This window comes from Kribbella kalugense, from assembly GCF_004365875.1.
Taxonomy (GTDB): Bacteria; Actinomycetota; Actinomycetes; order Propionibacteriales; family Kribbellaceae; genus Kribbella; species Kribbella kalugense.
In genome coordinates this window covers 284,413-341,923 of sequence record NZ_SODF01000004.1, presented here as the reverse complement: position 1 = coordinate 341,923, position 57,511 = coordinate 284,413, and the positions used below count along the sequence as shown (strand labels likewise).

The window sequence follows — 57,511 nt, the reverse complement described above, 5'->3', positions numbered from 1 at the left end:
CTACCTGTGGCGCTGGGACACCGACTGGTTCTGGTGCTCGGCCGCCTTCGGCGCACAGCAGCCAGTGGTACGCCGGTTGTGGCCGAAGCGCTGGCGCCGTAGCGACGTGTTCCACAAGATCGTCGGCTTCGAGAACCGGCACCAGCTCGCGGCCCGTCTCAACCGGCGGCGCGGTCAGCCGGATCGTGAGCGCGTCGTCCAGGACGTGGAGATCCCGGTCAGCCGGCTCGGCGGGTTCCTACGCTGGTTCGACGCGCATGTCGGGATGCGGCCGGTGTGGCTGTGCCCGTTGCGGCTGCGCGGCTCGACCGCCTGGCCGCTGTACCCGCTCGCGCCTGGCGAGACCTATGTGAACGTGGGCTTCTGGGGCACCGTGCCGATCGCTCCCGGCGCCGAGGACGGCGACGTGAACCGGCACATCGAGACGGCCGTGACCGACTTCGGCGGCCACAAGTCGCTGTACTCCGACGCCTACTACGACCGAGACACCTTCGACCGGCTCTACAACGTCCCGGCCCTCGCCGAGGTGAAGAAACGGTACGACCCGAACGCCCGGCTCACCGGGCTCTACGAAAAGGCGGTGACGCGCCGATGACGACGCTCGCGACCCAGGTTTCGATCGCAGACGCACTCACGACAGTGACCCCGAACGGCCTGCCGTTCCGGTTCACGGCGTACGACGGCAGCGCGACCGGCCCGGAGGACTCGCCGATCCACATGCATCTTGCCTCCGAACGTGGTCTGTCCTACGTACTCACCGCGCCCGGCGATCTCGGCCTGGTCCGCGCGTACGTGATGGGTGACCTGGAGATCACCGGCATCCACGAGGGCAACCCGTACGACCTGATGCGGATGATGCTCAACCAGGTGCACTTCGAGCGGCCGACGACCGCGGAGGCGCTGCGGATCGTCCGCGGGCTCGGCTGGAGTCACCTCAAGCCGCCGCCTCCGCCGCCGCAGGAGCACCTGCCGAAATGGCGTCGCACGTTCGAGGGGCTGCGGCACTCGAAGTCACGGGACAAGGCCGCGATCCACCACCACTACGACGTGTCGAACACGTTCTACGAGTGGGTGCTCGGGCCGTCGATGACGTACACCTGCGCGGTTTATCCGACCGCCGATGCCTCGCTGGAGCAGGCGCAGTTCGAGAAGTACGACCTGGTCGCGCGGAAGCTCGACCTCAAGCCGGGGATGCGGCTGCTCGACGTCGGCTGCGGCTGGGGCGGCATGGTCCGGCACGCGGCCCGCGAGTACGGCGTGACCGCGCTGGGCGTCACGTTGTCGGCGGAGCAGGCGGAGTGGGCTTCGGCAGCGATCAAGCGCGAGGGGTTGGAGGACCGGGCCGAGGTGCGGTTCCTGGACTACCGCGACGTACCCGAGCGCGACTTCGACGCGATCAGCTCGATCGGCCTGACCGAGCACATCGGCGTCCGCAACTACCCGTCGTACTTCGGGTTCCTGCTCGACCGCCTCAAGCCCGGCGGCCGGCTGCTCAACCACAGCATCACCCGTCCGGACAACCGCTTCCGGCACACCGGCGCCTTCATCGACCGCTACATCTTCCCCGACGGCGAACTGATCGGCTCCGGCCGCATCATCGCCGAGGCCCAGGACGCCGGCTTCGAGGTCCGCCACGAGGAGAACCTCCGCGAGCACTACGCCCTCACCCTCGCGGCCTGGTCCGACAACCTCGTCGCCCACTGGGACGAGGCCGTCGCCGAAGTAGGCCACCCGATCGCCAAGATCTGGGGCCTCTACCTGGCCGCCTGCCGAGTCGGCTTCGAACGCAACAACACCCAACTCCACCAATTCCTCGCCGTAAAGCTGGACGACGAAGCCAACGCCCACTTCCCCCTCCGCCCAACCTGGATGAGCTGAACCATTCGTTGCCCCGCGGTGTAGTAAGTAAGCAGGGCTAACGGAGGAGATGGGCGTGCGCGGTAGGGCGGCAGTGGCGGTTGCGGCGTTGGCGTTCGTCGCGGGGTGTTCGGAGGCGACGCCTAGTAGTTCTGGGTCGGCGCCGGCTACTTCGGGTACGGCGGTGCCGGCTGGGGCGGTGAAGTTGACGGTGGCGTCGACTGTGGCGACCGGGATCGAGGTGCCTTGGGGGCTTGCGTTCTTGCCGGACAAGAGTGCGTTGGTGGCGGAGCGGGATGCGGGGAAGATCAAGCGGATTGCCGGTGGGCAGGTCTCGGACGTCGGGACGGTGGACGGGGTGAACGCCTCGTCCGAGGGTGGGCTGCTGGGGCTGGCGGTGGATCCGGGGTATCCGGGGAAGCCGTACATCTATGCGTACTTCTCGAGTGGGAAGGACAACCGGATCGCGCGGATCACCTATCAGGACGGGAAGCTGTCCGACCAGCAGGTGATTCTCGACGGGATCCCGGAGGCGGCGATCCACAATGGCGGCCGGCTGCGGTTCGGGCCGGACGGCTATCTGTACGCCGGGACCGGGGACGGCTCGGATCGGCCGAACTCGCAGGATGACAACTCGCTGGGCGGGAAGATCCTGCGGATCACCACCGACGGGAAGGCCGCGCCCGGGAACCCGGACGGCCGGGTGTGGATCACCAAGGGGCACCGCAACGTCCAGGGGCTCGCGTTCGACGGCAGCCAGCTGTACGCCGCGGAGTTCGGGCAGAACACCTGGGACGAGCTGAACGTGATCACCCCCGGCTCGAACTACGGCTGGCCGGCCGCCGAAGGCATTAGTCAGCTGGACGGGATGACGGATCCGATCGCGCAGTGGCACACGACCGACGCGTCGCCGTCGGGGATCGCGTTCGCGCGGGGGTACATCTTCATGGCGTCGTTGCGCGGCCAGCGGCTGTGGGCGATACCAGTTGCCGGAGGCAAGCGAGTCGGTGAGCCGCAGGCGTTCTTCACCAATAAATACGGGCGTTTGCGCACAGTGGAGGTCGCGCCGGACGGTTCGTTGTGGGTGACGACGTCGAACACCGACGGCCGAGGGGACGCGCGCGACGGTGACGACCGCATTCTTCGCGTGACACTGAGCACATCCTGATCCGTCAACCGTTTCAGCCTTGGGGTCGTCTGGTACTTGTGGAGTAAGCCCCGCGACTCGAGGAGGAGATCGGTATGCCGACCGGCCAGACGTCTGGCGTCCCCAGCAGTGTGATCGCAACGGTGAGCAGGTTCGACGATGCTCAGCGGACGGTCGAGTACCTGAGAAGTTACGGGATGGACGCGGCGAGACTGGAGGTCGTCGGCGCCGGGCTCCGACAGGCAAGCAGACGCAGGGCCGTCCCGGTCGTGAGGCTGACCGCGGTCGGCGCGCTGCAGGGTGCGCTGCTCGGCGTACTCGCGGCCGTCTTCATCACCCTGGTCGCCGAGACCACCCTGACCGGCCTCGCGGTCGTGGTCTGGGGCTTCGTGTACGGCGTACTGGTCGGAGCACTCTGGGGTCTGTTCCGCGGCCTCGTCCACAACCGCCCCGAAGCAGTAACCACCGAAACCCTCCCGACCCGCTACGAGGTCCGCTGCCCGGCCGACGAGCTAGCCGTCGCCCAAACCCTCCTCGCAAACACCACCGCCCCAGACGACGGCCGCCTCGCACCACAACCCACAGCGGAGCACAAAGACGCCGCCTGACCGTCTGAGGGGTCAACCCCTCAGCTGGTCGGTTGCGGACCGAGAATCTCGGGTGCCAACCGGCCGTCTCAGGGGTTGACCCCTGAGACGGCCGGTTCGCGCGACGTTAGATGCCTAGCTTTTCGTTGAGGAGTTGGCGGACCTTGGCGGCGTCAGCCTGGCCTCGCATGTCTTTCATGACGGCGCCGATGAGGGCGCCGGCGGCGGCTGGTTTGCCGGAGTTGACCTTTTCGACGACGTCGGGGTTGGCGGCGATCGCTCGGTCGATGGCGTCGAGCAGGGCCGAGTCGTCGGACACCAGGGCCAGGCCGCGCTTCTCGATGATCTCGGCCGGCGTACCTTCACCGGCGAGCAGACCCTCGAACACCTGCCGCGCGAGCTTGTCGTTCAGCGAACCCTCGTCGACCAGCTTCTGCACCTCGGCGACCTCGGCCGGACCGACACCGAGCGCGTCCAGGTCCTGACCGGACTCGTTCGCGGCCCGGGCCAGCTCACCCAGCCACCACTTCTTCGCGGCGGCCGCAGGAACACCGAGCTCGACCGTCGCCACGATCGGCTCCAGCGCGTTGCCGTTGATGACGTCGCGCATCTCGAGATCGGTGAAACCCCACTCCTTCTGCAGCCGAGCCCGCCGTACCGGGGGTGCCTCGGGCAGCGTCGCCCGCAGCTCCTCGACCCACTCGCGCGACGGCGCGACCGGGACCAGGTCGGGCTCGGGGAAGTACCGGTAGTCGTCGGCGTCGGACTTCTCCCGGCCGGAGGTGGTGATGCCGGTGTCCTCGTGCCAGTGCCGGGTCTCCTGGAGAACCTTGCCGCCTGAGTTCAGCACCGCTGCCTGCCGGGTGATCTCGTACGTCACCGCACGCTCGACCGAGCGGAACGAGTTCACGTTCTTGGTCTCGGTCCGCGTGCCCAGCGTCGACGAACCCCGCGGCTTCAGCGACACGTTGGCGTCGCAGCGCAGCGAACCCTGGTCCATCCGCACGTCGGACACCCCGAGCGCGAACAGCAGGTCGCGCAACATGCTCACGTACGCCCGCGCGACCGCGGCAGCCTTGTCCCCCGGGACCTCGATCGTCTTGGTGACGATCTCGATCAGCGGGATGCCGGCCCGGTTGTAGTCGACCAGCGAGTGCGAGGCGCCGTGGATCCGGCCGGTCGCGCCACCGATGTGGGTGGACTTGCCGGTGTCCTCCTCCATGTGCGCGCGCTCGATCTCGATCCGGTACGTCTCGCCGTCGACGACGACCTCGGTCCAGCCGTTGAACGCGATCGGCTCGTCGTACTGCGAGGTCTGGAAGTTCTTCGGCATGTCCGGGTAGAAGTAGTTCTTCCGGGCGAACCGGCACCACTCGGCGATCTCGCAGTTCAGCGCCAGGCCGATCTTGATCGCCGACTCGACGCCGCGCCGATTCACCACCGGCAGCGCGCCGGGCAGACCGAGGCAGACCGGGCAGGTCTGGCTGTTCGGCGGCGCGCCGAACTCGGTCGGGCAGCCGCAGAACATCTTCGACTTGGTGTTCAGCTCGACGTGGACCTCGAGGCCCATCACCGGGTCGTACTGCGCCAACGCGTCGGATATCTCGACAACTGCAGCATCATTCAAAGAGGGTGTCATCGGGTCACCTCAAGTTCCGGAGCCTTGGTCATCAGCACGCCGCCCCACTGCTCAGCCAACGCGCTCTCCAGCGCGGCACCGACCTGGTAGCACAGGTCGTCGCGCATCACCGGCGCCATCACGTGGAAGCCGACCGGCATACCGTCCTCGTCGGCCAGGCCGCACGGGAACGACGCGGCCGCGTTACCGGCCAGGTTGGACGGGATCGTGCAGAGATCGTTCTTGTACATGGCGATCGGGTCGTCGATCCGGTCGCCGATCGCGAACGCGGTCGTCGGCGTGGCCGGCGAGACCAGTACGTCGACCTGCTCGTAGGCCTTGGCGAAGTCACGGGCGATCAGCGTCCGCACCTTCTGCGCCTGGCCGTAGTACGCGTCGTAATACCCGCTCGACAGCGCGTGCGTGCCGAGGATGATGCGTCGCTTCACCTCGGCACCGAAGCCGGCCTCGCGGGTCAGGCTCGTCACCTTCTCCGCGCTGTTCGTGCCGTCGTCGCCGACGCGCAGCCCGTACCGCATGGCGTCGAACTTGGCCAGGTTGGACGAGGCCTCGCTCGGCAGGATCAGGTAGTACGCCGGCAGCGCGTACTCGAAGTGCGGGCAGGAGACCTCGACCACCTCGGCGCCGAGCTTGGTCAGCAGCTCGACCGCCTCGTGGAAGCGCGCCTCGACACCCGGCTGGTACCCCTCGCCGCCGAGCTCCTTCACCACGCCGATCCGCAGACCGGCGACGTCACCGTTGCGCGCGGCCTCGACAACGGCCGGGACCGGTTGGTTGATCGAGGTCGAGTCCATCGGGTCGTAGCCGGCGATCGCCTCGTGCAGCAGGGCCGCGTCGAGGGTCGTCCGCGCACACGGACCAGGCGTGTCCAGCGACGACGCCAGCGCGATCAGCCCGTACCGCGAGGTCCCGCCGTAGGTCGGCTTGACGCCGACCGTCCCGGTGAACGCACCCGGCTGCCGGATCGAGCCGCCGGTGTCGGTGCCGATCGCGAGCGGCGCCTCGTACGCCGAGATGGCCGCGGACGAACCGCCGCCGGAGCCACCCGGGATCCGGGCCAGGTCCCACGGGTTGTGCGTGGTGCCGTACGCCGAGTTCTCGGTGGAGGAGCCCATCGCGAACTCGTCCATGTTGGTCTTGCCGAGGATGACGATCCCGGCCGCCTTCAGCCGCTGCACGACAGTCGAGTCGTACGGCGGCTTCCAGCCCTCGAGGATCTTCGAGCCGGCCGTGGTCGGCACACCCTCCTGGGTGAGCACATCCTTCAGCGCCAGCGGTACGCCGGCCAGCGGGGACAGCTGCTGCCCCGCCGTCCGCTTCTCGTCGACCGCCTTGGCCTGGGCCAGCGCGCCTTCGGTGTCCACGTGCAGGAACGCATGTACGTCGCCGTCGACAGCGGCGATCCGGTCGAGGTGGGCCTGGGTGATCTCCACCGAGCTGGCCTGCCCGGATGTCATCAGCTCCGCGAGCTCGGCCGCGGTCTTCCTGGTGAGGTCGCTCATGTCAGTCCTCCTCCAGGATCCGCGGCACCCGGAAGCGCTGCTCCTCCTGGGCCGGCGCGCCGGAGAGCGCCTGCTCGGGCGTGAGGCACGGGACGTTCTCGTCCGCGCGCATCACGTTGGTCAGGGGCAGGGCGTGCGAGGTCGGCGGGATGTCGTCCGCCGCCACCTGGCTGACCTGCCCGACCAGTCCGATGATCTGGTCGAGCTGCGGCGCAAGGTGGTCGAGCTCGTCGTCGGAGAGCTCGATCCGCGCCAGTCGCGCCAGGTGCGCAACCTCTTCGCGGGTAATCGATGGCATGAACTGATCCAATGAGTGCAGTAACTGGAGGTGCAACACAGAGAGGTTCTCGGTGTTACCCAGGCCATCTTAGGGGGCGATATGACAGCGAAGTTTCCTCGTCCCCCGAAGCTGTGGACAACAGTTCGATGAGATGGGCGCGCGTGTCTTCGCCTACCGCTCTGTAACATGGGCCGCGACAGGGCGTTACACGCATGGTGATCGGCTGGGAGATGATCGTTCGGTGTTCTTGCTGCGCTTGATCATCCCGGACCGGCCCGGTTCGCTGGGCATCGTGGCAACTGCCCTCGGTGAGGTGTCCGCCGACATCCACGCGATCGAGATCGTCGAGCACCGGCGCGAGAACGGCACCGCTGTCGACGACATCGTGGTCGACCTGCCACCTGGCGTGCTGCCCGACCGCCTGGTCTCCGCGTGCAACGGCGTACCCGACGTCGAGGTCATCTGGTTCTCGCGGTACGGCGCCGGCGGCGGCCTGCACATGGACCTCGAAGCGGTCGAGCAGATGACGTCGGCTCCTGCGGACGCGATCGACATCCTGGTCGAGCAGTCGCCGGCCGTGCTGCACGCCGACTGGGCCGCGCTGCTCGACGGCACCGGCAGTGAGGTGAAGGTCGCGCTGGAGACGAGCGCGACGCCGGAGTTCGGCGACGTGGCCGGCGCCTGGCTCCCGATGCAGAAGGCAACGACGCTGGAAGCCCCGGACCACAAGGGCCTCTCGGAATCGGTGCTCGTCGCCGCTCCGCTCGAGTCCGACCGCCGGGTCCTCGTCATCGGCCGCCGCGGCGGGCCCGAGTTCCTCGGCTCCGAGGTAGCCCGGCTCTCCTACCTGGCCTCCCTCGCCGTCACCATCCGCGCCACCGCCTGACGGTTCCAGACGCAGCAAGGCCCCCGCTCGATGACCGAGCGGGGGCCTTGCTTCTGGGTCAGGTGAACTGGAAGTAGGCCAGCACCCAGAGGGCGGCGATGATCAGCAGGACCACGACGCCGACCAGGGCGACGATCAGGATCGCCTGGCTGTTGCTGCCGTTCTTGTCCGGGAGGTCGAACTGGGTGGGACCCCAGGCCCCACCACCGTCGACACGCCGACCAGCCTCGGGCGGCGGACTGACCACCGTGCGCGGCTCCCGCTTCTCCCGGGGGATCTTCATCCAGCCTCCGTACCCGACCTGCTCAGACGTAGAACGACTCGTACGTGATCTCGACCTGTTGCGAGGAGTAGCTGTCCGAGCTGTTCCCTCTGATCTCGACCCGCCAACCGGCGACATATGAAGCGTACGACTTCCCGTCACTGTGCGCCTGGATGTACGACTTCAGCGCCCCGATATCGCCGCTCTTGAGTACGCCGAACGCGTCGTTCAGTGCGGTCGGCAGCGCCTTCTTCACATCCGCGGCGTCGCCGGAGGCGCTGACCTGGATGTCCTTGATGCCTTCGCCGTCGCTGGCGTAGAAGTACACCCGCTGCTGGCCGTACTTGCCGATCTCCTTGGTGCAGGAGCTCGTGCACACGTACTGCTTGGCCTTCAATGCCGCGAGCATCTGCGGCTTGGTGGTCTCGAAGGTCTTCGGCGGTACGTCGAGGGAGTCCTCGCCGGACTTCCCGCCGGACAGCTCGTAGGAGTCACCGTCGTTCTGTAGCTCGAACTCGCCCCAGCTGGTGTCCACGGTCTGCGACTTCTGGCCGGACTTGACCGCGTCCTGGATCTTCTTCACCTGATCGCCGCCGAACGTGTCGTTGCCGACCGCCTGCAGCACCTGGTCGAAAACGACCGCCGCATTGTTGTTGTTGTCGTCGTTCATCGACTCGAACCGGATCGCGATGATCGTGCCGTCCGGCTTGAACTGGAAGACCGCCTCGGCCTGCGCGTTGTCCTCGTACTTGAAGCAGCCGCGGTGTGCGCCCTGGCCGGTGTTGAACAGGTCGCTGCAGCCGAAACCGTTGCCCTGCAGCTTCTCGGTCGCCGCCTTGGCCTGACCGGTCGCGTTGCCGAGCTCGCCGTTCTGGCCGCCGCCCTCGGACGGTTTGCCGGTCGGCTGCTCGGTGGTGGTCGGGTTCGACTCGGGGGTGTCGTCACCGCCGAACTGGTGGATGCCGAGGAAGACCAGCAGCGCGATCACCACGATGCCGATCACACCGCCGCCGATCACGAACGGCAGCTTGTCCTTGCTGATGCCGAACGGGCCCTTGGAGCTGCGCGGACCACCTGGACCACCTGGACCACCCGGCCACTGCGGCCCGGGCTGTCCACCCCGCTGCTGGTGCCAACCGCCCTGCTGCTGACCGGGCTGCTGGGTCTGGGTGCGCTGACCCCACGACTGCTGCTGGTACGGACCCCCCTGCTGCGGAGGCTGCCCCCAACCACCCTGCGGCGCCTGACCAGGCTGCCCAGGCTGGCCCGGCTGCGGACGCCCCGGCTGCGGACCCCAACCACCCTGCTGAGGCGGCTGACCGTGCGGCGGCTGTCCCTGAGGAGGCTGACCGTGCGGACCCTGCGGCTGCTGCGGGCCTGGGCCCCATCCGCCGCCCTGGCCGGGAGGCTGCTGTCCCCAACCACCCTGCTGCGGCGGCTGCTGCCCGCCTGGATGCGGTTGCCCGCCCTGCGGCTGACCACCCTGCTGAGGCGGCTGCCCGCCCTGCGGTGGCTGACCCTGCTGTGGCGGCTGGCCGCCCTGTCCCCCGTGCTGCCCGCCTGGCTGGCCCCCCGGCTGCCCAGGACCCCATGGTCCCTGCGGCGGCGTCGTCATATCTGCTCCTTATGAACCCACGTATCGACGTGCAAAGTTAACAGTCCGACGGCTCAGCCCAGCCGCCGGATCCGTACCTCGGCAAATCGTCAGTCGCCGTCGCTTGACGGGGTGGTCGCAACCGCGGCCGCAGCCTCGGCGCCGTCAGCCAGCAGGACCTCGAAGCCGGCCGCGTCCAGGATCGGTACGCCGAGCTGCACAGCCTTGTCGTACTTCGATCCCGGCGAGTCGCCAACGACCACGAACGACGTCTTCTTCGACACCGAACTCGCGACCTTCCCGCCGCGCCCCACGATCGCCTCGGTCGCCTCGTCCCGGCTGAACCCCTCGACGGTCCCGGTCACCACAACGGACAGCCCAACCAGGGTCTGCGGGAACTCCGGGCCGGTGCGCTCCTCGCGCATCACCACGCCGGACGCCTGCCACTTGTCCACGATCGCCTGGTGCCACGGCACCTGGAACCACTCGATCATCGCCTGCGCGATGGTCGGCCCGACGCCCTCGATCTCGGCCAGCTGCTCCTCGCTCGCGGCCCGGATGTCGTCGATGTTGTCGAACACCTCGGTCAGCGCGGCGGCCGCGGTCGGGCCGACGTGCCGGATCGACAGCGCGACCATTGCCCGCGACAACGGCTTGGCCTTGGCCTCCTCGAGGTTGGCCACTAGCTTGCGCGCGTTCGCCGACAGGGCGCCGGCCTTGGTGGTGAAGAAGTCGCTCTCGGCCAGCTTCTCCTCGGTCAGCGCGAACAGATCGCCCTCGTCGGCGATCAGCCCGCCGCGGATCAGCGCGTCGGCCGCCTTGAACCCGAGACCCTCGATGTCGAACGCCGACCGCCCGGCCAGATAGAACAGCCGCTCCCGCAACTGCCCCTGGCAGTACTGCGAATTCGGGCAGCGGATGTCGACGTCGGACTCCTTGGCCGGCGCCAGCACGGTGTCGCACCACGGACACCGGGTCGGCATCTCCCAAGCAGGCAGGCCCTTCGGACGCAGGTCAACCACGGGCCCCAGGACCTCGGGGATCACGTCACCGGCCTTGCGCAGTACGACGGTGTCGCCCGGGCGAACGTCCTTGCGGGCGACCTCCTTGGCGTTGTGCAGCGTCGCGTACTCGACCGTGGACCCGGCCACCCGGACCGGCTCCATGTGCGCGAAAGGAGTGACCCGACCGGTGCGGCCGACGTTCACCTCGATCTCGATCAGCTTGGTGTTGACCTCTTCCGGCGGGTACTTGTACGCGATCGCCCAGCGCGGGGCGCTCGAGGTCGACCCGAGGGCGCGCTGCAGGTCGACCTCGTCGACCTTGACCACGACGCCGTCGATCTCGTGGTCGACTGAGTGCCGGTTCTCGCCGTAGTACGCGATGAATTCGTTGACCTCGTCGAGCGTGCCGACCCGGCGGGCGCGGTCGCTGACCGGCAGGCCCCAGGCCTTCAACTGCTCGTACGCCTCGGAGAGCCGGCCGATGTGGTGGCCCTCGACCTTGCCGAGGCCGTGCACGACGAACCGCAGCGGGCGGTTGGCCGAGACCCGCGGATCCTTCTGCCGCAGCGATCCAGCCGCGCTGTTGCGCGGGTTGGAGAAGACGTCCTTGCCGGCCTCGACAAGCTGCGCGTTCAGCTCCTCGAAGTCCTCGACCCGGAAGTAGACCTCGCCGCGGACCTCCAGGAAGGACGGGAGGTCCTTGCCCTTCAGCTCGTTCGGGATGCTTTTGATGGTGCGGACGTTCGGCGTGACGTCCTCGCCGGTGCGGCCGTCGCCGCGGGTAGCGCCGGTGACCAGCTTGCCGTTCTCGTAGACGAGGTCGAGGGCGAGGCCGTCGACCTTGAGCTCGCAGATGAACCCGCTGTCGTGGATCTGCTGGAGCGTGACCTCGCGCTCCAGCCGCTTGGCCCAGGCCTCCATCTGCTCGGCCGAGAACGCGTTGCCCAGGCTCTCCATCCGCATCGGGTGCTGGACGGGCGTGAACAGCGTGGAGATCGGTATGCCGACCTTCTGGGTGGGCGAGTCCGGAGTCCGAAGCTCGGGGTACTGCTCCTCGAGACCCTCCAGCTCGTGCATCAGCACGTCGAAGTCCGCGTCCGAGATGATCGGGTTGGCCAGGTAGTACCGCGCCCGGTGGTCGTCGATCTCCTTGCTCAGGTCCGCATGCCGCTCCCGCACCTCAGGCGGCGCAGCGTTCTCCTCCGTACTCATGGACAAAACCTACAGCCGCCCACCGACGTTTTTCCGCACGTCGCCTGAGGATCAGGCGTCTGCGCCTTCGCCGACGGCATCGACTACCCGGCGGAGGAGGTCCAGGCGCGCTTTGGCGTCGGACGGTGACGGAGAGGCGGCCAGACCGCAGGCCGGCGTGATGACTACCTGCTTGAGCAGCTCGGGATCGAGACCGAGCTCTCGCCAACGACGGATCAGGGGGTCCGCGGCCTGCTCGGGATTCGGCAGGGCGCCCGTCGTGGGGACCAGACCTGCGTAGAGGGTGGTGCCAGCTTCTACCGCGATCGCGATCTGTTCCCAGCCAGGCTCGGTCAGGAGCGAGACGTCCACTGCGACTCCGGTGGCGCCGGCTTTGGTGAAGACCTCGATGGGCGGGCGGGCGGCACAGCAGTGGATCACTGTGGGTGCTGTCGTGGTCACCAGACTCAACAGCTCAACCGCACCGGGACCGTCGACCGAGCGGTGCTTGCTCCAACCGGATGCCGTCGGGATGGCTCCGGCGAGTACGGCGGGGAGGGCCGGCTCATCCAGTTGTACGACGAGGTCCGCGCCCGGCACGCGACGTCGTACCTCGGCGACGTGATCCGACAGACCCAACGCCAGCGCCTCGGCCAGGTCGCGGCGGGCGCCGTGGTCGGCCAGGATCTTGTCACCGCGCGGAAGCTCGACCGTGGCCGCCAGCGTCCACGGACCGGTGAGCTGCAGCTTGAGCGGCCCGGTGTAGCCGTCCGCCAGCTCTTCGAGTACGTCGAGATCCTCGGCGAGCAGGGACCGCGCCCGCCGCTGGTCCATGCTCGCCCGCGGATCACTCCCACCGGTGAGCCGCCATCCGGCCGGCTGCAGGTCCGCGGCCAGTTCAGTCAGTACGGCGATCGCCCGGCTGAGCATGTCGCCGTACGGCCGCGCCGGAAGCTCAGCGAGAAACGGGATGTCGACCGCCTCGAGCAGCACCTTCGTCCACTCGCGAATGTCGTCCCCGGGTAGTGATCCCAGACCAGTAGTGGTCATGGGGCCTCCCGGCCTGGACTGAGGAGCGGCGGGAGCGAAGCGACCAGAGCGACGAGGGAAGGCCGGGAGTCACAGCCCCATGACCCTGCCGGCGCCGAAGGCCCGGCCAAAAGCACCGTCATACGCCAGCAGTTACGCGCTGAACGGTGTCGATGGTGGCGGACCCGATCACCCGCGTTCCGTCGTACAGCACTACTGCCTGGCCGGGTGCGACCGCGGAGGTCGGCTGGTCGAAGCTGACCTCGACCTGGTCGTCGTCGAGGCGGGCCGTGACCGCGACCTCCTCGCCGTGGGCGCGGAGCTGGGCCTTGGCCTGCAGTTCCTGGGTCGGCGCCGGGCCGCACCAGCGGGGCTTGGACGCGGTCAGGTGCGAGACGGCCAGCTCCTCGCGGGAGCCGACCGTGACGGTCCGGTCCACCGGCGAGATGTCCAGCACGAAGCGCGGCTTGCCGTCGGCGGCCGGCGTACCGATCCGCAGGCCCTTGCGCTGGCCGATGGTGAAGCCGTGGGTGCCGTGGTGCTCGCCGAGCTTGTTGCCCTGCGCATCGACGATGTCACCGGGCGCCTCGCCGAGCTGCGCGCTGAGGAACCCTTCGGTGTTGCCGTCGGCAATGAAGCAGATGTCGTGGCTGTCCGGCTTGGCCGCCACCGACAGCCCGCGCCGCTCGGCCTCCGCCCGGACCTCGGTCTTGACCGTGTCGCCAAGCGGGAAGAACGCGTGCGCGAGCTGCTGCTGGGTGAGAACGCCGAGAACGTAGGACTGGTCCTTCGCCGGGTCGACTGCCCGGTGGAGTTCACGCCCATCGGCGGTGTCCACGATCCGCGCGTAGTGACCGGTCGCGACCGCGTCGAAACCGAGCGCGAGCGCCCGCTCCAGTACGGCGCTGAACTTGACCTTCTCGTTGCACCGCAGACACGGGTTCGGCGTCCGGCCGGCGGCGTACTCCGCGACGAAGTCCTCGACCACGTCCGCATGGAACCGCTCGGCCAGATCCCAGACGTAGAACGGGATGCCGATCACGTCCGCGGCCCGGCGGGCGTCGCGGGAGTCCTCGATCGTGCAGCAGCCGCGGGCGCCGCTGCGGTACGACTGCGGGTTCCGGCTCAGGGCCAGGTGCACTCCGGTCACGTCGTGCCCGGCCTCGGCCATCCGCACCGCCGCGACCGCGGAGTCCACTCCGCCGGACATGGCTGCGAGTACCCGCATCAGCTGTTCCTTCCCACGTTCTGCAGGCCGGCGGACTTCGCCCGCTCCACGACCGGCCCGATGTTCTCCAGTACGGCGTCGATGTCGGCGCGCGTACTCGTGTGCCCGAGGGTGAACCGGAGCGAGCCGCGGGCCCGCTGGTCGTCGTACCCCATCGCCAGCAGCACATGACTCGGCTCGGCGACGCCGGCGTTGCACGCGGACCCGGTCGAGACCTCGATGCCGCGTGCGTCGAGCAGCAGCAACAGCGAGTCGCCCTCGCAGTCGCTGAAGGACAAGTGTGCGTTACCGGGCAAGCGGCCGACCGGGTCGCCCGACAACTGCGCGCCCTCGACCGTGCTGGTGATGCCGTCGATCAGCGCGTCCCGTAGCTCGGTGAGCCGGCGCGCCTCGTCGGCCTGGTGCTTGATCGCGTGCTCCACCGCCACCGCGAAACCAGCGGTCGCAGGGGTGTCCAGCGTGCCGGACCGGACGTCGCGCTCCTGTCCCCCGCCGTGCAGGATCGGCGTCAGCTTCGTCTCCTTGTGGACGACGAGCGCACCGATCCCGTACGGACCGCCGATCTTGTGCGCGGACACCGTCATCGCGTCCACACCGAGCTCACTGAAGTCCACCGGCACCTGTCCGATCGCCTGGACCGCGTCGGTGTGCACAGGTACGCCGTACTGCTGGGCGAGCTCGGCGACCTCACGGATCGGCTGGAGCGTCCCGACCTCGTTGTTGGCCATCATCAGCGTGATGAACGACACGGACTCCGGGTCGCTCTCGATAGCCCGGCGTACGTCGTCCGGACGCACCCGCCCGAGCTCGTCGACCGGAAGCCACTCGATCTCGGCGTGCTCGTGCTGACCGAGCCAGATGGCCGGGTCGAGGACGGCGTGGTGCTCGATGCCGCTCAGCAGGATCCGGCGCCGGCGTGGGTCCTCGGCCAGGCGGGACCACCACAGGCCCTTGAGCGCGAGGTTGTCCGCCTCGGTGCCGCCGGAGGTGAACACCACCTCACTCGGCTGGGCTCCCAGCGCCGCGGCGATGGTTTCGCGGGATTCCTCGACCGTACGCCGGGCGCACCGGCCAGACCCGTGCAGGGACGACGCGTTGCCGGTCCGCGCGAGGTGATAGGTCATCGCCTCGATCGCGTCCGGGAGCATCGGCGTCGTCGCCGCGTGGTCCAGGTACACCGTTTGGCGCTCGGAAGCAGTCATATCGGTTTCAAGAGTATGTCCGCCGCGGATGTTCCCGCTCATCCGGTCAGCAGGCGGAGCGTGTGAGCCTGCTCGAACGCGGCCCCGATCCGCCCAAACCGGGCCGCAGCCTCCGCCAGCGCGTCCTGGTCCCCGTGGAGTCGGCCGGTGGCGCGGAGGAGTACGGCGTCCGCCCAGGCGTTCTCTGTGACCGCGCTCTCGACGTACTGCGCGGCGTCCGGGAGGCCCGCCACAACGGCCAACTCAGCACCGGCGGCCCGCGCATACGGAACCCACCACGGCTCCGGAAACTCGGCCAGCGCGCGCTCCACCAGACCGGCGACCGCAGCCGTAGGTACGGCGGTGTCGTGGTGGTGGATGGCTAGGCGGGCGTCTACGAAGGCGGCTGGGGCGGCCAGGCCTGGGTCGTCGGTTGCGTCGTTCACCTGGGCGATCTCCAGGGCCCGGTGCTGCCAGAGTGCGTCCAGGCCGGTGCCGAGGAGTCCGTGGGCCAGGGCTGCGGTTGCCGCGGCCGATGCCATCCAGGCCCGCGGCGGGCACCCGGCCGCGCGCCAGCCGTTCCACATCAGCTCGGCCGCCTGTACCGCCTCGTCGAGCCGGCCGCAGAGCGCGAAGGCCCGGACCTTCCGCGGCGCAGTGATGTACGGGTGCCCGTGCACCGGATCATCGGTCAGCAGCGCCAGCCGGACCGCCTCGTTCAGCTCACCAGCAGCGATGGCAGCAGTAGATCCGGCGTGGAACGCATCCACGATCTCAGCCACCGCACGCGGGTCATGCTCCGGCAGAGTCGCCGCCAAAGCCAGCCGCTCCTGCGCGGCCGCGTTCGCATCCCGAAAGCGACCAGCCGCGCCAACCGCCGTCCCATACGCGTCGAGCGCACTCATCAGCTCCAGCGTCGCGTCCGCCTGCCGCGCGGCCTCGACAGCCCTTTCCGCCGCCGGAATGTCGAACCGCGCGGCCCAGGCCCGAGCCACAAGCACTGGAACGCTGTCGCCACCCACAGCAAGCAGACTGGCGCCCCTGTCCGCCGGGACCGCGGCCGTACGGGTCATCTCATAGCGGTTGAGAATGGTGACCGCATACGCCGCCGCGTCCTGATTGCCATCACCCGCAGCCCGCATCATCAACTGGTACGCCTCGTCGCCCTCCGCAACGACCATGGCCGCATCCGCCGCGTCACGCAGGTCGTCGTACCGCTCCGCGGCGTCGGCAGCGTTCGCCGCAGCCGTCAGGTAGTGCTCACGCGCCTCAACGAACCGTTTCCGCGCAAACGTCAGATGCGCCACCCGGCGAACAAGGCCGTGCGCAACCTTCGGACCACTGACGGCAGCGCGCAGATCCGGTGTCACCTGATCGAACTCGGTCTGCCACTCCTGACCTGCTTCGAGCCGCTCCCCCAGGTCCTCCGCAATCGCCTCAGCCCAAGCCACGTGCAGCGCAGCGACCTCGTCGTACTCAGCACTGAGCTCGTCCAGCGCGTAGGCCCGGACCGTCTCGAGCATCCGCCAGCGGCTGGTCCCAGCAAGTTGGCTGCGGTGCAGCAGGCTCTTGTCGGTCAGCCGACCCAGGAGGTCACTCAGCTCGCTTTTCGAACTCGCAGGCGTCACACCAGCAGCCGCAGCCAGGTCAAACCCACCGACGAACACTCCAAGCCGCCGAAACAACCGCCGCTCGTCCTCATCCAGCAGGTTGTAACTCCAGCCAATCACCCGAGCCAACGAGTTGTGCCGCTCGTTCGGCCCACGTCCCCCAGACAGCAGCCGCAGCCGGTCATCAAGTGCCGCCAGCAGACCATCCGGTCCCAGTGACCCAGCCCGAGCCGCAGCAAGCTCGATCGCCAGCGGTACGCCGTCCAGCTCAGCGCACACCTTCTCCGCGAGCTTGGTGTCGTCCGCCAACTCCGGCGCGACCAGTGCAGCCCGGTCGCGAAATAGCTGCTCCGCCTCGACACCCAACGGCAGCGGCCCGAGCTGCACAGGCCGCTCCCCCGCCACACCGAGTCGTTCACGACTGGTCACTAGTACTGCGGTTTCCGTCGCCTCAGTGAGGATGCGGGCGACCAGACCGGCCACGTCGTCCAGCAGGTGCTCGCAGTTGTCCAGGACAAGCAGCGTCCGGCCGCGCCTGAGTTTCTCGAGTACTGCGTCCGTCAGCGTCTGCGGTGGCTGCTCAGTGAGCTGGAGTGCTTCAGCGACAGCAGCGACGACGAAGCCGGGCCGCACCGGCACCAGATCGACGACAGCACCGCCGTACGGGTAGTTGTCGGCGACCTCGGCGGCGGTGTGGAGCGCCAGGCGAGTCTTGCCGACTCCTCCGGGTCCGAGGAGGCTGACCAGCCGGTTGCTACCCAGTGCTCGGGTCAGGTCTGCCCGGTCCTGCTCACGGCCGACAAACGTCGTACCCGGACCAGTGGGCGTGCTGAAGCCTTCCGGTTGCGAGTCGGCCAGGGCTGCGAGCTCATGCCGGTCAGCGACGCCGTACTTGCGCAGCAGGGACGAGATGTGGCTCTCGACCGTCCGGACGCTGATCTGGAGCCGGCGGGCGATCTGGGCGTTCGAGCGGTCACCAGCTAGTGCCGTGAGTACTTCGGCCTCCCGAGCCGACACGTCCTTCGGAGCAGCCATTGGCCCATCATGCGGGATCCGTGGTCCTTCCGTGGTCAGCACGGAGGACTTTCCGTGCTGACCGAGCCGAGGCTGGAGGCACAAACTTCGTTGATGGGAGAAGGCCATGGGACAGGTACTGCTGGACATCTCGGTGTCGCTCGACGGGTTCGTCACCGGGCCGGGCGCGGACGTCGCGTTCGGACTCGGGATCGGCGGCGAGCCGCTGCACGACTGGATCACCGGCGAGCAGACCGACGCCGACCGCGAGGCGCTGGCGCGGACGAACACCAACATCGGCGCCGTGCTGATGGGACGGCGGACGTTCGACGTCATCGACGGGCCGCACGGCTGGAGTGCGGACGGGTTCAGCGGCGAGCGGCCGGGGATCTTCGTGGTCACGTCGCACCGGCCGAGCCGGGTGCGGCTGGACGGCTGGTTCGAGTTCGTGCCGGACGGGATCGCCGCAGCGCTCAAGCTCGCTCAGGACGCAGCAGGTGAACGCGACGTGATGATCATGGGCGGCGGGAACCTGTGCCGCCAGTATCTGTACGCCGGCCTGGTGGACGAGCTGCGGCTCCACGTGGCGCCGATCGTGCTCGGGGACGGGACTCCGCTGTTCGAGCGGACCACGCTGACTCCGTTCCGGCTCGTCCCGCGAGAGACCGTGAGTACACCGAACGCAACGCACCTGACGTACAGCGTGGAGCAGTGATGACACAGGAGATCCTCGACCAGCGCGCAGCAGTGGTCATCGAAGCCAACAAGTACCTGACCCTCGGTACCGTCGACGCCGACGGGCTGCCCTGGGTGACGCCGGTCTACTTCACCCCGGACGGGCACAAGGCGTTCTACTGGGCGTCTTCGCCGGATGCAGTGCACTCGCGCAACCTCACCGACCGGCCTGCTGTCAGCATCGCCATCTTCGACTCAAGCGTGCGGATCGGCGGCGCGTCGGCCGTCTACTTCCGCGCGCACGCCGAACTGGTTCCCGACGACGAGCTGGAGCAGTCCGCCACCCTCTTCGCCTCCCGCTACCCAGAACTGCGCAGCTACACGGCAGACGAGCTCCGCACGGACCTGCGTCTCTACCGAGCCCGTCCTACCGCCCACTGGCTGCTGGTCCGGGGCAGCGACCCCGACTACGGCACCGGACTCGACTCGCGGCGACCGGTCTGGATCTGACTGCTTCGTCCAACCGGACGAAAACCGATCTGCCCGTTGTGCACCAGCACCAATACCGGCGCGGTCGCCGCGCCTAGCGTCGGTGCATGGCGACTCTGAGCGAGATCGAGACGTGGCTACAAGACCGGCTGGCGACGCTGCTCGCCGAGCATCAGGTCCCCGGTGCGGCGGTCGGCGTACTGCTCGGTGGTGAGGTGATCGACCACGCGGCCGGCGTACTGAGCAAGTCGACCGGAGTCGAGACGACCACCGAGTCGGTGTTCCAGATCGGGTCGATCACCAAGGTCTGGACGACGACGCTGGTCATGCAGCTGGTCGACGAGGGCAAGCTCGACCTCGACCAGCCGATCCGCTCGTACCTGCCCGAGTTCACCATCGCGGACGAGGCCGCGGCGGCCGCCATCACCACGCGGCAGCTGCTCTGCCACACCGCCGGGTTCGAGGGCGACATCTTCAACGAGACGGGCAAGGGCGACGACGCCGTCGAGAAGTTCGTCGCCACCTTGGCCACCACCACGCAGCTCTTCCCGCCGGGCGAGATGTTCTCCTACAACAACGCGGGCTTCGCAGTCCTGGGCCGACTGGTCGAGGTACTGCGCGGCACGCCGTACGACGCCGCGCTGCGAGAACACGTCTTCACGCCGCTCGGCCTGGCCCACGCCGCAACCGATCCGTACGAAGCGATCCTGCACCGGGCCGCCGTCGGGCACATCCGCCCGGAGGCCGACGCCGCGCCCGTCCCCGCGCCGATGTGGGCGATGACCCGCGGCATGGCTCCGGCCGGCGCCATGCTCGCCATGAGCGCGCGTGACCTGCTCGCCTTCGCCAAGCTGCACCTCGACTCCGGCACAGCAGCCGACGGTACGGCGGTGCTCGGCGCAGCGAGCGTCAAGGCCATGCAGGAACCGCAGGTCAAGCTGCCCGCGCTCGGCATGATGGGTGAGTCATGGGGGCTCGGGTGGGAGCTGTTCGACTGGAACGGCACCAAGGTGATCGGCCACGACGGCGGCACCATCGGCCAGAACGCCTTCCTGCGCGTGGTTCCCGAGCACGGGCTCGCGGTCGCATTGCTGACCAACGGTGGCGACACGATCGAGGTCTACAAGGCTGTCATCGGCCACCTGGTAGAGGAGCTCGCCGGACTGACCCTGCCGCCGATGCCTACCCCACCGGCCGAGCCGGTCCCGGTGGACGTCGAGCGGGTCCTCGGCACCTACAGCTGCGAGGTCGCCGACATCACCATCCGTCAGGACGACGACAAGAAGATCTGGCTCGACATGACGCCCAAGGGCATCTTCACCGAGCTCGGTCCGAAGCCCGACCCGGTCCAGCTGGTCGGCCGCGACGAGCTCAGCCTGATCGCCCTCGAGGCCGAAAACGGCATGCACCAGCCACATGTCTTCGTCGGTGACGACGGCTCCGGCCGTGCCCTGTACCTGCACAGCGGCCGCGCCTTGCGCCGCGCAGCGGTCTGAATCCGGAGGCATGATGCGATTCGTACGTACCGCCGTCACGGCCGGAGTCCTGGCCACCGGACTGGTGCTGTCCGCCTGCAGCTCGGGCGATCCGACCGCGAGCACCGGCCAGCCGGCCGAGGGCAAGACAATGACCATGGCGATCAGCGCCGACCCCGGCAACCTCGACCCGCAGTTCACCTCGTTGTCGGTCACCATGCAGGTCGACTGGTTCCTGTACGACTCGTTGGTCGGCATCGGCCCGGACGGCAAGCAGGTGTCCGGTCTCGCGGACAAGTTCGAGGGCAACAGCACCACCGCGAAGTACACGCTGCGCAAGGGCGTCACCTGCTCGGACGGCAGCCCGCTGACGGCGAGCACGGTCGCGCAGAACATCAACTTCGTCGGCGACCCGGCCAACAAATCCACGCGGATCGGTGTCTTCGTCCCAGCAGGTGCGAAGGCCACAGCGGACGACGCGACCGGCACGGTGACCGTGACAGCCGCCGCACCGGACGCCTTCCTGGTCCGCAACGTCGGTGGCCTGCACATCGTGTGCAGCAAGGGGATGAAGGACCGCAGCATCCTGAAGCAGGCGTCTGACGGCACCGGCATGTACACGGTGGCGGAAGCCGTCCCCGGTGACCACTACACGCTCACCCGGCGCAAGGAGTACGCGTGGGGGCCGGGCGACTTCAAGCAGGGTCAGGCCGGTCTACCGGACAAGGTCGTACTGAAGGTCGTCAGCAACGAGACCACTGCAGCCAACCTGCTGCTCTCCGGGCAGGTCAACATCGTCGCGGTCGCCGGACCCGACAAGCAGCGGCTGCAGGCTCAGAAGATCTTCCAGAAGGAGGCCGGCACCCCGCTCGGCGAGCTCTGGTTCAACCAGAAGCCCGGTCTGCCCACCGCGGACCTCGCAGTCCGCAAGGCCCTCACCCAGGCCGTCGACCTGACTCAGCTCGGCAAGGTGATTACCAGTGGCACCGGTACGCCGACCACCCGGTTGGTTGCCCCTGGCATGGGTCCGTGCTCTGAAGACACCGTCACCGGCAACCTGCCCAGCCATGACCTGGACGCTGCCAAGGCAGCTCTCGACGCGGCCGGCTGGCAGGTCGGCGCCGGCGGCATCCGCCAGAAGGCCGGCACGAAACTGTCGCTGGTCTTCTACTACCCGACCAGCCTCGGTCCGACCCTGCAGTCCGGCGCAGAGCTGATCCAGAAGGCCTGGAGCGACCTGGGTGTGGACGTCTCCCTCAAAGCCGTCTCCACTGCCGAGATCAGTACGGTCGTCCTGGCCGGTCAGGGCACCTGGCACGCGGGCCTGATCCCGCTGACCGTGTCCCTGCCCAGCCAGCTGGTCAGCTTCCTCTCCGGCACGACTCCGCCGAACGGCAGCAACTTCTCCTCCATCAAGAACCCGGAGTACGACGCCGCCGTACAGAAGGCTGCTGCCATCCCCGGTGCCGATGGCTGCCCTGACTGGGCGACGGCAGAGCGGGCTCTGTTCAAGCAGGTCAATCTGGTGCCGTTCGTGAACTCGACCGTACCGATCTTCGGCAAGGGCGCGAGCTTCGAGCTGAGCGAAGGCAGCGTGATGCCGTCGTCGATCCGGATGCAGGGGTGAGCCGGTGACGACGACCGTCAGCGCTCCGGTCCTGACCACTCATCCATGGCTCGCTTTCGCCGTACGACGGCTGGGGAGGCTGGCCGGTTCGGTACTGATCCTGGTCAGCGCCGCGTTCCTGATGATCCACCTGATCCCCGGCGACCCGGTCCGCGGAGCACTCGGACCTGCTGCCGCACAGAGCCTTGTCGACGCCCAGCGTGCCTCGCTGGGCCTCGACAACCCGCTCTGGCAGCAGTACGTCGACTTCCTGCACCACCTGGTCACCGGCAACCTCGGTACGTCGATCACGACCGGACTACCTGTCTCCGACGTGATCCGGGACCGGCTGCCGGCCACGGTCGAGCTGGCCGTCGCTGCGTTCCTGGTGGCGATGCTGATCGCAGTACCGCTCGGCCTGGCGATGGGCGTCCTCACTCGCGGCGGTCGGCGGCCACGCGCTGAGCTGGGCTTCACCTCGACCGCTGTGGTGCTCGCCGCGATTCCCGAGTTCCTGTTGGCGGTTGGGCTCGTCTACATCTTCGCGGTGACGTTGCACTGGTTCCCGGTCGCAGGTCGCGGCAGCGTCGCGTCGTACGTGCTGCCGGTGCTGTCACTGGCCATCGGTCCGGCTGCAGTACTCGCGCGGATCTGCCGCGTCGAGCTGCTGGCTGTACTGCAAACGGACTACCTGCGTACTGCGCGCGCCAAGCGACTACCGGCCGCGGCTGTGTACCTGCGGCACGCTCTGCCGAACGCAGCGACCGCCACGATCACAGTGGGCGGTCTGCTGCTCGGTGGCATGGTCGCCGGGACCGTACTGGTCGAGAACGTCTTCGGCTGGCCCGGCCTCGGCAGCACGATCGTGTCCTCGATCATCGCCAAGGACTACCCGCTGGTGCAGGGAGTCGTCTTGGTGTACGGCGTCGGCGTACTCCTGGTGAACCTGGCCGTCGACGTGATCCTCGCCCTGCTCGACCCCCGATCGACCATCCGGGAGAGCTGATGCGGACGAGATGGATCGCCGTACTGCGGACTCCGGTGGGAGCCGGCGCCGGCCTGCTACTGCTCGGCGTACTGCTGCTCGCCGTATTCGCCCCTGTCCTCTGGTCGCACCAGGCGAACGCGATCGACACCGACCACCTGCTGCAGGGCTCATCGGCACAACACTGGCTCGGCACCGACAACCTCGGCCGGGACATCTTCTACCGAGTGCTCGTCGCATCCCGTACGTCGATTCTGCTGGCACTGCTCGCAACGGCGATCGCAGTGGTCACCGGACTCGCTCTGGGCAGCGCACCAGCGATCCTGGGCAAGCGCGGCGGCCGGGCCGCGATCGCCGTGGTGAACATCGCAGTCGCCTTTCCCGGACTGCTGCTCGCGCTGTTCTTCGCCGTTGTCTTCGGAGTGGGCGCGAAGGGCGCAGTACTGGCGATTGGCTTCGCGGGTGCGCCTTCGTTCGCCCGCCTGACGCAGACGCTGGTCGCCGGAGTCGCGGAGCGAGACTTCATTGCCGCTGCGCGGATCGCCGGTGTTGGCCGGTTCCGGATGCTCGTTCGGCACATCCTGCCGAACATCGCCGAACCGTTGGTGGTCAACGCGACCATCGGCGCCGGCGGCACTTTGCTCGCTTTCGCAGGGCTCTCGTTCATCGGGCTCGGTGTGCAACCACCGGCGTACGACTGGGGCCGGATGCTGGGCGAGAGCCTCAGCGGCATCTACGTGCACCCAGCCGCGGCGCTGGCACCTGGTGTCGCGGTTGTCATCGCCGGGCTCGCATTCAACCTCTTCGGTGAGGCGGTCGCCAAGGGTCTCGGTGTCCAGGTGCCGAGGGCACGGTGGACCAGCCGGACACCGGAGGCGGTCCCAGCGCGCGACAGCGATGCCGTGCTGGTGGTTGAGGATCTGCAGGTCAGCTTCCCGGGGCCGGTCACGCCGGTCCGTGGTGTCAGCTTCACGATTCGCAAGGGCGAGATCGTTGGCCTGGTTGGCGAATCCGGCTCAGGGAAGAGCCTGACGGCACTAGCGGTGGCCCAGTTGATCGAGCCGCCCGGCCAGGTCACTGCGGCGGAGTTGTCGTTCCTTGGTGCTCCCCTGCTCGGCCGGCTACCGGTGCGCAGTACTGCGGCGACCCGGCGACGTCTGCTCGGTACGTCGTTCGCCATGGTCTTCCAGGACCCGATGACCTCGTTCAACCCGACCAAGCGGATCGGCGTACAGCTGGCCGAGGGAGCACGTGAGCATCAGGGTCTCAGCCGCCGTGCTGCCATGAACCGGGCCATCGACCGTCTGCGGGCAGTCCGGGTCCCGGCCGCGGAGCGCCGCGCGCATCAGTACCCACACGAGTTCTCCGGCGGCATGCGGCAACGCGCCATGATCGGCATGGGCCTGATGGGTACGCCGGCACTGATCGTCGCCGACGAGCCGACCACCGCCCTGGACGTCACCGTGCAGCGGCAGGTACTGCGTTTGCTGGAGACGATCCGGTCCGAGGACGACGTCGCCGTACTACTGATCAGCCACGACATCAGCGTCGTCGCAGAGATCTGCGACCGCGTCCTGGTGATGTACGCCGGACGTGTCGTCGAGGACCTCCCCGCGACCGAATTGGCCACCGGGGCTCGGCACCCGTACACGCGGGCGTTGCTGGCCGCCGTACCCGATCTGGACACCGCACTCGACGAACCGCTGGCGGTGATCCCGGGACGTCCGGTGGACCCGGCGCGGTTGCCGGACGGCTGTGCGTTCGCGGCCCGGTGTTCGTTCGCGTCGGATCGCTGTCGAACGGAGGATCCGGTGCTGGTGGACCAGGTGGCATGCTGGCATCCGCAGGCGCAGGCTGAGTACTCGAGCTTCCGGACGGGGCAGCGATGAGCGAACTGCGTTTCGACGACGTGACGGTCCGGTTCGGCCGGGGCGGTCGCGCACTGACTGCCGTCGACGGGGTCGATCTGACCGTGCCGTCGGGTCAGGTGGTCGGGCTGGTCGGTGAGTCGGGGTCGGGCAAGTCGACGCTGGCACGCGCAGCAGTCGGGCTGGCCGAACCGGCGGGCGGGCAGATCTTGCTGGACGGCGTACCGCTGCGGCATCGGCCAGGGGCGCGGCGTCCGTTGCAGATGGTGTTCCAGGATCCGTACTCCTCACTGGATCCACGGATGACCGTCGGCGACTCGATTGCGGAGGCGATGCCCAGGGGCGCTCGCCGGCGTGACGAGGTGGTTCGGTTGCTCGAGCTCGTCGGGCTGGACGCTGACCGCGTCTCGGCGTACCCGGGTGCGTTGTCGGGTGGTCAACGCCAACGGGTCGCAATCGCGCGGGCCGTCGCCGGTCAGCCGGACGTGCTGATTGCCGACGAGATCACCTCCGCGCTCGACGTGTCGATCCAGGGCACGGTGCTGAATCTCGTCCGTACGCTGCAACGCGAGCTGCGGTTGTCGATGCTGTTCATCTCGCACAACCTGGCCGTGGTGCGCTACGTGAGCGACATCGTGGCGGTCATGTACCTCGGCCGGATCGTCGAGGTCGGACCGGCTCGCGACGTCCTCGGCAACCCGCAACACCCTTACACCAAAGAGCTTCTGGCCGCGGCGCCGCGGCGCGGGTCGACCGCGCTGCCGCCACCGGACGCGGTCGCCGATGCAGAGCCTGCAGATCCACACCATCCGCCGGCGGGCTGCCGGTTCCACCCGAGGTGCCCGGTCGGTCCGCTAATCCGGACCGACCGCGAGCACTGCCTGACCCTCGATCCCACCACTGAGGCCGACCATCGTCTGCACCGCGCCGCCTGCCACCATGCGGCCGGCGTACTGCGGGCTGTCGGCTCGAACCCGCCTGTGCTCATGGAACTCAAGGAGGACTCCCTGTGACCCGACGTCTGCGCATCGACGACCTGACCGAGCTCGCCGTACCCGAGCAGCCGGTGCTCTCGCCGGACGGCACTCAGCTCGTCTACGTCCTGCGGACCACCGACAAGAAGGCCGACCGTACAGTGCGGACCCTGTGGCGGACCGCTGCCTCCGGCGGCACGCCGCAGCAGCTGACCCGCGGCGAGGCGGACACGTCGCCTGTCTGGTCGCCGGACGGGTCGCAGCTGGCGTTCCTGCGGGCCAAGGACGGACCGGCGCAGATCTGGCTGCTACCGGCAGCAGGTGGCGAGCCGGAGCAGCTCACCACGCTGGCGATGGGAGCTGGAACACCGCAGTGGAGTCCTGACGGGACGCGGATCGCTTTCTCGGCTCCTGTCGACAATGCCGCGCCGAGCGATGCTGAGGCACCGATCGTCACGGAGCGGCTGGACTACCAGGCTGACGGCGCGGGCTGGCTGCGGACGATCCGCAAGCACCTCCACGTCCTCGACCTGGACACAAAGGAGTGCCGCCAGGCCACCGAGGGAGACTGGCACGCCGGCGACCCGGCCTGGTCGCCCGACGGGTCTCAGCTGGCCTTCGGAGCAGCCACGGCTCCAGACGCCGATCTGACTCCGACAGCTCCTGCTTACTTGCTAGACGCAACGGATGCCAAGGCAAAGCCACGGTTGGCCGGCCTCGCTGACGGTCTGACCGGTTCGGTGACCTGGACTGCGGACGGCAGCGCACTACTGATCGTTGGCATGCAGACTGGCCCAGTCGGTCACGCCGGTCTGCTGCGGCTCTCCTTGGACAGCGGTGACGTGGTGAACCTGGCGGCTCCACTTGACCGCAACGTGATGGCCGGCGGACCTGGGTACCCGGGTGCCACGCCTGCTCTCGTGGACGAGGGTCGCACTGTCCTCTTCTGTGTCCGAGACCGCGGGTGCTCGCATCTGTACTCCGTCCCCGTTGACGGCGGCACACCTCAGCACGTGCTGGGCGAAGCGGGACAGGTTGTGTCCGGGCTCTCCGTCGCCGCTGGTGTGGCGACGGTCGCCCTGAGCACCCCGACATCGTTCGGTGAGATCGTCACGGTGGATCTGGCCAGCGGTACGGCGACCCCGCGGACGACGTACGGCGTCGATGTGGAGCACTTCGTCCCGGTCGAGCGCGAGTTCACGGTCTCCGATGGGACTGTGGTGTCCGGCTGGCTGATCCGGGACCCTGCCACCGAAGGCCCTCAGCCGCTGCTGCTGGACATCCACGGTGGTCCCCACAACGCGTGGAACGCCTCTGCGGATCCTGTGCATCTCTACCACCAGGAGCTCGCAGGCCGCGGCTGGACCGTACTGCTGATGAACCCCCGCGGCAGCGACGGGTACGGCGAGGAGTTCTTCAACGCAGCCCTCGGAGCCTGGGGTACTGCGGATGCACGCGACTTCCTCGAGCCGCTGGACGAACTGGTTGCCGACGGCACCGCTGATCCCGACCGGCTGGCCGTATCCGGCTACAGCTACGGCGGGTTCATGACCTGCTACCTGACCAGCCGCGACAACCGGTTCAAGGCCGCGGTCACCGGCGGCGTGGTCAGCGACCTGAACAGCATGGCCGGCACGTCGGACATGGGCCACTTCCTCGACGTGTACGAGCTGAACAGTGCGAGTGACTACAGCGCCATGTCGCCGTTCGCCGAGGTCAGCAAGGTGACGACGCCCACGCTGATCCTGCAGGGCGACGCCGACGTACGCTGCCCGGTCGGACAGGCCCAGCAGTGGCACACCGCGCTCCGCGAGAACGGCGTACCGAGTCAGCTTGTGCTGTACCCGGAGGCCAGCCACCTGTTCATCCTGGAAGGCCGTCCGTCTCATCGCCTCGACTTCAACCGTCGCATCGTCAACTGGGTCGAGCAGTACGCCGGTGATGCGAGCGGTCCGCGTCGGGCAGGGATCGACGCGGCGCACTGGCAGCGTCGACTGAGCACGCTGGCCGCGCGGCACGGCGTACCGGGTGCAACCCTGGGAATCCTGCAGGTACGGCCCGGAGGAGAGGACGAGCTGGTTGAGGCGGCGACCGGCGTACTGAACAAGGACACCGGTGTCGCAGTGACCACCAACTCGGTCTTCCAGATCGGGTCCATGTCGAAGGTCTGGACGGCGACTCTCGCGCTCCAGCTCGTTGACGAGGGTCTGCTCGACCTGGACGCTCCGATCGTGCAGGTACTACCCGAGCTGCAGCTGGGCGACCCGGACGTCGCGAAGCAGGTGACGATGCGGCACCTACTCACCCACACCAGTGGGATCGACGGCGATGTCTTCACCGACACAGGTCGCGGCGACGACTGTCTGGAGAAGTACGTCGACCTGCTGGCGGACGTCGTACAGAACCATCCGCTCGGCGCCACGTGGTCGTACTGCAACTCTGGCTTCTCGCTGGCCGGACGCGTGATCGAGAAGCTCACCGGGGGCACCTGGGACCAGGCGCTGCGGGACCGCATCATTACGCCGCTCGGCCTGCAGAACACGGTCACGCTGCCGGAGGAGGCGCTGCTCCGGCTGGCCGCCGTCGGTCACGTCAGCGAGGGCGAGGAGGAGCCGAAGCGGGCAACGATCTGGGGACTCCCCCGTTCGCTCGGTCCGGCCGGCCTGATCACGTCGACCGTGGCGGACGCGCTGGCGTTCGCACGGCTCCACCTGAACGGCGGAGTCGCGCCGGACGGCACCCGGGTGCTCAGTGAGGCGTCGGTTGCCGCGATGGCCGAGCAGCATGCAGAGCTGCCGGACAAGTACTCGCTCGGCGACTCGTGGGGGCCTGGGCTGGATCCGGTTCGGATGGGACGGCCGGCGGCTGATTGGCCACGACGGCAACACGATCGGCCAGTCTGCGTTCCTTCGGGTGCTGCCGGACGAGGGGCTGGCCGTGACTCTGCTGACGAACGGCGGTCACGCACGCGACCTGTACGAGGACCTCTACCGGGAGATCTTCGGTGAGCTGGCCGGCGTCACGATGCCCATGCCGCTGACTCCGCCCGCGGAGCCTCCGGTGGTCGACGCCCGTCGCCACATCGGGCGGTACGAGCGGGCGGGCACGGTTCAGGAGATTCTGATCGACGACGAAGGCCCGCTGCTGCGGATGACGATCACCGGACCGTTGGCCGAGCTGCTGCCCGATCCGACCGAAGAGCTGCGCATGACGCCGGTCGACGAGTCAGGTGACCTATTCGTGGTCCGGCAGCCTGGGGCGCTCACCTGGACTCCGGTGACGTTCTACGGGCTGCCGACCGGGGAGAAGTACATGCACTTCGGAGTACGTGCTACGCCGAAGGTCAGCGGATGAACGAGTTGATGCTCACCGACCTCGAGACGTTGGTGACCTGCGAGTCGCCGTCGGGCGATCCGGCCGCGGTGGCACGCAGTGCCGATGTTGTTGCCCGACTCGGAGCGGAACGGCTCGGGTGCGAGCCGGAGTACATCGTCGTCGACGGTTGCACGCACCTCCGCTGGGTGCTGGGCGCGGGACAGGTGCTCGTGCTCGCGCATCACGACACGGTCTGGCCGATCGGCTCGCTGGCCACGCATCCGTTTCGGGTCGAGGACGGAGTACTGCGTGGGCCGGGGTGCTTCGATATGAAGGCCGGGCTGGTGATGGCGATGCATGCGATCTCCGCGTTGCCTTCGGCAAATGTGACGCTGCTGGTGACCGGCGACGAGGAGCTCGGATCGCCGTCGTCGCGGGAGCTGATTGAGACTGAAGCGGCCGGGTGTTCGGCCGCTCTGGTGCTCGAGGCGTCGGCGGACGGCGGTGCTCTGAAGCTGGAGCGAAAGGGCGTGTCGGTCTACGAAGTCCGGATCACCGGACGCGCGGCCCATGCCGGACTCGAGCCGGAGCTCGGGGTCAACGCCTCGATCGAAGCGGCCCACCAGGTACTTGCCGTCAGCAACCTTGGCGATCCGGTCCTGGGGACGACGGTCACGCCGTCCGTCCTGACCTCGGGGACCACGCGGAACACGGTCCCTGCCGCCGGATCGTTCTTCGTCGATGCCCGGGCGTGGACCGTCGAGGAGCAGCTTCGAGTGGACAAGGCGATGCATGCGTTGCGGCCGGTGCTGCCCGGGAGTTCGCTCGAAGTCATCGGCGGACCGAACCGGCCGCCGCTGGAACGCAAGATGTCCGAGGAACTGTACGCACGGGCTTCCCGCATCGCCGCGGACCTGGGGCAACCGCCACTGCGCTCGGTGGCAGTAGGCGGCGGGTCCGACGGCAACTTCACCGCCGGCATCGGTACGCCGACCCTCGACGGATTGGGCGCTGTCGGCGGAGGCGCCCACGCCGATGACGAGCACGTCCTAGTAGCCGAGCTCGAACCCCGGACCGCGCTACTGACTGCGCTCATCGCGGACCTCTTGGACACGCCATGACAATCGATCTCGGCCTGTCGATCGCGGTCGCTACGGAGGCCGGTCTCGCGGCGGCGACTGCGGCCCGGGTGCAGGTGCGTGAGTTGCGGGAGCTGGCGGAGCTCGATGCGGTCTATCGGCTGTACGACTCGATCTGGCGGCCGGACCCGAAGAATCCACCGGTGACAACCGAACTGCTGCGGGCGTTGACGAAAGCCGGCAACTACGTCGGCGGGGCGTACGACGGCGACGAGCTGATCGGCGCCTGTGTCGGGTTCTTCTCGGCGCCGGCCGAGGTCGCGATGCACAGCCACGTGGCCGGGGTGTCCGGGTTGGCTCGCGGCCGGAACGTCGGGTTCGCACTCAAGCTGCACCAGCGGGCCTGGGCCCTGCGCCGAGGGGTCTCGACGATTGCGTGGACGTTCGACCCGCTGATCCGGCGGAACGCGTACTTCAACGTGGCCAAGCTCGCGGCGCAACCGGCGGAGTACCTGACGAACTTCTACGGCGACATGCGGGACGGGATCAACAGCGGTGACGACACCGATCGGCTGCTGGTGCGGTGGGAGCTGGATTCTCCGGCCGTCGCTGCCGCCGCGGCCCGGCGGTCTCTGACTACGGACGTGAAGCAGATGCCTGGGGCAACGGTCGCGTTGGCCTGCGGCGAGGACGGTCGTCCCCAGGACGGCTCCAAAGGAAGTGGCGGGCCGGTGCTGGTCGGCGTACCGCCTGATGTCGAAGGGTTGCGGCGTACCGATCCGGGGGCCGCGAAGGCGTGGCGGACTGCGTTGCGGGAGGTGCTGGGTGGGTTGCTGGCGGACGGAGCTGTGGTGACTGGGTTCGACCGGTCCGGGTGGTACGTACTCGAGAAGGGACAAGCGGGATGAAGCTGACCGGAGTCGAGTTGCGGCGGATCTCGATGCCGTTGGTGTCGCCGTTCCGGACCTCGTTCGGTACGGAGACCACGCGGGACGTGCTGCTCGTGCGGGCCGTGAGTACCGAGGCCGAAGGCTGGGGCGAGTGCGTCGCGATGAGCGGGCCGCTCTACTCCTCGGAGTACGTCGATGCGGCGGCCGACGTACTGCGGCGATTCTTCGTGCCGGCTCTGGCTGCGGTGGAGTCCGCGGTGGAGGTCGGGCCGGCGTTGAGCCGGTTCCACGGGCATCGGATGGCCAAGGCTGCGGTCGAGACCGCCGTACTCGATGCGGAGTTGCGGGCCGAGAACCGGACGCTGGCCCGTGAACTGGGGGCGGTGCACGATCGAGTGCCGTGCGGCGTGTCGGTCGGGATCATGGACTCGGTCGGCGAGTTGCTGGATGCCGTTGGCAAGTATCTCGACCAGGGGTACCTGCGGATCAAGCTCAAGATCCAGCCAGGGTGGGATATCGAGCCGATTCGCGCCGTACGCGAGCAGTTCGGCGACATCCTGCTGCAGGTCGACGCCAACACGGCGTACACGCTGGCCGACGCGCGGCACCTGGCTCGTCTCGATACCTTCAACCTGCTGCTGATCGAGCAGCCGCTCGACGAGGAGGACATACTCGGGCACGCAGACCTGGCCCGGCAGATCGACACCCCGGTCTGTCTGGACGAGTCGATCACCTCGGCCCGCGCCGCGGCCGCCGCAATCCGGCTCGGTGCCTGCGCGATCGTCAACATCAAGCCGGGCCGCGTCGGTGGCTACCTGGAAGCCCGGCGGATCCACGACGTCTGCCTCGCCAACGACATCCCCGTCTGGTGCGGCGGCATGCTCGAAACCGGTATCGGCCGAGCCGCGAATATCGCGCTGGCGGCGCTGCCCGGCTTCACCCTCCCCGGCGACACGTCGGCCTCCGACCGCTACTACCGGACCGACATCACCCCGCCGTTCGTCCTCGACGACGGCGAGCTCCCGGTCCCGACCTCCCCCGGCATCGGCATCGACCCGCTGGAGGCCGAACTGGAGGCGGTGACCACCAGCACCGAATGGCTACCGCTCTGAGGACCTAGTCTGAGGACACGGGAGGTGACCATTGACGAATCGACCGCGGGCCAGCCTGGGCCGGGTGCTGGACGACCTCGGCGCGACCTTGCTGGAGCTCGTCCACGGTGACCCCGACGGACCGGCGGAGATCGGCGGGATCGTCATCCACGATCCGCTCGACGAGCCGGTCCTTCCCTCGCACGCGCTCGTCCTCGGCGTGGCCCTCCACGAGCCGACGGCCATCGCCGAGGTACTGCGTGATCTCGGGCGTCAAGAGGCAGCCGGCCTGGTCGTACGCTCGCCGATCACGGACGGCGAGAAGCTCGCCGAGGCGGTGGCCGAGTCCGGGGTCGCTCTGCTCGCGCTGACCCGGGGCGCTTCGTGGGACCAACTCGCCGTACTGCTGCGATCGCTTCTCGCCGACGGTGACGTCGGTGTCGCCGAGCCGGAAACGCTTGGTGGCATGCCGTCCGGCGATCTGTTCGCTCTCGCCAACGCGACCGCCGCGCTGCTCGACGCGCCGGTCACGATCGAGGACCGCAGCTCCCGCGTGCTCGCGTTCTCCGGTCGGCAGGACGAGGCCGACACTGCCCGGGTCGAGACCGTCCTCGGCCGCCAGGTGCCGCAGCGGTACTCGCGCCTGCTGACGGAGTACGGCATCTTCCGCGAGCTGTACCGCACCGACCGACCGGTCCACGTTCCGCCGTTGCCCTCCACCGGGGACGATTTCACCATCCCGCGGGTGGCTGTCGCGGTCCGCGCCGGCGACGAGATCCTCGGCTCGATCTGGGCCGCCGTCCGCGACCCGCTCACCGCCGAACGCTCCCAAGCCCTCTGCGATGCCGCGAAATTAGTTGCCCTGCACATGCTTCGGATCCGCGCCGGAGCCGACGTCGAACGCCGTCTGCGCGCCGACCTGGTCAGCACCGCGCTCGAAGGCGGAGCCGGCGCCCGGGCAGCCCTCGACCGCCTCGGCCTGGCCGACCAACACGTCGTCGTACTCGCGCTAGGAATCATCGAATCCGCCGACACCGACGACTCGCTCTTCAGTACGGCGGGGCTCGCCGGCGAATCGCTCGTCAGCCAGGCCGGACTCGCCGGAGAGCGGCAGCGACTGGCGGACGCGTTCGCCATGCATCTGGGCGCAGTGCATCCGCGGGCCGCGGCCGCGCTGGTCGGTGATATCGCCTACGGGCTGGTGCCGGTTCGCCCGGACCGGACCGACGGCGAGGAGCGCGCCGTACGGATCGGCAAGCACTTCCTCGAACGGATCGGCGACCGGGTCACGGCCAGCATCGGCGTCGGACCTGTTGTCGCCGAGGCGGCCAATCTCCCCACCGCCCGAGCAGGCGCCGACCGCGCCCTTCGAGTACTGCGTACTGGCCGCGGAACCGCACGTGTCGCCCGGCTTGCCGACGTCCACGTCGACACGCTCCTGCTCGAACTCCGCGACCTGATCGAGGCACGCGGTGACGAACCGACCGGGCCCATCGCGCGGCTCGTCGCGTACGACCGCCAGCACCACACCGATCTGGTCGAGACCCTGCGAGCCTGGCTCGACGCGTTCGGCGACGTCGCGGCCGCAGCAGCCGCCGTCTACGTCCACCCCAACACCTTCCGCTACCGCCTCCGCCGCCTGGCCGAAGTCGGCGGACTCGACCTGGACGACCCCGACTCCCGCTTCGCCGCCATGCTCCAACTCCGCGTCGTGGCCCCACCGCATCGCTCGCAGTGACCCGCCGACACGCCATCCTTCCGGAGAGCGACGTACGGCAAGGGGAAGGCGGGGCACATGACCAACTGGTGGGCCGAACGGCGACAGAACGAGCAACTCGATCTGCTGAACGAGGAGATGTCGTCCGCGCGGCAGGCGACCTCGCGGCTTCAGTCGCAGCTGTCCCAACTCCAAGGCGGACTGCAGGAACGGGTCAACCGGCTCTCCACCGCCTTCGACGCCTTCGTCGAACTGTCCGACCTGCGCTACGAGATGACCGGCTTCGTCGAAGCGGCCGAACTGCGCCGCTACGCGACCCGGGTGCTGACGGCGATGGCGTCCGGCACCGAGCTCCCACCTGCCTGCGAGCCAGTTCCGCAGTACTGGCTTGGTCCTGCGACCGAGGCCCTGATCGCGTCGGGACAGGACAGTCCCGCGCTGGGTACGGCGATGGCGCTCGATGAGCGGCGTACGTCGATCTTCCTGACCCTGGCGCTGGCCGCGCTCGGCCAGCGGCACCAGGTCCGCAGCGAGTGGCTGGACGTGGCGTTCGGCGTACCCGCAGCTGACGGGACCGTCACTCGCGTGCAGCGGGTGCTGTGGGCTACCGCCGCACGCGGTGGGTTCGGAGCTGACGGGCTGGCGCTCGTCGTGAAGCGGCTGCAGTCGGTCACACCGCCCACCGGCGGCTGGCTGGCGGACCTCGAGAAGCGCGGCGACGGCTCCCGCGCGGCGGGACCACGTTTCGAGGCGATCGCGGAACAAGAGAAAGCCCGTACCCGGCTGACCCGAATCCACAACGCCGTCGAGGCGATCGCGACCAACACCGAAGCCCGCGAGCCCGCCACCGCCCTCACCGCCGATGTCTCCACGCAGGACAGCCCGGCGGCTCTGCTGCGGCTGCTGATCTCCGAGGGAAGCGAGCCGGAGCACGAGTCGCTGGCCCGGGTCGCCGTACTGCGCGCCCAGATCACCGGCTCCGACGAGTCGGCTGCGCAGACGCTCGAGGACTCGGTCGGCACCGTTGAGAAGCTGCTCACCGACGACCTCACTCAGACCGCCGACCCGCACCTGGCGGCAGCAGTACTGCGTGTCATCGGCCCGTCGGTCCTGCCCGCCGTCGAGGACCTGGCGCAGGTTGCGGGCCGCCCGAGTCCGCTTGAGGTCAGCGTGGAGAGTGGCGTCCACACGGTCACGGTCCGCCCGGACGGCCCCGACCAGCTCGAACTGAACAACGTTAGGTCGTTGATCAACGGGCCTGCCGGCAAGGTCACGCGCGGCAAGCTCGCCGTACCGGCCGTACTCGCCGGTGTCGGTGCGGTGGTGGCGATCGGCCTCGGCTTCGTTCACCCGCTCTGGATCGCGGCCGGTTTGGTCCTGGTCGCCATCGGCGGCTTCCAGTACTGGAACCTCCGGGTTGCAGGTACCCACGACAAGACCACAGCCGCGAACCGGATCGCGAACCTCAACGAAGACTGCTCCACTGCCGCAGCTCAGCTCGCCGAGTACGCGAAGGCCAGCGAGTCCCGGCAGGCCTCCATCACCGCCGACCTCAGCACCATCCGGCAGCACCTCACCGCCTGATCCGTCGTGCTACTGGTCGCGCCAGGTGCTTTGGTGGGTCCAGTTGATGACTTCGGCGGCTCGGCTGCTGCTGAAGAGGGACGCGGTGCCGTCTAGGTCGGCATGGATCCTGGTGCGGGGTGAGTGGAGGGCCAGGAGGTCCGTGGTCGGCTCGTGGCGGCCGGTGTCTTCGGCTGCGATGACCAGGGTGGCGTACGGGTTGTGGGTGCGCGGCTGGAGCGAGAGGACGCAGGCGCGGGCGGCCTCGGCCAGGTCGACGTACCCCCAGAGGTTGCGGCGGTTGTCCTCGGGCGGGGCCTCGGCGATGTATCGGCGTACCTCGTCGCGGGTGAGGATCCAGTGGAAGCGGAGCGCGGTGAGCTGTACGCCGCGGCGCGCGTACGACTGGCCCATGCGTTCGAGGACGTCCTTGGTGAGCGCGTACGGGTCGACGTACCGAAGCTCGGTGTCTTCGTCGATCGGGACGTCCGGTGTGCCGATCTCCTCGGGTGACCAGGCGGTGCCGTAGATCGAGCCGCTGGAGGCGAGTACGGCGGTACGGATACCGAGCTTCCACGCTTCTTCGAGGGCGTTGAACGTAGTGATGGTGTTGATCTCGAACAGGCGGACGGGCTCGATGTTCTCCGGGCTGGCGATCCCGGCGCAATGCACGATCGCGTCGGCGCCGTCGAGTGAACGGGCGACCGCTTCGGGGTCCATCAGATCGACCGGATCAGGTCCGGTGAGATCCGCCTCGATCACCTGATGGCCGGCGGCGATCGCCTGCCGGCACACCTCCGCACCCAGCTTGCCTCGCGCCCCACTGACCCAGATCCGCATCTGCCGCATGCTAGCCGCCGGAACGCGAAAGCCCGGCCCAGGGAACCGGGCCGGGCTTCGTGTGCAGCGTGGATCAGGACTTGCGCTTGGTGACTTCTTCGGTGGCGGTCGGGAGGACCTTGTGGAGGTCGCCCACCACGCCGAAGTCGACGAGCTCGAAGATCGGGGCTTCGGGGTCCTTGTTGACCGCGACGATGGTCTTCGAGGTCTGCATGCCGGCCCGGTGCTGGATCGCGCCGGAGATGCCGGCCGCGACGTACAGCTGCGGCGACACGGTCTTGCCGGTCTGGCCGACCTGGTAGGCGTGCGGGTACCAGCCCGAGTCGACCGCGGCACGGGACGCACCGACGGCCGCGCCGAGCGAGTCGGCGAACGCCTCGATCGGGCCGAAGTCGCCGCCGGTACCGCGGCCACCGGACACGATGATCGCGGCCTCGGTCAGCTCCGGACGACCCGTCGCCTCACGTGGCTTGGAGTCGGTGATCCGCGCGGTCTTCGCGGCGTCGGAGATCGTCACGTCGAACTCCTCCACCTCCGGCGAAGTCTCCGCGGCCTCGGGAGTAGCGGCGTTCGGCTTGACCGTGATGATCGGCGTGCCGTGGGTGATCTTCGACTGCACGGTGAAGTTGCCCGCGAACACCGACTGCGTGGTGACGGGACCCGCCTGGACGTCGACGGCGTCGGTGATCAGACCCGAGTCCAGCTTGACCGCCAGCCGGGCCGCGATCTCCTTGCCCTCGGCGTTCGACGAGATCAGGATCGCCGACGGCTCGATCTTCGCCGCGACCTGCTGCAGCGCCTCGGCCTTCGGCGCCACCAGGTACTGCGAGAGGTCGGGGTTCGTCAGCGCGATCACCTTCGTCGCGCCGTACTGCCCCAGCGCCGGCAGGGCGTCCTGCACACCATCACCGATGAAGACCGCGACCGGCTCACCGAGGCGGCGCGCGATCGTCAGGAGCTCGGCGGTCGTCTTGCGGACCGTGCCCGCGGAGTGGTCAACGAGAACCAGAACGTTCGACATAACGGCCCCCTCAGAGGAACTTGTTCGTGGACAGGAACTCGACGAGCCCGGCGGCGCCGCTACCGTCCTCGTCGGTGACGATCGTGCCGGCGCTGCGCGGCGGACGGGCGGTCACCTCGACCACCTCGGTCCACGCCGAACTGCCGCCGACCTGCTCGGGCGTGAGCTCCAGGTCTGCCAGCGACCAGGTCTCGACCGGCTTCTTCTTCGCGGCCATGATCCCCTTGAACGACGGGTACCGCGGCTCGTTCGCCTGGTCGGAGACCGACAGCACCAGCGGCAGCGTGCCCTCGATGGTCTCGCTCGCGGTGTCGCCGTCGCGGCGGATCCGGACGGTCTGCCCGTCGACGGTCACCTCCGAACCCAGCGTCACGGCCGGCAGCCCGAGCCGCTCCGACACCATCGCCGGAACGACGCCCATGCCGCCGTCGGTCGAACCCATCCCGAACACGACCAGGTCGGCCTCGAGCTTGGCCAGCGCCTTCGACAGGATCAGCGAGGTGGCGACCGCGTCCGAACCGTGGATCGCGTCGTCGACCACGTGGACACCGGCGTCGGCGCCCATCTGCAGACCCTTCTTCACCGCGTCCGCGGCCTGCTCCGGACCGACGGTGAGAATCGTCACGGCATCGTCACCGCCGTCGCCGGCCTCCTTCACGGTGAGCGCGGTCTCGACGGCGTACTCGTCCAGCTCGGACAGCAGCCCGTCGACACCGGCACGATCCACCGTGTTGTCCTCGGAACGGAACCGACGATCCGCCGTGGCATCAGGCACGAACTTCGCGCAGACGACGATCTTCATAGCGTGTGGGACCCCTTCTGGTTAACGGTCTCTACCAAGCCTGCCACGGATGTTACCCGCGAGAAACATAAGCTAGATGCGAGTCCCATCACAGTCCCGGCCACGGCTAGTCTGACTCAGGTGACCGAGACGTTACCGCTGACCGGCGAGAGGACCGCACCCGGGATCTGGCACGAGAACTATTGGTTCGCGCGCCACGACGCCGCCTATCGCTGGATCACGGCCGAACTGCCGATCGAGCGGACCGGCCGGATCCTCGACGCCGGCTGCGGCGAGGGCTACGGCACGGAACTGCTCCGCCTGGCGGGGGCGGGCTCCGTGACCGGTCTCGACTATGAACATACGACGTTGCGCCACGTCCGCCGGGTTTATCCACAGACCAATGTCGTTCGCGGCAATCTGGTCCAGACGCCGTTCGCGGACAACGCGTTCGGATTCGTCAGCTCGCTGCAGACGATCGAGCACCTCTGGGAGCAGCCGCGGTTCGTCGCCGAGTGCGCGCGCATCCTGGCACCGGGCGGGACTCTCGTCCTGAGTACGCCGAACCGCCTGACCTTCCCGTCCGGGAACTGGTACCACACCCGCGAACTCACGGCCGCCGAGTTCGTCGAACTCCTCCAGCCGTACTTCGACATCACGCACGCGCTCGGCCTCCACCACGGTGAACGGCTGACGTCCTGGGAGACGCAGTACGGCTCGTGTGTCGATGCTCAGCTCGCCGCCGAGCACGACCAGTGGGACGACAACCTGGCCGCGCTCGTGCGCAGTACGACGTACACCGACTTCGAGATCCGCCCAGGAAACCTGGACGAATCTCTCGATCTGATCCTGGTCGCTACGGGCGGATGATTTTCTCGACGATCTTGCCGGCGATCAGGTAGACGAGCGCGGCGATACCCCAGTTGACCAGCAGGGTGTTCTTCGCGGTCTCCAGCCGGAACAGGTCCTTGAACGGGCCGACCAGATCGTGACCGCGCTCCAGGATCCAGCGCACGATCTCGTTGCTCTGGTTGGTCTGGTCCAGCGCGGTGAACAGCGCACCGAGCGCCAGCACGGCCGCCGCGAGCACCGCGATCAGCCAGATCACCGACGCGATCAGGTTGCGCAGCTTGCGTACGCCGGAACCGACCGAGCTCAACGCCTGCTTGCCCTTGCCCGAACCCGACGACCCCGACGAACCACCCCTGGCCGTCGGCGGTTTGTTGCCCGAGGCACCAGTCGAACCGGACGCCTTGCCGGTCGACTTGCCTGCCGAGCTCGCGGCGATACCCGACGTCACGGCCGCGCCGCTGCCAGTCGCAGCCTTGCCTTCAGTGTCTTTGCTCGCGGCGTCTGCGGCCTGACCGGTTGCGGCATCCTCCGAGGCGGCCGCACCCGACGTGGCCTCGGCCGCCGCCTTCTCCCGCGCCCGCTGCTCCGCCACGATCTCCGCGGCCGTCTTCGGGCGCGCGGTCTTCGTCGCGGTCGCGCCGACAGACCCCGTACCAGTACTGGTATCGGGGTCCGGCGTCGCGCCTGGCTTGGCGGCTTCGGCGGCCGTCGCCTTCTCGTCCTGCGTACCCACGTCGTCCATCTCCTCAGCCGGGGTCGGTTCCTCGTCCGTGCCCACCTCGGTCACTTCGGTCGCCTCTGCCGGCGGTCTCCTACGCCGACTGACCGGGACCGGGCGCGGCGACAGCCGGCGGCGGGCACCCGCTACCGGCGCCGGTGCCGCGGTACTGCCGTCTGCCTGTGCTTCGGTGTTCATGCCTTCGTTCACGCCCAAGTCTGATTCGTTCGTTTCAAGCACTGGTTCCAACGTAGCGCTGCCGGGTGCCGCCGGCCCTGCAACATTCTGGGCAACATCCGGGGCAAGCGGGACGACAAACGGGGCGACGATCGGAACCGGGTCGACCGCACGCGTTCGCGCCTGCGTGATCGAGCCGTCGGTCGCGGCCTGGTCGAGCAGCGACCGGGTAGCCGGATCGGTGGGACCGATCGCAGCCTGGTCAGCCACGCTACTTCTCCTCTCCGACGCTCAACCGGTCGTGGGCGTCCGACCGGACGTGGGGGCCATAGTGCCCGACTGGTGAGTAACTTGAGAAGCCCTCGGGGGTCTCTTTCTCACCACCTGCTTCTACCTCATCACCACCCGCATCCTCCGGTACGACGCTCCGCGCAGCCGCCGAGGTGTCACCGGAAGGAGAAGAATCCACGTCATCATCGGGAGGGACCGCAGCGGGAGCGGGGCTGCCGGTGTGGAGTTGGGCGGCGGTTTTGTTGTTGGCTTCGGCTAGGCCGGCCAGGTATTTGCGGCGTTCGGCACCTGCCTCGTAGCGGCTGGTGCGATCGGCTAGTACGACGGCGGGGACGCCCGCTGCCACGGCGTACGCCGGGATGTTGCCGCGGGCAACGCTGTTCGCGCCGATCACCGCGCCGCGGCCGATGTCGGCACCGCGGGTGACTGTGACTTTCGTGGCCAGCCAGCAGTCCGGGCCGATCCGGACCGGCGATTTCACCAGGCCCTGGTCCTTGATCGGCAGATCCAGGTCCTCGGTCTTGTGGTCGAAATCGCAGATATAGGTCCAGTCCGCGATCAGCGTCGACGCGCCGATCTCGATGTCCAGGTAGCAGTTCACCGTCACATCGCGGGCGAACACGACCTTGTCGCCGATCCGCAGCGTCCCCTCGTGCGCCCGCAGCCGGGTCTCGTCACCGAGATGCACCCATTTGCCGAGGATGATCCGGCCGTGACCGGGCCGGGCCACGATCTCCAGGTGCTTGCCCAGGAACACGAAACCCTCGGTGATCACCTGCGGATGACGCAGCTTGAACCAGGCGAACCGCCAGTACCGCTTCAGGTAGTACGGCGTCCACGCCCGATGGCGCACCACCCAGCCCAGATTCGCCGCGGTGAGTAACCGCATCAACACACCCTACTGCTTGTCTGCGACACCCGTGATCGAGACGTTGTAGTAAAGCTCGTCCGGTACGACGCTCGACAGCGCCTTGTCGACCTTCGACAGCTGCAACCACGACTTGTAGGCGAACATCCGCCACCCGAACCCGAGCTTCTGCTCCGGTACGGCGGCCTCGAAGGTCCGGATCGGCCACCCGACCCACGCCGCCAGCAACTCCTCGGTGACGGTACGAACCTTCGAAGCACCGGCCCGCGTCGCCATCCGCGCCAGCGTGTCCGGGTCGAACGTGTGCAGATCCACGACCGCTTCCAGCGCGGCCGCACGCGAGGACTCGTCCAGCTCGGACTGCGGCCGCCGCCAATTCGCCAGCGCCGGCAGCTTGGTCACGTTCGTGGTCGCCCACCAGGTGAACCGCGACAGCCGCCGCGCCACAATGTCGCCGTACCGCGTGGGTTCGCCGCAGATCACGAAGCGGCCGCCCGGCTTGAGCACGCGCAGCATCTCGCGGAAGGCGAGCTCGACGTCCGGGATGTGGTGGATGACCGCGTGCCCGATGACCAGGTCGAAGGTGTCGTCGTCGTACGGCAGCTTCTCCGCGTCCGCGACCCGGCCCTCGATCGCGAACCCGAGCGTCTTCGCGTTCTTCTTCGCCGCCTCGACCATGCCCGGCGACAGGTCCGTGACGTGCGCCTCGTCCAGAACGCCGGCCAGCTTGAGGTTCAGCGTGAAGAAGCCCGTCCCGGCGCCGATCTCGAGCGACTTCCCGTACGGCCAGCCGCGCGAGCCCGCGACGGCGTTGAACCGATCACGGGCGTAGTCGACACAGCGTTCGTCGTACGAGATCGACCACTTCTCGTCGTACGTCGAAGCCTCCCAGTCGTGGTAGAGCACCTGGGCGAGCTTGTTGTCGTTCCAAGCCGCCTCGATGTCTTCGGCGGAGGCGGCTGGCTTGGAGGTAGCAGACATCAGATTCCCTTGAATTCGGCCTTACCGGGGCCATTCTCGACGAAGGACTTCATCCCGATCGCGCGGTCCTCGGTGGCGAACAGCGCGGCGAACTGCTGCCGCTCGATCTCCAGCCCGGTGGTCAGGTCGACGCCCAGCCCGGAGTCGATCGACTGCTTCGCGGCCCGCAGCGCCATCGCCGCGCCCCGCGAGAACTGCGATGCCCAGGCAACCGCTTCCGCGTACACCGAGGCGGCCGGTACGACCTTGTCGACCAGACCGATCGCGAGCGATTCGGCGGCGTCCACGAACCGCCCGCTGTAGATCAGGTCCTTCGCCTTGGACGGGCCGATCAGCCGGGACAGCCGCTGGGTGCCACCGGCGCCCGGAATGATGCCGAGCAGGATCTCCGGCTGGCCGAGCTTGGCGTCCTCGGCGGCGATCCGGTAGTCGGTGCAGAGCGCGAGCTCACACCCGCCACCGAGCGCGTACCCGGTGATCGCGGCAACGGTCGGCTTCGGGATCTCGGCGACCGCGCTGAGCGACGACTGCAGCGGACCGGAGCGCTTGGCCATGTCGGCGTACGACATGTCGGCCATCTCCTTGATGTCCGCGCCGGCCGCGAACACCCGCTCGCCGCCGTAGATGACCACCGCGCGGACCTCGTCCGAGGCGGTCGCCTCGAGTGCGGCGGCCCGGATCTCCTCCTGCACCTGGACGTTCAGTGCGTTCATCTTCGGCCGATCCAGCCGGATCGTACCGACACCGTCGCTCACGGTCAGGTTGACGAACTCACCCATCACGTCGCTCCTAAACGGTTCCCGGGGACTACCCGTCGGTCACATCCCCGGGAACCGTACCGGACCAGAGCAAGCAGGTGTACTACGGGCTCCTAAAGATCGATCGCCTGACCGGAGGCTGCGGAGCGGCGGGCGGCGTCGACTATGCGGAGGGTGCGGAGGCCGACGGCGCCGTCCGGTTGGGGTACGACGGCAGGCGCGACGCCGGCCTTCGCCGGGCCGGCCGTGCGTACGGCGTCCAGGAACGTGTTGACCATCGACGCGTCCAGATTGCCGCCGATCGCGAGGTACACCTCACCCGAGGCGTCCGTGCCACCCACGTGCGGCCGGAACGGCTCGATCTCCACCGACCCGTTGGTGCCGGTCACCTGAAGCGACACGCCACCCCATGTCGGACCGTTGTCCGGAACGCTCCACGAGAAGTCGATGGTTGCCAACAGCCCGTTGTCGTAGTTGATCGTGACCAGACCGCCGGTCTCCACCTCCACTCCCTTGTCCTGATGCAGGATCCGGTTGGAAGCGGCGTACACCCGAGTCGCGGACGCACCACCGGTCAGGCCGTCGATCAGGTCCGCGCAGTGCACGGTGTGGTCGACCATCGCTCCCCCGCCGGCCAGTTTGGCGTCGGTGAACCACTGCCGCGCGGCGTACGGGATCTTCCCGTTGTTCGTCCCCAGTACGGCGAACACGTCGCCGAGCCGACCCGCTTCGACGTTGGCCCGCAGCTGCAGGTACGACGGCGCGAAGCGGACCGGGTACGCGATCATCAGGATCGTCCCGGCCGCCTCACACGCAGCAAGCATCGCCTCGCCGTCGGCAACCTCCGTGGCCAGCGGCTTCTCACACAAGACATGTGCGCCGACAGCGGCGGCCCGCTCGACGAGTGCTCGGTGACCGGAGTTCTCCGACGTCACGATGACGGCGTCGGGTCCCCAGTCGAACAGTTCGTCGTATGTGTCGACGTACGGGATGCCGAATGCCTCAGCAAGAGCTGCACCGCGCGGTCCGTCATCCGGTGCGGACGCACCGTCGGGGTCGGCGGACAGCACCTCGACGTCCGGCATCGCGGCGAGCAGATGCGCGTACGAACCGGCGTGAACGTGGGCGAACGAAGCCAGAGCAACCTTCAGGGTCATGCCACTGCTCCCGTCGAGACGAAGGTCTTCATGTCGATCGGCTGGCCGGACTCCATCGACGCGCGGGCCGCTTCGGCCAGGTAGACGGCGGTCGCACCGTCGGACGCGAGCACCCGCGGATCCGGTCCGCCACGAAGGCCGACAGCCAACTCGCGCAACTGGCTCAGGTACGGGCTCTCCCCCAACGTCGACGCCGGAATCAGCAGGTCGCCGTCCGCCGCGCCGTTCTGCAGCTCTTCCTTGTAACCCGTGTCGCTGTCCGAGGTGAACTTCAGTACGCCGGTCGATCCGGCCACCTGGAACCCGGTCTGGAACGTCGTACCCGTCGCTCCCCAGGTCGCGCGGCAGTGGCTGATCGCGCCCGACTCGTGTGTGAGCGTGACATGCGCCGCCACGTTGACCGGGCTGATGCCGTCGACGGTCGGCGGGTTCTGTACGGCGTACACGCTGGTCACCTCGCCGCACAGCCAACGGGCCTGGTCGAGGTCGTGGACCATCAGGTCCATGATCACGCCGCCGGAGCGAGCCACGTCCCGGTACCAACCGGCGCCGGCCGGCGAGGACGCCTGCCGGTAGAACCGCGCCACCGCGACCTCACCGATCCGGCCGGCCTGAATCGCGTCGTACGCCGCCTTGTAGGCCGGGAAGAACCGGACCACGTGGGCCGGGTACAGCCGGACGCCGGCCGCCTGGGCCGCGTCGATGACTTCGTGCGAGTCGGCCGCGGTGAGCGTCAGCGGCTTCTCGCAGATCACGTTCTTGCCCGCCTTGATCGCGGCCAGCGTGATCTCCTTGTGCGTCGCCGACGGCGTGACGATGTCGACGAACTCGACCTCGGCCAGCAAGCCGTCCAGTGACGGTGCGACCTCCAGGCCGTACTGCTCCGACAGGTCCTCGGCGCCCTCCAGCGAGTGCACCAGGACCCGGGCCCCGAGGGCCTTCCACGCTGCCACGTGCACGTGGGCGATGTTGCCCGCGCCGATCAGACCTACGGTCAGACCGGCAAGCTCTTCCGACATGAGATCCCCAAATGGGTGGGTAATTACTAACGGTCCTTGCGTATCACTGCGCACAGCCGTTCGCAACTACCGTCTCACGAACAGAAGTACCTCACTATCGAGAACTCACCCCTAACTGTGCAGAATGACCCGGTGAAAGAAGCGACCGCCGCCCCGGATGCTCCCGGCCTGTCCGTCAGCGCTGCTGCGCGCCCGGGGGCAGTGGTCCAGACCGATGGGACCACTTTCACCCTGTGGGCTCCGGCCGCCGAACGGGTTGAGTTGGCGCTGATTGCGGACGACGGAAGTCAGCGGAATCTGGATTTGAGTCACAGTGGTGAGTTCTGGACCGGGTTCGTGCCTGGCGTCGGCGCCGGGCAGCGGTACGGGTACCGCGTGCACGGTCCGTTCGACCCGTCCCACGGACTGCGGTTCAACCCGTCGAAGCTGCTGCTCGACCCGTACGCGCGGGCCGTCGACGGGCAGCTCGACTTCAACAGTCCGCTGATCTACGACTCCTCCGACGGCGACTCGGCCGGGCATGTCCCGGTCGGGGTGGTCGTCGCCGACTCCGATCCGCCGCCGCCGATCAGCAGGCCGGTGCACTGGGGCGAGACGGTGATCTACGAGCTCCATACGAAGGGGTTCACCAAGCTGCATCCCGACGTACCTGAGCATCAGCGGGGGACGTACGCCGGTCTCGCGCATCCGTCGGTGATCAAGTATCTGACCGACCTCGGCGTGACGTCGGTCGAGTTGTTGCCGATCCACCACTTCCTGACCGAGCCGTCGATCGCGGCCCGCGGGCTGACGAACTACTGGGGCTACAACAGCCTCGGCTTCTTCGCACCGCACGCGCCGTTCTCGTCCTCCGGGTCACGCGGTGAGCAGGTGGCCGAGTTCAAGGCGATGGTCGCCGCGTTCCATGCCGCGGGCATCGAAGTGATCCTCGACGTGGTCTACAACCACACCGCCGAGGGCGGCTTCGACGGTCCGACGCTGAGTTTCCGTGGTATCGACAACCGCGCGTACTACCGACTGGCTCACGGCGCCGCGATGTACGACGTGACCGGCACCGGCAACTCCGTCGACACGTCGCACCCGCAGGTCCGACAGTTGGTAATGGACTCGCTGAGGTACTGGGTCGAGCAGATGGGCGTCGACGGGTTCAGGTTCGACCTGGCCGTCACGCTGGTCCGCAACGAGCGGCACGAGGTCGACATCCCTGGCCACCCGTTCCTGGCCGAGGTCGCGGCCGACCCAGTGCTCGGCCGGGTGAAGCTGATCGCCGAGCCGTGGGACGTCGGCCCGTTCGGCTACCAGGTGGGCAACTTCGGCCCACCCTGGTCGGAGTGGAACGGTAAATTCCGCGACAGCGTCCGCGACGTCTGGCGGAACACCTCCGACGGCGTGAAGGACCTCGCCTATCGACTGTCCGGCTCCAGCGATCTGTACGGCGACGACGGGCGCTACCCGTACGCGTCGATCAACTTCGTCACCGCGCACGACGGGTTCACCCTGCGGGACCTGGTCAGCTACGACCACAAGCACAACGAGGCGAACCACGAGGACAACCGGGACGGCACCGACGACAACCGCTCCTGGAACTGCGGTGTCGAGGGCGAGACCGACGACCGGGCGGTCGTCCGGCTGCGCAAACGGCAGATGGCGAACCTGATGTCCACGCTGATCTTGTCCACCGGCGTACCGATGATCACCGCCGGGGACGAGTGCGGCCGCACCCAGCACGGCAACAACAACGCCTACTGCCAGGACGACGAGATCTCCTGGTTCGACTGGTCGCTGCCGGCGGCCTGGTCCGATCAACTCGACCTGACGAAGCAGTTGATCGCACTCCGGGCGGCGCATCCGGCACTGCGTCAATGGCACTACTTCTCCGGCGGCCCCGTCGTACCCGGCGGCCGCAAGGACCTGTCCTGGATCGCCCCCCACGGCGGCGAAATGACCGACGCCGACTGGTTCGACGGCAACCTGCGCACCATCGGCATGTTCCTCGCCGGCGACGCCCTACGAGCCACCGACACCGAGGGCCACGCCCTGACGGACAGCTCGTTCCTCCTCGCCTTGAACGCCACCCCGCAAACGCAGCAGGTCGTCGTACCAGACGCCTCCTGGGCCCCGGCGTACGAGCTCCTGCTGGATACCAGCAACAGCCTGGTCACCGAGGTAGAGGCCGGCGCAACAGTCCCCCTCGCCCCCCGCTGCCTGGTCGTACTTCGCGCGCTCTAACACGTCTTCACGTACGGCCGATCACCGAAGTTCTCCCGCCACTCGTCGGCCGTCAACTGCCGGCCGGCCATCCGGCACGCCAGCTCGATCGTGTGCGCCAGCCGGGTGTCCCAGTGATAGACGCCGTCGTCGTACGCCGCGATTGCGACGGTACGGCCATCCGGCAGGAAATCGGCCGTGACCAGCTGCTGGTTCGGCGTCATGATCGTGCCGAGCAAGGCCGCCGTCTTGCCATCGAACAGGCCAATGCCGCCGTCCCATCCCGACGAGACCAACAGCGAACTGTCCGGAGAGAAGGCGATCCCGTTGACCCAGCCCTGGTGGACGATCCGCGGCGTGGCGAGGTTCTCGCCGGTGGCGGGATCCATGAGCAGCACGTCTCCCTTCTCGCTGCCGACGGCCACCCGGGTTCCGTCCGGGGCGAAGGCCACGATGCTGGGGACACGCATCGGGAAGGTTCCGCGTCGGACGACCCGCCCCTCCACCAGGTCTACCAACGCCCATCGATCGGATGGGGCGTCGAGACGGTCGGAGATCTTGCGGCCTCCGATCACCAGGAACGCGGACCGGTTGTCAGGGCTCGCCGACAGCCAGGCGATCGGTCCACCCACCTGAACGGGCTTGGTCACCGGGCGGAGCGTGGCAGCGTCGAGAAGCGTGGCGAGGCCGGACGCGTCACCGACGACCAAGCGACTGCCGTCGCGTCCGCTGTAGTCGAGGTCCTGGATCTTCGCGGCCGTAACCTTCCGTTTGGCCACCTGGCGGCCGGTCCGGGCGTCCTCCACGAAAACCGTTCCGGCCAGGTTGCCGAGAGCGAAACGATCTCCGCTCGGATTCCAGGTGCCGCAGCTGTTCGTCGTCTCACCGAGATCGCTCGCGTCGAACTGGACGAGCTTTCCGGTGGCGGTGTCGACGAAAACCCCAGCCGGTACTCCCGGGTCCAGGTAGGCGGCGTCGAAATTGAGCAGGCGGAAGTACCTCCGACCGCCGGGGGCGATGAATCGACATCCGTACTGGAAGCCGGGCGGAGCCGTTTGCTCGCTCAGGAGCCGGTTGCTGCCGGTGAGATCCCAGCTCCGCAAAGCACTGTCGCCCGCTGACGTGTACAGCCGATCGTCGCGCGGACTGAAGGCGGCAGTCAGGCTGTCGCGTTCGGCGATCGGTATGTCCTCCAACGGCGCTCCGGTGGCGGTGTCCCAGACCACGACCCGATGGTCGGCTCCTACCGAGGCCAACGCCTTGCCGTCATGCGAGAAGTGGGCATTGAGTGGGTTGGACTCGCGCTTTTCCAGGCGGCGCACAGTCGCGCCGGTCGCCGCGTTGACCAGCAGGACGTCGTCGTAGTCAGGGCCTGCGGTGTCCCTCGCCTCCCCCGCGAACAGCAGGGTCTTACCGTCCGGAGCGACATCGGCCTGGGTGAAGACGAACTCCGGTCTCGACCACAGTCGTTTGCCGTTGGCAACGTCGTACGCCGAGGCCGGCTTGCTCAGGTAGATGCGGTCGCCGGCCGGGCTGAGGACCGCGTCCTGCACGGATGCGGCGGCCAGCGGAACGACTCGCCGTACGGATGGCGCGCGACCCGGGCTGATGTCCCAGATGAAGACGGCGCCGCTGCTGAAGTCGTTCGTCGGTCCGTCGCCGTAGTACTGGATCGTCGCGACGAGCGAGCGTCCGTCGCGGCTGTAACCGACGTGCGTCGCGCGGGCAGGTGTCTTGGCGAAGCCCGGTAGCCGGCGACCGGTCGGCTTCAGCGTCGTCGGATCGAGCAAGACCACCGGTTCGGTACTCGGAGGCGGCGTCCCGACGGCCAGTTCGCGATCACCCGGGCTCAGCGCGATGGGGTCCAGGAAGTCGAGATGATCCGCGCCACCCGACCGGTTCGGTGGCTTGTAGGAGGCAACCGGTGTGCCGGTGGTCAGGTCGTAACTGAGGACATGGCCACTCGCGGCGTAGATGAAGGCCCGGCGCCCGTCCGCACTCACCTCGAGGCCGTAGGAATCCACCTTCTCGGTCTCGATCGAGGTCATCAGCTGTGGATGTTTGGCGATCGCGGCCAGCAGGTTGGATCGGGACTCAGGTGAGTCGTTCATGCGAACGGCAGCGACAGCGAGCAGCAGTGAGGTATCGATGTCGGTCTCTACAACGGCCTTCGCGCCGGCGCGGCCGGCGTCCGCCACAACGGCTGCCTGCTCGGCGGCGAGGGCCTGGCGGTCGGCTCGTCGGGCTTGCCCGACCGCGAGGAACCCGGCGATCAGGGCTCCGACGAGGAGGAACGCGGCGGTGCCGAGCGCGGTACGGAGGCGTCGGTTGACCCGGATCTGATGACGGGTCTGCTCCTCGGCGGCGCGGAGCTCTGCGACCGAGAGGCGTTCGCTCGCGGCAAGGAACTCACGCTCGGTGTCGGTGAGATCGGGTCGTGCGTCGTCTCGCCACTGCAGCGCCTTCGCGAGCCGGACGCCGCGGTACAGCTCGCTCTCCGGACGATCCAGCGACTCCCAGGAGTCAGCGACCTGCGTGAGGTGATGGAAGATCCGCTGGCCCTCCAGGTCGTCCTCGAGCCAGCCGCGCAGGCGCGGCCAGGCCCTGGCCAGGGCTTCGTGAGCCAGTTCCACCACACCGTCGTCGCTGGTGACCAGGCGCGAACTGATCAGCAGATCGATCAGCAGGTCCGACTCGGGGCCGGTGACGACCGTACGTCGCGGCAGCCTGCTGCGAACTGGTTCGCCGTCGGGGCCTGGAGTGACCAGGCGCAGCAGCAGCGCGCGGAACAGTGGCTGCTGCCCGGGCGTGAGCTGTGCGTACACCTGCTCGGCTGACTGGGCCACCGCACCTTGGATGCCGCCGGATGCCCGGTAACCCGCGACAGTCAGTGTGCGGCCTTCGCGGCGCTGCCAGGTCTCGGCGAGGACGTGAGACATCAGCGGCAGCGCGCCGGGACGGCCGGCCACCTCGCCGACCAGTAAGTCGATCAGCCCTGGTTCGACGACCAGAGAAGCAAGCCGCGCGGGCTCGGTGATCGCTGTCCGCAGCTCTCCGTCGGACATGCCGGTGAGCAGATGCAGCCCGTCCTCCAGCGTCCGGGCGAAACCCGGGTACGAGGCGATGTCGGCGAGCCGGTCGGCGCGGAACGACAGGATCAGTCGCGCACCGCTCGTGTGATCGGTCAGCCGAGCGAGGAATGCCTGCCGTTCGGTGACGTCCTGGCACAGCGAGAAGACCTCCTCGCACTGGTCGACGACCAGAGTCGGCAGAGGTCCCTCGCCGGGCAGTGCGGCAGCGAGGGTCTTCATCGGATGGATGCCAGGCGTGATCGTCACGATCCGGCCGCCATCGCGCTGCAAGGTCGCGGCCACGCCGGCACGGATCAGCGAGGACTTGCCGCACCCGGAAGGCCCGACGACAGCGAGGATCGAGCGATCGGACAGTTTCCTCAGGCCGTCAGCGACCTCGGTGTCACGGCCGAAGAAGAGTTCGGCGTCGGCAACGTCGTACGGCTTCAGGCCTTGGTACGGACAGCTCGCACTCGGCTCCGGGAGTGCGACCGGTCCGAGCAGTGCGGGGTCCTGGCGCAGGATCGCCTGCTCCAGCGCGTCGATCTCCGGACTGGGGTCGAGTCCGAGCTCCCGGTCGAGCACCATCCGCAGTCGCCGGAGTGTCTCCAGCGCCTCACCTTGCCGACCGGTCTGGTACTGCGCTGTCGCGAGCAGCGCCCATCGTCGCTCACGCAGCGGCGCCTCCGCGGTCAGCGCCTTCGCCTTGGCCAGCACGCCTTCGTGACCACCGGATCGCAGCGACGCCTCGACGTACATCTCCTCCGCGACCTGGCGTAGTTCGCTCAGCCGGGCGAGCTCGATCCGCGCGCTGTCCCACTCCGCGACCTCGTCGAACGGTCTGCCGCGCCAAAGCGTCAGTACGTCGGCCAGCACCACTGCCGCACGTTCTGCCTGGCCGGCCGCAAGCAGCACACCGGCCCGTCCGACCGCACGCTCGAAGCGCTGACTGTCGACCTGGTCGTGCGGAATCGTCAGCCGGTAACCGTCCGGCGACGTCTCGATCGAATGGCTGCCGAGCAACTTGCGTAGCCGGACCACACAGCCCTGGATCACCTTGGCCGCCGAGGCGGGCGGTCGTTCTCCCCATAACACGTCAGCGAGAACCCCAGCGCTGACAACCTCCCCCGGATGCACTGCGAGCGCGGCCAGAACGACCCGATCGCGTCGTGCGAGGTTCTTCCACTCCCCCTCGATGGTTAGTGGGCCGAGTACGGCGATACCCACTCTTCGACACTCCACCGGTTGCAGGCGGCCGTCAAGGCCGCCGATACCGCGGTGATACCGCTTCGTCCCGGCGCGATACCGGCGGGCGGGAGAACGGTGCCAACACCTCGAGGCGCACCCGGACAGCCAACAACGGCGGTCCCGCCGGAAGAGGGAAGGACGCTATGAACACCACCGCAACGCGCACCACGAAGCAGTCCATGACCACCCGGCTCGTCCGGCTGGCCGCAGGCGCCGCAGTCACGGTCGCCTTCATGACAACCGCCGCGCCGGCGATGGCGCAACTGCCGCCCGAACCGGGTGGTGGATCCATCGAGCGAACTCTGGACCCGACCCTGCCGGCCGCGACCACGCAGGCGGCACCTGCCGTCGATGCGAGTTCCGCCGCGCTCGGTGCCTTGGGCGGCATCGCGCTGGGTGGCATCGGGCTGGGGATCATGGTCGGCGTTCAGCGCCGCCGCGACCACTCCGCGGCGCATCCCGCCTGACCCCAGGCATCCGGCCGGGACCTGTCCCTCAGGTTCCGGCCGGAGCTGTAAGTGGTCGTGTTGCGCGCGCTCTGAGGGTTGTTAACCTTCCGCCTGTACATTCATCGGTCACCTGATGTTCATCTCTGGGGGGATCGATGTTTCTGCTGCGGCGCAGCCGTGCACGAACCACGCCAATTGGCGCCCTGCACCACGCGATCATGCGCTGGGGCGAGGCTGAGCGGACCAGCTCGCGGCTGGCTGTGCAGCGTTGGTTGGACGGCGTGGCGTACGTCGACGTGCAGGCGCGGACGTACGCGGAGTACTGGACGCAGCAGAACACCGCCGCACTGTCGACAGACGGACCGCTGTGGGTCGTCCTGGGTGACTCGACCGCACAGGGGCTGGGCGCGTCGTCACCACTGCACGGGTACGTCGGTCAGGTGCTGAACGCACTGCGCCGGAAGGGCACGCCGTGGCGGGTGCTGAACCTGTCCCGGTCCGGTGCGCAGACACGGCACGTGCTGGACGACCAGCTCCCACTGCTGGACGGACTGACGCCCGCACTGGTCACCTGTGGCATCGGCAGCAACGACATCCTCGCTACCCCACCGAAGCGGTTCCGCGACCACCTCAGTCAGGTGATCGACGGACTCCCCTCGTCGTCGGTCGTGATGGACCTGACCGTTCCAGACCGGCTCTGGCGGATCGGTGGCGCTGTCAGCCCGTACGTCGCCGGTATCAACCAGCTGATCAGCAACACGGCCACGTCCCGCGGGCTGCCGGTTGCGGAGGTCTCCCGGTACGCGCGTCCGCCGTGGCGCGGCATGCTCGCCCAGGATGCGTTCCACCCGAACAACCTCGGCTACCGCCGCCACGCCGACGCCCTGCTCGCCGCACTCCCCGCTGGCGTACTCAAGCCCTGAGCAACCGCTCCAAACGCTGCAGCGTCTTGGCACTCTCCTGCCGGACGCGGATCGGCACGATCGCGGCCCGGCCCGGCACGCGAATGCCACCGGTCAGAGCCACGCGAGTACCGCCGCCCGGCTCAGCCGCGACGGCCATGCCGATGATCAGGAACCGGCTCTGCAGCCAGCACCACCCCGGCCGGAACTGACCCGTCAGCCGCGCACGTTGGCCGCGTCGGCCCTTCGCCAGCACGACGACCCGGTCGCCGTCGCGTTCGAGCACAGTTGCCGAGACGAGGTCGGCCTGAATCTCGGCGAAGATCGTCAGGTCGGCCAGCATCGCCTTCACCTGATCGGGTTCAGCCGTCAGGACGCGTTCGGTGACCGCGGCGCCCGGTACGCCGGCGGCGAGGGCGCGGAACCGCTCGACATCCGTCAGCTCTGTCTCTGGCCAGTCCGTCATGATCTCCACGCCTTCCGAAAACTCGCCCGGGCCCGGTGCAGCCTCGACTTCGCCGTACCGGGTGGGACGTCGAGTACGGCGGCGGCTGCCTGTTCGTCCAGTCCTTCGAGATCCCGCAGTACCAGGACTGCGCGGTGCTCCGGCGACAGTCGCCGCAGCACATCCTGTACGTCGACCAGCAGTTGCGGATCGTCCGCGGCCGGCAGCTCCGCGAGCTCGGCCGGCTGCTGTCGCTGCCCGCGGCGCGCGACCCGGACCGCCTCACGGACGGCGATCGCCCGGGCCCAGCCGAACAGTGCGGCCGGGTTCTCCAAGCCGTGCAGTCCGCGGAAGATCGCGATCAGCGCTTCCTGCGCCGCATCGGGTCCGTCGCCGAGGGCGATCGGTCCGCAGATCTTTCCGACGTACGGCGTGAGGCCGTCGAGCAGCTCGTTCATCGCCACGGTGTCACCCCGTTGCGCCGCCCGGACCAGACGCTCCTCGATCATCTGAGGCTGCGTCATTTTAGATAGGCTGACAGCAGCGGCGTGACCCGATCCGCGCAGTCGACGGTGAGTGCGTGCCCGCAGTCCGGAAGCACCCGCACGGTTGCGTTCGGCAACAACTTCCCGAACCGCGCGGCCTGGGCGACCGGCAGCACGGTGTCGCGGTCGCCCCACAGCACCAGCGTGGGTTGCCCCGTCGACGGAAGTGCCTTCTCGGTGACGCTCCAGTCGAGGCCGCGCTCGAGCGCGTACATGGATCGCACGTTGTCACGATACGTTCCGGGAATCCACATCGAGTCGACGAGCTGCGGGGTCACCAGCTCCTGGTGTGCGAACAGGCCGCGGACCGCCGACTCGACCATGCTGCGGTTCGCCGCCAACTTGGCGAGAGCCTCGCCGACGAGTGGCTGCTTGAGGATCTCCCAGCTCCAGACGTCCGGCTCGTCCAGACCGGACGGGGCGAGCAGTACGAGCTTGCTGACCCGGTCCGGGTGTCGCTGCGCGTAGGCGAGCCCCCAGCCGCCGCTCCATGAGTTCCCGCCGAGCGCGACTCGCGGGAGGTGCAGGGCGTCGAGGAACTGGCCAAGTGCTGTGGTCATGCCGTTGAGGTCGAAGGTGAACCGTTCGTCGTGCAGACGGGTCTCCCCTTGTCCTGGCAGGTCGACCGCGTAGACGGCGTGGTCGCGGGCCAGGTCGGCCAACTCGGCGTTCCAGGCTGAGGCCGGCGCTGCGCCGGGCGACAGGAGGACGACCGGTGAGCCGGTGCCGCGTTGCAGGTAGTGGATGCGCGCCAGCGGCGTGTCGACGTACCTGGAGTCAACTGACGCGGCGGGGTGCGGCCGCTCGGCCGGCTGGTAGACGTACGCAATCAATGCGAGCACTGTCACGACGGCAACTGGGCCTGCGACCAGGGCTGCCTTCAGCCGGCGCACTCGCAGCATCTTGAGGTCGGCGACGCACAGTGCGATGCAAATCGGTGTGTAGACAAGCAGGTTGAGCCAGTAAAAGGCCGGAGTGGTACCGACGCCGGTGATCCAGACCAGCCCGGCGGCCGCACGTGCCGCCAGACCAGCCGCCAGCACGCCGACCACCAGCCTGCTCAGCTTCCAGCGCTCGCTCGTCAGAATCGCGACCGCCAGCAAGACGTGCAACAACGCCAGCGGCAGCACAACGCGCGGCGCGAAGCTCGCCTGCCCACCCAGCACCGCCATCGACAGACTGCGCTCATCCGCCGCCGGCCACGTCGTTCCCGTCGCCCACCAGACATGCAACCCAGCCAGCACGCCGTGCACCCCAGCCACGATCCGTCGCATAACTCCTCCTCCTCAACTCAGACACCCGGAAGAGGACGGACCTCAGACTGACGTTCCCTGGAGTGACCCGGCTCACAGAAACTCGGTGGCGGATACTACGGATTCGGATAATCTGGATCCGTGGCAAATGACGAGTCGATGTTGGTGTTGCTGCAGCGGGCGACGCACGTGACGCTGCAGGTGCTGGGGACGGAGCTGGCCGATCTGACAGCTTCTGAGATGAACGTACTGGCGAACCTCGCGGACGGGCAGCCGCGGACGGTGTCCGAGATCGGGGTCGCCGCCGGGGTGCGGCCGACGACGCTGACCGGCGTACTCGATCGCCTTGCGGACAGGGCGTTGCTGGCCAGGGCGCCGCGCGCCCGCGACCGGCGGGCGGTCGAGATCTCGCTGACCGAGGCCGGCGCCCGGAAAGCGGCTCGGGTGACGAAGGCGTTCGCGGCGTTGGAGTCGCGGGCGCTGGACGGCGTACCGCAGACCGCGATCGCACAAGCCCGGCGAGTGCTGACCGCGTTGGCGGCATCATGAGCGAGTTCGACGAGTTGATGGGTGAAGTGATGTCGACCGCCTCGCGGTTTGGACATCGGGAGCACCTGCGGTTGACGTGGCTTGCGGTGCAGCGGTGTGGGACGGCCGGGGCGGTGGATGTGATCAGTGATGGGATCCAGCGGACGGCGCGGTACGCCGGGGCGCCGCAGAAGTACAACGCCACCGTGAGCAGGGCTTGGGTCGAGCTGACGGCGTACCACATGAGCGAGGTGCCAGGTGAGGCCTTCGATGACCTGGTGCAACGCAACCCCGGGCTGCTCGACAAGCGGCTGCTGACCCGCTTCTACAGCTCACGAACGCTGGCGTCGGCGGAGGCGCGCATCGGGTGGGTAGAACCGGATCTGAAGCTGTTCCCGGTGTGACAACCCCACTCCCGCCGCGAGCGAAGCGAGCGGTGGGCCTTTACCTTGCCCTTGGGGCAGAGGGTTTGATGGTCTGGTGTTGACGATCAGTGAGTTCGGGCGACGCACCGGGCTCTCACACAAGGCATTGCGGCTGTACGACGTGTCGGGACTACTCCCCCCGGCTCAAGTGGACCCGGCCAACGGCTACCGGTTCTACGACGAAGAGCAACTCGAGCGCGCCCGCCGGATCAGCGTGCTGCGACAGCTCGACATGCCGCTGACCAAGATCGCCGAAGTACTCGCGGGATCGGACGAGGAAGCCCTGATCCGGCTGGACCGCTGGTGGGCGGCCGAAGAGGCGACCACCGCGTCCCGGCGCTCGACCCTCCAGTACTTACGCGACCGCCTGAGCCGAACCGGCACCCCCGGACTATCACCCCGGCCAGTGCTGATCCGCGACGTACCAGCGACGAAGATCGCGACGATCCGCGCCGACACCGATCAGCAGTCCCTGATCGGGGTAATCGTGTCGTCGACCTACGAGATCAGCGCCTATCTGCGAGCCGCAGGCGCGACGCTGACCGGGGAGTCGTGGGTGATCTACCACGGCGCCGTGACCCCGGAGGCCGAGGCGACCGTCGAGGTGTGCATGCCGTTCGACGGGCTGGTGGATCCGTCCGGGCCGATCACGATCCGGGTCGAGCCGGCCCACCGCGAGGCGTACTGCACCATCACGATGGACGAGTGCGTCTTCCCGCGGATCATGCTCGCCTACGACCTCGTCATCGACTGGGTCCGCGCGGCCGGACTACCCGAGGCCGGTCCACCGCGCGAGGTCTACCTGCCCGACTGCCAGTCGATCCCGCGTGACCAGCCGGCCGTCGACATTGCCCTGCCCATTGTTGAGAGGAACGCGTGATGGACTACATGACTCAGAGCCGGTTCAGCGATCCCGGCGTACACGCGCAGCTGTTCGACGCACTGCCGGACGACCTGCCCGGAATCGGGGCGGTGGTTCGCAACCTGTTGATCCACTACCGCGGCGGCGGCATCGAGTTCACCGGCGAGCGGCTGGCCGAGATCGATCATCGGTGGGTGGCGGCGATGCTCACCACGGACCAGAAGCGCAACGGTACGGCGCTCGCCGTGCCGCGCGAGCCGGTCGATCGGATCGTCGGGTGCTGCCGGGACTACACGCTGATGTTCGTCTCCGCCCTGCGCCACAAGGGGATCCCGGCCCGCAGCCGGATCGGGTTCGCGGACTACTTCGCGGCC

General features: G+C 68.4%; 50 protein-coding genes and 2 pseudogenes (2 of these 52 running past the window's edge). 29 read left to right on the top strand and 23 right to left on the bottom strand.

The features are described from left to right. The 4 genes from EV650_RS38900 to EV650_RS38885 form a co-directional block, all read left to right on the top strand. On the top strand, positions 1-595 hold the final stretch of the coding sequence (locus tag EV650_RS38900; RefSeq protein ID WP_134124245.1) for an FAD-binding oxidoreductase. It extends 785 nt beyond the left edge of the window; only the last 595 of its 1,380 coding nucleotides appear in the window; its start codon lies off the left edge, out of view; its stop codon occupies positions 593-595. Then, a complete protein-coding gene (locus EV650_RS38895) occupies positions 592-1,878 on the top strand; it encodes an SAM-dependent methyltransferase (RefSeq protein WP_134124244.1) in 1,287 nt (428 codons plus the stop codon). The genes EV650_RS38900 and EV650_RS38895 overlap by 4 nt, the downstream gene beginning before the upstream one ends. A gap of 55 nt (positions 1,879-1,933) precedes the next feature. Next, positions 1,934-3,025 (top strand): PQQ-dependent sugar dehydrogenase, encoded by a 1,092-nt coding sequence (locus tag EV650_RS38890; protein WP_439648840.1) that lies wholly within the window; start codon positions 1,934-1,936, stop codon positions 3,023-3,025. A gap of 122 nt (positions 3,026-3,147) precedes the next feature. Then, entirely contained in the window at positions 3,148-3,612 is a 465-nt protein-coding gene (locus EV650_RS38885) for a hypothetical protein (protein ID WP_134124242.1), read from the top strand. A 106-nt stretch (positions 3,613-3,718) separates the two neighbouring features. Here EV650_RS38885 and gatB read toward each other — a convergent pair whose 3' ends face one another. From gatB to gatC, 3 genes are read right to left on the bottom strand one after another with little or no spacing between them, the layout of a single operon-like run. Then, entirely contained in the window at positions 3,719-5,230 is a 1,512-nt protein-coding gene (gene gatB, locus EV650_RS38880) for an Asp-tRNA(Asn)/Glu-tRNA(Gln) amidotransferase subunit GatB (protein ID WP_134124241.1), read from the bottom strand. Further along, positions 5,227-6,732, bottom strand: a complete 1,506-nt coding sequence (gene gatA / locus EV650_RS38875; protein ID WP_134124240.1) for an Asp-tRNA(Asn)/Glu-tRNA(Gln) amidotransferase subunit GatA — start codon at positions 6,730-6,732, stop codon at positions 5,227-5,229. The genes gatB and gatA overlap by 4 nt, the downstream gene beginning before the upstream one ends. Position 6,733: 1 nt before the next feature. Then, the gene (gene gatC, locus EV650_RS38870) at positions 6,734-7,030 is read right to left on the bottom strand and encodes an Asp-tRNA(Asn)/Glu-tRNA(Gln) amidotransferase subunit GatC (RefSeq protein WP_130448975.1); all 297 of its coding nucleotides are present in this window, start codon (positions 7,028-7,030) and stop codon (positions 6,734-6,736) included. 223 nt (positions 7,031-7,253) lie between these two features. Here gatC and EV650_RS38865 point away from each other — a divergent pair, with 223 nt between their 5' ends. Then, complete coding sequence (locus EV650_RS38865) at positions 7,254-7,898, top strand: amino acid-binding protein (RefSeq protein WP_134124239.1); 645 nt, start codon at positions 7,254-7,256, stop codon at positions 7,896-7,898. A 58-nt stretch (positions 7,899-7,956) separates the two neighbouring features. Here the strand turns inward: EV650_RS38865 and EV650_RS38860 are convergent, their stop codons facing one another. Together EV650_RS38860 and EV650_RS41275 are read right to left on the bottom strand one after the other, a co-directional pair. Beyond that, positions 7,957-8,181, bottom strand: coding sequence for a hypothetical protein (locus EV650_RS38860; RefSeq protein ID WP_134124238.1), 225 nt, complete (start codon positions 8,179-8,181; stop codon positions 7,957-7,959). Between the two features lie 22 nt (positions 8,182-8,203). Further along, positions 8,204-9,178, bottom strand: a complete 975-nt coding sequence (locus EV650_RS41275; protein WP_238174760.1) for a hypothetical protein — start codon at positions 9,176-9,178, stop codon at positions 8,204-8,206. 111 nt (positions 9,179-9,289) lie between these two features. Here EV650_RS41275 and EV650_RS41270 point away from each other — a divergent pair, with 111 nt between their 5' ends. After that, positions 9,290-9,790, top strand: a complete 501-nt coding sequence (locus EV650_RS41270) for a hypothetical protein (protein ID WP_238174759.1) — start codon at positions 9,290-9,292, stop codon at positions 9,788-9,790. A gap of 74 nt (positions 9,791-9,864) precedes the next feature. On the opposite strand, the gene ligA is transcribed toward EV650_RS41270, so the two are convergent. The 5 genes from ligA to EV650_RS38830 all read right to left on the bottom strand — a co-directional run bounded on the left by ligA (position 9,865) and on the right by EV650_RS38830 (position 18,032). Then, complete coding sequence (gene ligA / locus EV650_RS38850; RefSeq protein WP_134124236.1) at positions 9,865-11,970, bottom strand: NAD-dependent DNA ligase LigA; 2,106 nt, start codon at positions 11,968-11,970, stop codon at positions 9,865-9,867. Between the two features lie 51 nt (positions 11,971-12,021). Beyond that, positions 12,022-12,999, bottom strand: a complete 978-nt coding sequence (locus tag EV650_RS38845; protein WP_134124235.1) for a uroporphyrinogen decarboxylase/cobalamine-independent methonine synthase family protein — start codon at positions 12,997-12,999, stop codon at positions 12,022-12,024. Positions 13,000-13,117: 118 nt separating this feature from the next. Beyond that, on the bottom strand, positions 13,118-14,206 hold the full coding sequence (mnmA, locus tag EV650_RS38840; RefSeq protein WP_134124234.1) for a tRNA 2-thiouridine(34) synthase MnmA: 1,089 nt from the start codon (positions 14,204-14,206) through the stop codon (positions 13,118-13,120). Next, positions 14,206-15,408, bottom strand: coding sequence for a cysteine desulfurase family protein (locus EV650_RS38835; protein ID WP_134124233.1), 1,203 nt, complete (start codon positions 15,406-15,408; stop codon positions 14,206-14,208). Before EV650_RS38835 ends, mnmA begins: the two co-directional genes overlap by 1 nt. 38 nt (positions 15,409-15,446) lie before the next feature. Then, positions 15,447-18,032, bottom strand: coding sequence for an ATP-binding protein (locus EV650_RS38830; protein ID WP_166678428.1), 2,586 nt, complete (start codon positions 18,030-18,032; stop codon positions 15,447-15,449). A 106-nt stretch (positions 18,033-18,138) separates the two neighbouring features. Here EV650_RS38830 and EV650_RS38825 point away from each other — a divergent pair, with 106 nt between their 5' ends. The 15 genes and pseudogenes from EV650_RS38825 to EV650_RS38765 all read left to right on the top strand — a co-directional run bounded on the left by EV650_RS38825 (position 18,139) and on the right by EV650_RS38765 (position 35,759). Continuing rightward, positions 18,139-18,726: a dihydrofolate reductase family protein gene (locus tag EV650_RS38825; protein ID WP_134124231.1), complete on the top strand. Its 588-nt coding sequence runs from the start codon at positions 18,139-18,141 to the stop codon at positions 18,724-18,726. Continuing rightward, entirely contained in the window at positions 18,726-19,196 is a 471-nt protein-coding gene (locus EV650_RS38820; RefSeq protein WP_134124230.1) for a pyridoxamine 5'-phosphate oxidase family protein, read from the top strand. The genes EV650_RS38825 and EV650_RS38820 overlap by 1 nt, the downstream gene beginning before the upstream one ends. Before the next feature lie 86 nt (positions 19,197-19,282). After that, positions 19,283-20,671, top strand: coding sequence for a serine hydrolase domain-containing protein (locus EV650_RS38815; protein WP_134124229.1), 1,389 nt, complete (start codon positions 19,283-19,285; stop codon positions 20,669-20,671). 13 nt (positions 20,672-20,684) lie between these two features. Next, complete coding sequence (locus tag EV650_RS38810; RefSeq protein ID WP_134124228.1) at positions 20,685-22,277, top strand: ABC transporter substrate-binding protein; 1,593 nt, start codon at positions 20,685-20,687, stop codon at positions 22,275-22,277. A gap of 4 nt (positions 22,278-22,281) precedes the next feature. After that, positions 22,282-23,262, top strand: coding sequence for an ABC transporter permease (locus EV650_RS38805; RefSeq protein WP_134124227.1), 981 nt, complete (start codon positions 22,282-22,284; stop codon positions 23,260-23,262). Then, on the top strand, positions 23,262-25,130 hold the full coding sequence (locus EV650_RS38800; RefSeq protein ID WP_202875318.1) for a dipeptide/oligopeptide/nickel ABC transporter permease/ATP-binding protein: 1,869 nt from the start codon (positions 23,262-23,264) through the stop codon (positions 25,128-25,130). Before EV650_RS38805 ends, EV650_RS38800 begins: the two co-directional genes overlap by 1 nt. Next, positions 25,127-26,122, top strand: coding sequence for an ABC transporter ATP-binding protein (locus tag EV650_RS38795; RefSeq protein WP_134124225.1), 996 nt, complete (start codon positions 25,127-25,129; stop codon positions 26,120-26,122). Before EV650_RS38800 ends, EV650_RS38795 begins: the two co-directional genes overlap by 4 nt. Before the next feature lie 314 nt (positions 26,123-26,436). Then, a pseudogene (locus EV650_RS41550) lies at positions 26,437-28,812 on the top strand (serine hydrolase); the annotation flags it as partial. A 55-nt stretch (positions 28,813-28,867) separates the two neighbouring features. Beyond that, positions 28,868-29,002, top strand: a pseudogene (locus EV650_RS41260) (hypothetical protein); the annotation flags it as partial. 18 nt (positions 29,003-29,020) lie between these two features. Then, positions 29,021-29,437, top strand: coding sequence for a hypothetical protein (locus EV650_RS41255; protein ID WP_238174790.1), 417 nt, complete (start codon positions 29,021-29,023; stop codon positions 29,435-29,437). Further along, a complete protein-coding gene (locus EV650_RS38785; RefSeq protein ID WP_134124224.1) occupies positions 29,434-30,519 on the top strand; it encodes a M20 family metallopeptidase in 1,086 nt (361 codons plus the stop codon). Before EV650_RS41255 ends, EV650_RS38785 begins: the two co-directional genes overlap by 4 nt. After that, a complete protein-coding gene (locus EV650_RS38780) occupies positions 30,516-31,385 on the top strand; it encodes a GNAT family N-acetyltransferase (RefSeq protein ID WP_134124223.1) in 870 nt (289 codons plus the stop codon). The genes EV650_RS38785 and EV650_RS38780 overlap by 4 nt, the downstream gene beginning before the upstream one ends. Further along, the gene (menC, locus tag EV650_RS38775) at positions 31,382-32,479 is read left to right on the top strand and encodes an o-succinylbenzoate synthase (protein WP_134124222.1); all 1,098 of its coding nucleotides are present in this window, start codon (positions 31,382-31,384) and stop codon (positions 32,477-32,479) included. Before EV650_RS38780 ends, menC begins: the two co-directional genes overlap by 4 nt. A gap of 31 nt (positions 32,480-32,510) precedes the next feature. After that, positions 32,511-34,196, top strand: coding sequence for a PucR family transcriptional regulator (locus tag EV650_RS38770; protein ID WP_134124221.1), 1,686 nt, complete (start codon positions 32,511-32,513; stop codon positions 34,194-34,196). 57 nt (positions 34,197-34,253) lie between these two features. After that, positions 34,254-35,759 carry a hypothetical protein gene (locus EV650_RS38765; RefSeq protein ID WP_134124220.1) on the top strand — a complete coding sequence of 502 codons (1,506 nt, stop codon included), beginning with the start codon at positions 34,254-34,256 and terminating at the stop codon, positions 35,757-35,759. A gap of 9 nt (positions 35,760-35,768) precedes the next feature. On the opposite strand, the gene EV650_RS38760 is transcribed toward EV650_RS38765, so the two are convergent. The 3 genes from EV650_RS38760 to EV650_RS38750 all read right to left on the bottom strand — a co-directional run bounded on the left by EV650_RS38760 (position 35,769) and on the right by EV650_RS38750 (position 38,401). Continuing rightward, complete coding sequence (locus tag EV650_RS38760; protein WP_166678427.1) at positions 35,769-36,578, bottom strand: NAD-dependent epimerase/dehydratase family protein; 810 nt, start codon at positions 36,576-36,578, stop codon at positions 35,769-35,771. Between the two features lie 73 nt (positions 36,579-36,651). Next, a complete protein-coding gene (locus tag EV650_RS38755; RefSeq protein WP_134124218.1) occupies positions 36,652-37,599 on the bottom strand; it encodes an electron transfer flavoprotein subunit alpha/FixB family protein in 948 nt (315 codons plus the stop codon). A gap of 10 nt (positions 37,600-37,609) precedes the next feature. Then, positions 37,610-38,401 carry an electron transfer flavoprotein subunit beta/FixA family protein gene (locus EV650_RS38750; protein WP_134124217.1) on the bottom strand — a complete coding sequence of 264 codons (792 nt, stop codon included), beginning with the start codon at positions 38,399-38,401 and terminating at the stop codon, positions 37,610-37,612. Between the two features lie 120 nt (positions 38,402-38,521). Between EV650_RS38750 and EV650_RS38745 the strand changes: the two genes are divergently transcribed. Then, positions 38,522-39,250 carry a class I SAM-dependent methyltransferase gene (locus EV650_RS38745; protein WP_134124216.1) on the top strand — a complete coding sequence of 243 codons (729 nt, stop codon included), beginning with the start codon at positions 38,522-38,524 and terminating at the stop codon, positions 39,248-39,250. Here the strand turns inward: EV650_RS38745 and EV650_RS38740 are convergent. The 6 genes from EV650_RS38740 to EV650_RS38715 form a co-directional block, all read right to left on the bottom strand. Further along, positions 39,237-40,397, bottom strand: a complete 1,161-nt coding sequence (locus EV650_RS38740) for a hypothetical protein (protein ID WP_134124215.1) — start codon at positions 40,395-40,397, stop codon at positions 39,237-39,239. The genes EV650_RS38745 and EV650_RS38740 overlap by 14 nt on opposite strands. A gap of 1 nt (position 40,398) precedes the next feature. Further along, positions 40,399-41,307, bottom strand: a complete 909-nt coding sequence (locus EV650_RS38735) for an acyltransferase (protein WP_134124214.1) — start codon at positions 41,305-41,307, stop codon at positions 40,399-40,401. A gap of 9 nt (positions 41,308-41,316) precedes the next feature. After that, complete coding sequence (locus tag EV650_RS38730) at positions 41,317-42,267, bottom strand: class I SAM-dependent methyltransferase (RefSeq protein WP_134124213.1); 951 nt, start codon at positions 42,265-42,267, stop codon at positions 41,317-41,319. Further along, positions 42,267-43,046, bottom strand: a complete 780-nt coding sequence (locus tag EV650_RS38725) for an enoyl-CoA hydratase/isomerase family protein (RefSeq protein WP_134124212.1) — start codon at positions 43,044-43,046, stop codon at positions 42,267-42,269. The genes EV650_RS38730 and EV650_RS38725 overlap by 1 nt, the downstream gene beginning before the upstream one ends. A 92-nt stretch (positions 43,047-43,138) precedes the next feature. Then, positions 43,139-44,182 (bottom strand): Gfo/Idh/MocA family protein, encoded by a 1,044-nt coding sequence (locus EV650_RS38720; RefSeq protein WP_134124211.1) that lies wholly within the window; start codon positions 44,180-44,182, stop codon positions 43,139-43,141. Next, positions 44,179-45,201: a Gfo/Idh/MocA family protein gene (locus tag EV650_RS38715; protein ID WP_134124210.1), complete on the bottom strand. Its 1,023-nt coding sequence runs from the start codon at positions 45,199-45,201 to the stop codon at positions 44,179-44,181. Before EV650_RS38715 ends, EV650_RS38720 begins: the two co-directional genes overlap by 4 nt. Positions 45,202-45,369: 168 nt before the next feature. Between EV650_RS38715 and glgX the strand changes: the two genes are divergently transcribed. Further along, positions 45,370-47,430: a glycogen debranching protein GlgX gene (glgX, locus tag EV650_RS38710; RefSeq protein ID WP_238174784.1), complete on the top strand. Its 2,061-nt coding sequence runs from the start codon at positions 45,370-45,372 to the stop codon at positions 47,428-47,430. Here the strand turns inward: glgX and EV650_RS38705 are convergent. Continuing rightward, entirely contained in the window at positions 47,427-51,707 is a 4,281-nt protein-coding gene (locus EV650_RS38705; protein WP_134124208.1) for an nSTAND1 domain-containing NTPase, read from the bottom strand. The genes glgX and EV650_RS38705 overlap by 4 nt on opposite strands. Positions 51,708-51,871: 164 nt before the next feature. Here EV650_RS38705 and EV650_RS38700 point away from each other — a divergent pair, with 164 nt between their 5' ends. Both EV650_RS38700 and EV650_RS38695 read left to right on the top strand, forming a co-directional pair. Further along, entirely contained in the window at positions 51,872-52,195 is a 324-nt protein-coding gene (locus EV650_RS38700) for a hypothetical protein (RefSeq protein ID WP_134124207.1), read from the top strand. A gap of 137 nt (positions 52,196-52,332) precedes the next feature. Then, positions 52,333-53,100 carry an SGNH/GDSL hydrolase family protein gene (locus tag EV650_RS38695; protein WP_134124206.1) on the top strand — a complete coding sequence of 256 codons (768 nt, stop codon included), beginning with the start codon at positions 52,333-52,335 and terminating at the stop codon, positions 53,098-53,100. Here the strand turns inward: EV650_RS38695 and EV650_RS38690 are convergent. The 3 genes from EV650_RS38690 to EV650_RS38680 are packed head-to-tail and all read right to left on the bottom strand — an operon-like array spanning position 53,090 to position 55,343. Then, on the bottom strand, positions 53,090-53,545 hold the full coding sequence (locus EV650_RS38690) for a hypothetical protein (RefSeq protein ID WP_134124205.1): 456 nt from the start codon (positions 53,543-53,545) through the stop codon (positions 53,090-53,092). The genes EV650_RS38695 and EV650_RS38690 overlap by 11 nt on opposite strands. Next, positions 53,542-54,048 carry an RNA polymerase sigma factor gene (locus EV650_RS38685; RefSeq protein WP_202875316.1) on the bottom strand — a complete coding sequence of 169 codons (507 nt, stop codon included), beginning with the start codon at positions 54,046-54,048 and terminating at the stop codon, positions 53,542-53,544. Before EV650_RS38685 ends, EV650_RS38690 begins: the two co-directional genes overlap by 4 nt. Continuing rightward, positions 54,045-55,343, bottom strand: a complete 1,299-nt coding sequence (locus EV650_RS38680; protein ID WP_134124204.1) for an alpha/beta fold hydrolase — start codon at positions 55,341-55,343, stop codon at positions 54,045-54,047. Before EV650_RS38680 ends, EV650_RS38685 begins: the two co-directional genes overlap by 4 nt. A gap of 120 nt (positions 55,344-55,463) precedes the next feature. Between EV650_RS38680 and EV650_RS38675 the strand changes: the two genes are divergently transcribed. The 4 genes from EV650_RS38675 to EV650_RS38660 all read left to right on the top strand — a co-directional run. Then, positions 55,464-55,871, top strand: coding sequence for a MarR family winged helix-turn-helix transcriptional regulator (locus tag EV650_RS38675; protein ID WP_202875314.1), 408 nt, complete (start codon positions 55,464-55,466; stop codon positions 55,869-55,871). Continuing rightward, positions 55,868-56,254: a hypothetical protein gene (locus tag EV650_RS38670; protein ID WP_202875312.1), complete on the top strand. Its 387-nt coding sequence runs from the start codon at positions 55,868-55,870 to the stop codon at positions 56,252-56,254. Before EV650_RS38675 ends, EV650_RS38670 begins: the two co-directional genes overlap by 4 nt. A gap of 76 nt (positions 56,255-56,330) precedes the next feature. After that, the gene (locus tag EV650_RS38665; RefSeq protein WP_238174758.1) at positions 56,331-57,155 is read left to right on the top strand and encodes a MerR family transcriptional regulator; all 825 of its coding nucleotides are present in this window, start codon (positions 56,331-56,333) and stop codon (positions 57,153-57,155) included. Further along, positions 57,155-57,511, top strand: the start of a protein-coding gene (locus EV650_RS38660; protein ID WP_134124202.1) for a transglutaminase-like domain-containing protein. Its footprint extends 498 nt past the window's final position; 357 of the gene's 855 nt are visible here — the first part of the coding sequence; the start codon lies at positions 57,155-57,157; its stop codon lies off the right edge, out of view. Before EV650_RS38665 ends, EV650_RS38660 begins: the two co-directional genes overlap by 1 nt.

Coding starts and splice junctions, on each gene's coding strand:
- EV650_RS38810 (WP_134124228.1), top strand. CDS start 20,685: ATGCGATTCGTACGTACCGCCGTCACGGCCGGAGTCCTGGCCACCGGA.
- EV650_RS38670 (WP_202875312.1), top strand. CDS start 55,868: ATGAGCGAGTTCGACGAGTTGATGGGTGAAGTGATGTCGACCGCCTCG.
- EV650_RS38785 (WP_134124224.1), top strand. CDS start 29,434: ATGAACGAGTTGATGCTCACCGACCTCGAGACGTTGGTGACCTGCGAG.
- EV650_RS38835 (WP_134124233.1), bottom strand. CDS start 15,408: ATGACTGCTTCCGAGCGCCAAACGGTGTACCTGGACCACGCGGCGACG.
- ligA (WP_134124236.1), bottom strand. CDS start 11,970: ATGAGTACGGAGGAGAACGCTGCGCCGCCTGAGGTGCGGGAGCGGCAT.
- EV650_RS38825 (WP_134124231.1), top strand. CDS start 18,139: ATGGGACAGGTACTGCTGGACATCTCGGTGTCGCTCGACGGGTTCGTC.
- gatB (WP_134124241.1), bottom strand. CDS start 5,230: ATGACACCCTCTTTGAATGATGCTGCAGTTGTCGAGATATCCGACGCG.
- EV650_RS38895 (WP_134124244.1), top strand. CDS start 592: ATGACGACGCTCGCGACCCAGGTTTCGATCGCAGACGCACTCACGACA.
- EV650_RS38860 (WP_134124238.1), bottom strand. CDS start 8,181: ATGAAGATCCCCCGGGAGAAGCGGGAGCCGCGCACGGTGGTCAGTCCG.
- mnmA (WP_134124234.1), bottom strand. CDS start 14,206: ATGCGGGTACTCGCAGCCATGTCCGGCGGAGTGGACTCCGCGGTCGCG.
- EV650_RS38700 (WP_134124207.1), top strand. CDS start 51,872: ATGAACACCACCGCAACGCGCACCACGAAGCAGTCCATGACCACCCGG.
- EV650_RS38685 (WP_202875316.1), bottom strand. CDS start 54,048: ATGACGCAGCCTCAGATGATCGAGGAGCGTCTGGTCCGGGCGGCGCAA.
- gatC (WP_130448975.1), bottom strand. CDS start 7,030: ATGCCATCGATTACCCGCGAAGAGGTTGCGCACCTGGCGCGACTGGCG.
- EV650_RS38765 (WP_134124220.1), top strand. CDS start 34,254: ATGACCAACTGGTGGGCCGAACGGCGACAGAACGAGCAACTCGATCTG.
- EV650_RS38830 (WP_166678428.1), bottom strand. CDS start 18,032: ATGGCTGCTCCGAAGGACGTGTCGGCTCGGGAGGCCGAAGTACTCACG.
- EV650_RS38750 (WP_134124217.1), bottom strand. CDS start 38,401: ATGAAGATCGTCGTCTGCGCGAAGTTCGTGCCTGATGCCACGGCGGAT.
- EV650_RS38725 (WP_134124212.1), bottom strand. CDS start 43,046: ATGGGTGAGTTCGTCAACCTGACCGTGAGCGACGGTGTCGGTACGATC.
- EV650_RS38815 (WP_134124229.1), top strand. CDS start 19,283: ATGGCGACTCTGAGCGAGATCGAGACGTGGCTACAAGACCGGCTGGCG.
- menC (WP_134124222.1), top strand. CDS start 31,382: ATGAAGCTGACCGGAGTCGAGTTGCGGCGGATCTCGATGCCGTTGGTG.
- EV650_RS38730 (WP_134124213.1), bottom strand. CDS start 42,267: ATGTCTGCTACCTCCAAGCCAGCCGCCTCCGCCGAAGACATCGAGGCG.
- EV650_RS38755 (WP_134124218.1), bottom strand. CDS start 37,599: ATGTCGAACGTTCTGGTTCTCGTTGACCACTCCGCGGGCACGGTCCGC.
- EV650_RS38780 (WP_134124223.1), top strand. CDS start 30,516: ATGACAATCGATCTCGGCCTGTCGATCGCGGTCGCTACGGAGGCCGGT.
- EV650_RS38695 (WP_134124206.1), top strand. CDS start 52,333: ATGTTTCTGCTGCGGCGCAGCCGTGCACGAACCACGCCAATTGGCGCC.
- EV650_RS38690 (WP_134124205.1), bottom strand. CDS start 53,545: ATGACGGACTGGCCAGAGACAGAGCTGACGGATGTCGAGCGGTTCCGC.
- EV650_RS38715 (WP_134124210.1), bottom strand. CDS start 45,201: ATGTCGGAAGAGCTTGCCGGTCTGACCGTAGGTCTGATCGGCGCGGGC.
- gatA (WP_134124240.1), bottom strand. CDS start 6,732: ATGAGCGACCTCACCAGGAAGACCGCGGCCGAGCTCGCGGAGCTGATG.
- EV650_RS38845 (WP_134124235.1), bottom strand. CDS start 12,999: ATGACCACTACTGGTCTGGGATCACTACCCGGGGACGACATTCGCGAG.
- EV650_RS38735 (WP_134124214.1), bottom strand. CDS start 41,307: ATGCGGTTACTCACCGCGGCGAATCTGGGCTGGGTGGTGCGCCATCGG.
- EV650_RS38795 (WP_134124225.1), top strand. CDS start 25,127: ATGAGCGAACTGCGTTTCGACGACGTGACGGTCCGGTTCGGCCGGGGC.
- EV650_RS38820 (WP_134124230.1), top strand. CDS start 18,726: ATGACACAGGAGATCCTCGACCAGCGCGCAGCAGTGGTCATCGAAGCC.
- EV650_RS38800 (WP_202875318.1), top strand. CDS start 23,262: ATGCGGACGAGATGGATCGCCGTACTGCGGACTCCGGTGGGAGCCGGC.
- EV650_RS38760 (WP_166678427.1), bottom strand. CDS start 36,578: ATGCGGATCTGGGTCAGTGGGGCGCGAGGCAAGCTGGGTGCGGAGGTG.
- EV650_RS38680 (WP_134124204.1), bottom strand. CDS start 55,343: ATGCGACGGATCGTGGCTGGGGTGCACGGCGTGCTGGCTGGGTTGCAT.
- EV650_RS38720 (WP_134124211.1), bottom strand. CDS start 44,182: ATGACCCTGAAGGTTGCTCTGGCTTCGTTCGCCCACGTTCACGCCGGT.